This is a genomic window from Streptomyces sp. NPDC048442 (assembly GCF_040651475.1).
Classification (GTDB): Bacteria; Actinomycetota; Actinomycetes; order Streptomycetales; family Streptomycetaceae; genus Streptomyces.
The window spans coordinates 1-57671 of the sequence record NZ_JBEZKB010000031.1 but is presented as its reverse complement, the minus strand read 5'-3'; the positions used below and the strand labels follow the sequence as shown (position 1 = coordinate 57671).

46 protein-coding genes and 2 pseudogenes (1 of these 48 running past the window's edge) are annotated in these 57671 nt (G+C 71.4%); 26 read left to right on the top strand and 22 right to left on the bottom strand.

The window, feature by feature from the left end:
- On the bottom strand, positions 1 to 929 hold the start of the coding sequence (locus tag AB0D18_RS33955; RefSeq protein ID WP_362427547.1) for a glycoside hydrolase. 1126 nt of this gene lie to the left of the window's left edge; only the first 929 of its 2055 coding nucleotides appear in the window; the start codon lies at positions 927 to 929; the stop codon falls past the left edge of the window.
- A gap of 142 nt (positions 930 to 1071) precedes the next feature.
- On the bottom strand, positions 1072 to 2073 hold the full coding sequence (locus AB0D18_RS33950) for a LacI family DNA-binding transcriptional regulator (protein ID WP_362427654.1): 1002 nt from the start codon (positions 2071 to 2073) through the stop codon (positions 1072 to 1074).
- A gap of 329 nt (positions 2074 to 2402) precedes the next feature.
- On the opposite strand from AB0D18_RS33950, the gene AB0D18_RS33945 reads away from it, so the two are divergent.
- From AB0D18_RS33945 to AB0D18_RS33930, 4 genes are all read left to right on the top strand, one after another.
- Positions 2403 to 3329, top strand: a complete 927-nt coding sequence (locus AB0D18_RS33945) for a sugar ABC transporter permease (protein ID WP_362427544.1) — start codon at positions 2403 to 2405, stop codon at positions 3327 to 3329.
- A 4-nt stretch (positions 3330 to 3333) separates the two neighbouring features.
- On the top strand, positions 3334 to 4326 hold the full coding sequence (locus tag AB0D18_RS33940; RefSeq protein ID WP_362427541.1) for a carbohydrate ABC transporter permease: 993 nt from the start codon (positions 3334 to 3336) through the stop codon (positions 4324 to 4326).
- Between the two features lie 79 nt (positions 4327 to 4405).
- The gene (locus AB0D18_RS33935) at positions 4406 to 5737 is read left to right on the top strand and encodes a sugar ABC transporter substrate-binding protein (RefSeq protein ID WP_362427538.1); all 1332 of its coding nucleotides are present in this window, start codon (positions 4406 to 4408) and stop codon (positions 5735 to 5737) included.
- Between the two features lie 193 nt (positions 5738 to 5930).
- A complete protein-coding gene (locus AB0D18_RS33930; RefSeq protein ID WP_362427535.1) occupies positions 5931 to 6098 on the top strand; it encodes an SCO1431 family membrane protein in 168 nt (55 codons plus the stop codon).
- On the opposite strand, the gene AB0D18_RS33925 is transcribed toward AB0D18_RS33930, so the two are convergent.
- The 3 genes from AB0D18_RS33925 to AB0D18_RS33915 form a co-directional block, all read right to left on the bottom strand.
- Positions 6076 to 7005, bottom strand: a complete 930-nt coding sequence (locus AB0D18_RS33925) for a hypothetical protein (RefSeq protein WP_362427532.1) — start codon at positions 7003 to 7005, stop codon at positions 6076 to 6078. The two genes, AB0D18_RS33930 and AB0D18_RS33925, sit on opposite strands and share 23 nt — an antisense overlap.
- A 30-nt stretch (positions 7006 to 7035) precedes the next feature.
- On the bottom strand, positions 7036 to 8004 hold the full coding sequence (locus tag AB0D18_RS33920; RefSeq protein ID WP_362427529.1) for a DUF6114 domain-containing protein: 969 nt from the start codon (positions 8002 to 8004) through the stop codon (positions 7036 to 7038).
- Between the two features lie 68 nt (positions 8005 to 8072).
- Positions 8073 to 8627, bottom strand: coding sequence for a DUF6230 family protein (locus AB0D18_RS33915; RefSeq protein ID WP_362427651.1), 555 nt, complete (start codon positions 8625 to 8627; stop codon positions 8073 to 8075).
- 181 nt (positions 8628 to 8808) lie between these two features.
- On the opposite strand from AB0D18_RS33915, the gene AB0D18_RS33910 reads away from it, so the two are divergent.
- From AB0D18_RS33910 to AB0D18_RS33895, 4 genes are all read left to right on the top strand, one after another.
- Entirely contained in the window at positions 8809 to 9507 is a 699-nt protein-coding gene (locus AB0D18_RS33910) for a TetR/AcrR family transcriptional regulator (protein ID WP_362427526.1), read from the top strand.
- 213 nt (positions 9508 to 9720) lie between these two features.
- On the top strand, positions 9721 to 10893 hold the full coding sequence (locus AB0D18_RS33905) for an acyl-CoA dehydrogenase family protein (protein WP_362427524.1): 1173 nt from the start codon (positions 9721 to 9723) through the stop codon (positions 10891 to 10893).
- A gap of 285 nt (positions 10894 to 11178) precedes the next feature.
- Positions 11179 to 12303: a hypothetical protein gene (locus AB0D18_RS33900; protein WP_362427521.1), complete on the top strand. Its 1125-nt coding sequence runs from the start codon at positions 11179 to 11181 to the stop codon at positions 12301 to 12303.
- Between the two features lie 93 nt (positions 12304 to 12396).
- Positions 12397 to 13503: a phosphotransferase family protein gene (locus AB0D18_RS33895; RefSeq protein WP_362427518.1), complete on the top strand. Its 1107-nt coding sequence runs from the start codon at positions 12397 to 12399 to the stop codon at positions 13501 to 13503.
- 21 nt (positions 13504 to 13524) lie between these two features.
- Here AB0D18_RS33895 and AB0D18_RS33890 read toward each other — a convergent pair whose 3' ends face one another.
- Complete coding sequence (locus tag AB0D18_RS33890) at positions 13525 to 13932, bottom strand: hypothetical protein (RefSeq protein WP_362427516.1); 408 nt, start codon at positions 13930 to 13932, stop codon at positions 13525 to 13527.
- A gap of 252 nt (positions 13933 to 14184) precedes the next feature.
- Between AB0D18_RS33890 and AB0D18_RS33885 the strand changes: the two genes are divergently transcribed.
- From AB0D18_RS33885 to fxsA, 4 genes are all read left to right on the top strand, one after another.
- Positions 14185 to 14625 carry an Lrp/AsnC family transcriptional regulator gene (locus tag AB0D18_RS33885; RefSeq protein ID WP_362427514.1) on the top strand — a complete coding sequence of 147 codons (441 nt, stop codon included), beginning with the start codon at positions 14185 to 14187 and terminating at the stop codon, positions 14623 to 14625.
- Between the two features lie 108 nt (positions 14626 to 14733).
- Positions 14734 to 16386 (top strand): amidohydrolase, encoded by a 1653-nt coding sequence (locus tag AB0D18_RS33880; RefSeq protein ID WP_362427511.1) that lies wholly within the window; start codon positions 14734 to 14736, stop codon positions 16384 to 16386.
- 527 nt (positions 16387 to 16913) lie between these two features.
- Positions 16914 to 17681: a polyprenol monophosphomannose synthase gene (locus AB0D18_RS33875; protein ID WP_362427508.1), complete on the top strand. Its 768-nt coding sequence runs from the start codon at positions 16914 to 16916 to the stop codon at positions 17679 to 17681.
- Positions 17682 to 17795: 114 nt separating this feature from the next.
- A complete protein-coding gene (gene fxsA / locus AB0D18_RS33870; protein ID WP_362427505.1) occupies positions 17796 to 18410 on the top strand; it encodes an FxsA family membrane protein in 615 nt (204 codons plus the stop codon).
- Between the two features lie 190 nt (positions 18411 to 18600).
- On the opposite strand, the gene AB0D18_RS33865 is transcribed toward fxsA, so the two are convergent.
- The 4 genes from AB0D18_RS33865 to AB0D18_RS33850 all read right to left on the bottom strand — a co-directional run bounded on the left by AB0D18_RS33865 (position 18601) and on the right by AB0D18_RS33850 (position 22089).
- A complete protein-coding gene (locus tag AB0D18_RS33865) occupies positions 18601 to 18975 on the bottom strand; it encodes an RNA polymerase-binding protein RbpA (protein ID WP_142215978.1) in 375 nt (124 codons plus the stop codon).
- 260 nt (positions 18976 to 19235) lie between these two features.
- On the bottom strand, positions 19236 to 20588 hold the full coding sequence (locus AB0D18_RS33860; protein ID WP_362427502.1) for an MFS transporter: 1353 nt from the start codon (positions 20586 to 20588) through the stop codon (positions 19236 to 19238).
- Positions 20589 to 20644: 56 nt separating this feature from the next.
- Positions 20645 to 21415, bottom strand: a complete 771-nt coding sequence (locus AB0D18_RS33855; protein ID WP_362427499.1) for a glycerophosphodiester phosphodiesterase family protein — start codon at positions 21413 to 21415, stop codon at positions 20645 to 20647.
- A complete protein-coding gene (locus tag AB0D18_RS33850; protein ID WP_362427496.1) occupies positions 21412 to 22089 on the bottom strand; it encodes a hypothetical protein in 678 nt (225 codons plus the stop codon). The genes AB0D18_RS33855 and AB0D18_RS33850 overlap by 4 nt, the downstream gene beginning before the upstream one ends.
- A 112-nt stretch (positions 22090 to 22201) precedes the next feature.
- On the opposite strand from AB0D18_RS33850, the gene AB0D18_RS33845 reads away from it, so the two are divergent.
- Positions 22202 to 23698, top strand: a complete 1497-nt coding sequence (locus AB0D18_RS33845) for a PLP-dependent aminotransferase family protein (protein ID WP_362427494.1) — start codon at positions 22202 to 22204, stop codon at positions 23696 to 23698.
- A gap of 86 nt (positions 23699 to 23784) precedes the next feature.
- Here AB0D18_RS33845 and AB0D18_RS33840 read toward each other — a convergent pair whose 3' ends face one another.
- Together AB0D18_RS33840 and AB0D18_RS33835 are read right to left on the bottom strand one after the other, a co-directional pair.
- Positions 23785 to 25368: a hypothetical protein gene (locus AB0D18_RS33840; RefSeq protein WP_362427491.1), complete on the bottom strand. Its 1584-nt coding sequence runs from the start codon at positions 25366 to 25368 to the stop codon at positions 23785 to 23787.
- A 36-nt stretch (positions 25369 to 25404) separates the two neighbouring features.
- Entirely contained in the window at positions 25405 to 25599 is a 195-nt protein-coding gene (locus AB0D18_RS33835) for a hypothetical protein (RefSeq protein WP_028814016.1), read from the bottom strand.
- Positions 25600 to 25855: 256 nt separating this feature from the next.
- On the opposite strand from AB0D18_RS33835, the gene AB0D18_RS33830 reads away from it, so the two are divergent.
- From AB0D18_RS33830 to AB0D18_RS33810, 5 genes are all read left to right on the top strand, one after another.
- A complete protein-coding gene (locus AB0D18_RS33830; RefSeq protein WP_362427488.1) occupies positions 25856 to 26248 on the top strand; it encodes an ankyrin repeat domain-containing protein in 393 nt (130 codons plus the stop codon).
- A 281-nt stretch (positions 26249 to 26529) separates the two neighbouring features.
- Positions 26530 to 27948: a HEAT repeat domain-containing protein gene (locus AB0D18_RS33825; RefSeq protein ID WP_362427485.1), complete on the top strand. Its 1419-nt coding sequence runs from the start codon at positions 26530 to 26532 to the stop codon at positions 27946 to 27948.
- A 356-nt stretch (positions 27949 to 28304) separates the two neighbouring features.
- A complete protein-coding gene (locus tag AB0D18_RS33820; protein ID WP_362427482.1) occupies positions 28305 to 29831 on the top strand; it encodes a hypothetical protein in 1527 nt (508 codons plus the stop codon).
- Between the two features lie 199 nt (positions 29832 to 30030).
- Positions 30031 to 30921 (top strand): hypothetical protein, encoded by an 891-nt coding sequence (locus AB0D18_RS33815; protein WP_362427480.1) that lies wholly within the window; start codon positions 30031 to 30033, stop codon positions 30919 to 30921.
- 53 nt (positions 30922 to 30974) lie between these two features.
- Positions 30975 to 35825, top strand: coding sequence for a hypothetical protein (locus AB0D18_RS33810; RefSeq protein ID WP_362427477.1), 4851 nt, complete (start codon positions 30975 to 30977; stop codon positions 35823 to 35825).
- Positions 35826 to 35867: 42 nt separating this feature from the next.
- Here AB0D18_RS33810 and AB0D18_RS33805 read toward each other — a convergent pair whose 3' ends face one another.
- Complete coding sequence (locus AB0D18_RS33805) at positions 35868 to 36374, bottom strand: hypothetical protein (protein WP_362427474.1); 507 nt, start codon at positions 36372 to 36374, stop codon at positions 35868 to 35870.
- Between the two features lie 439 nt (positions 36375 to 36813).
- Between AB0D18_RS33805 and AB0D18_RS33800 the strand changes: the two genes are divergently transcribed.
- The 4 genes and pseudogenes from AB0D18_RS33800 (at position 36814) to AB0D18_RS33785 (ending at position 41540) form a co-directional block, all read left to right on the top strand.
- Positions 36814 to 39657 carry a nitrate- and nitrite sensing domain-containing protein gene (locus AB0D18_RS33800; RefSeq protein WP_362427471.1) on the top strand — a complete coding sequence of 948 codons (2844 nt, stop codon included), beginning with the start codon at positions 36814 to 36816 and terminating at the stop codon, positions 39655 to 39657.
- A complete protein-coding gene (locus tag AB0D18_RS33795) occupies positions 39654 to 40094 on the top strand; it encodes a roadblock/LC7 domain-containing protein (protein WP_362427468.1) in 441 nt (146 codons plus the stop codon). The genes AB0D18_RS33800 and AB0D18_RS33795 overlap by 4 nt, the downstream gene beginning before the upstream one ends.
- A gap of 362 nt (positions 40095 to 40456) precedes the next feature.
- A pseudogene (locus AB0D18_RS33790) lies at positions 40457 to 40822 on the top strand (DUF742 domain-containing protein); the annotation flags it as partial.
- A gap of 103 nt (positions 40823 to 40925) precedes the next feature.
- The gene (locus AB0D18_RS33785; protein WP_362427465.1) at positions 40926 to 41540 is read left to right on the top strand and encodes an ATP/GTP-binding protein; all 615 of its coding nucleotides are present in this window, start codon (positions 40926 to 40928) and stop codon (positions 41538 to 41540) included.
- A gap of 225 nt (positions 41541 to 41765) precedes the next feature.
- Here the strand turns inward: AB0D18_RS33785 and glpK are convergent, their stop codons facing one another.
- The 4 genes from glpK to AB0D18_RS33765 form a co-directional block, all read right to left on the bottom strand.
- A complete protein-coding gene (gene glpK, locus AB0D18_RS33780; protein WP_362427462.1) occupies positions 41766 to 43286 on the bottom strand; it encodes a glycerol kinase GlpK in 1521 nt (506 codons plus the stop codon).
- 46 nt (positions 43287 to 43332) lie between these two features.
- Entirely contained in the window at positions 43333 to 44067 is a 735-nt protein-coding gene (locus tag AB0D18_RS33775; RefSeq protein ID WP_362427459.1) for an MIP/aquaporin family protein, read from the bottom strand.
- 374 nt (positions 44068 to 44441) lie between these two features.
- Entirely contained in the window at positions 44442 to 44813 is a 372-nt protein-coding gene (locus tag AB0D18_RS33770) for a DUF962 domain-containing protein (RefSeq protein ID WP_362427649.1), read from the bottom strand.
- A gap of 235 nt (positions 44814 to 45048) precedes the next feature.
- On the bottom strand, positions 45049 to 45876 hold the full coding sequence (locus tag AB0D18_RS33765) for a M15 family metallopeptidase (RefSeq protein WP_362427456.1): 828 nt from the start codon (positions 45874 to 45876) through the stop codon (positions 45049 to 45051).
- A 250-nt stretch (positions 45877 to 46126) separates the two neighbouring features.
- On the opposite strand from AB0D18_RS33765, the gene AB0D18_RS33760 reads away from it, so the two are divergent.
- Both AB0D18_RS33760 and AB0D18_RS33755 read left to right on the top strand, forming a co-directional pair.
- The gene (locus tag AB0D18_RS33760; protein WP_362427454.1) at positions 46127 to 46645 is read left to right on the top strand and encodes an NUDIX domain-containing protein; all 519 of its coding nucleotides are present in this window, start codon (positions 46127 to 46129) and stop codon (positions 46643 to 46645) included.
- A 366-nt stretch (positions 46646 to 47011) separates the two neighbouring features.
- Positions 47012 to 47686, top strand: coding sequence for a hypothetical protein (locus AB0D18_RS33755; protein WP_362427451.1), 675 nt, complete (start codon positions 47012 to 47014; stop codon positions 47684 to 47686).
- 135 nt (positions 47687 to 47821) lie between these two features.
- On the opposite strand, the gene AB0D18_RS33750 is transcribed toward AB0D18_RS33755, so the two are convergent.
- The 3 genes and pseudogenes from AB0D18_RS33750 to AB0D18_RS33740 all read right to left on the bottom strand — a co-directional run.
- Positions 47822 to 47965 (bottom strand): hypothetical protein, encoded by a 144-nt coding sequence (locus tag AB0D18_RS33750; RefSeq protein WP_362427448.1) that lies wholly within the window; start codon positions 47963 to 47965, stop codon positions 47822 to 47824.
- 33 nt (positions 47966 to 47998) lie between these two features.
- Positions 47999 to 50263 (bottom strand): TIM-barrel domain-containing protein, encoded by a 2265-nt coding sequence (locus tag AB0D18_RS33745; protein ID WP_362427646.1) that lies wholly within the window; start codon positions 50261 to 50263, stop codon positions 47999 to 48001.
- Positions 50264 to 50899: 636 nt separating this feature from the next.
- Positions 50900 to 51361, bottom strand: a pseudogene (locus tag AB0D18_RS33740) (glycosyl hydrolase); the annotation flags it as partial.
- 434 nt (positions 51362 to 51795) lie between these two features.
- On the opposite strand from AB0D18_RS33740, the gene AB0D18_RS33735 reads away from it, so the two are divergent.
- Together AB0D18_RS33735 and AB0D18_RS33730 are read left to right on the top strand one after the other, a co-directional pair.
- Positions 51796 to 53799: an acetoacetate--CoA ligase gene (locus tag AB0D18_RS33735; protein ID WP_362427445.1), complete on the top strand. Its 2004-nt coding sequence runs from the start codon at positions 51796 to 51798 to the stop codon at positions 53797 to 53799.
- Positions 53800 to 53962: 163 nt separating this feature from the next.
- Positions 53963 to 54871, top strand: a complete 909-nt coding sequence (locus AB0D18_RS33730) for a hypothetical protein (protein WP_362427442.1) — start codon at positions 53963 to 53965, stop codon at positions 54869 to 54871.
- An 88-nt stretch (positions 54872 to 54959) separates the two neighbouring features.
- Here AB0D18_RS33730 and ptsP read toward each other — a convergent pair whose 3' ends face one another.
- Both ptsP and AB0D18_RS33720 read right to left on the bottom strand, forming a co-directional pair.
- Positions 54960 to 56630, bottom strand: coding sequence for a phosphoenolpyruvate--protein phosphotransferase (gene ptsP, locus AB0D18_RS33725; protein ID WP_362427439.1), 1671 nt, complete (start codon positions 56628 to 56630; stop codon positions 54960 to 54962).
- Positions 56631 to 56707: 77 nt separating this feature from the next.
- Positions 56708 to 57157 (bottom strand): PTS glucose transporter subunit IIA, encoded by a 450-nt coding sequence (locus AB0D18_RS33720; RefSeq protein ID WP_362427436.1) that lies wholly within the window; start codon positions 57155 to 57157, stop codon positions 56708 to 56710.
- Positions 57158 to 57671 lie beyond the last annotated feature (514 nt).

Below are 57671 nucleotides of genomic sequence, written 5' to 3'. Positions count from 1 at the left end.
GGGGAGTACGTCTCCCAATTGGTCCTGAAGAGCTGCGGGTTGGTCTCGTCCATCGCGGCTATGGGGAGGTTCATGCGCTTCGCGTCGAGGGCGGAGCGGAGCGTGGAGACCATCCGGGCCTGCGCGGCCGGGTCCCAGTGCGAGCCCTCCTGGCGGCCGCCGGCACGCCAGTAGTCGGTGTTCGGCTCGTTCACGGGGGAGAGGGAGTCGAAGGTGACACCCGTGGACTTCTGCACGCGCTGGACGGCGCCGGCCAGATAGGCGGCGAACCTGGCGTACTGGTCCGGGCGGAGATTGTTCTGCCGGGCGTCGGCGGCGCCGGAGACCAGGCCGCTCTCGGTCATGAAGTACGGGGCGGAGTTGGAGAACGCCTCGAAGGTACGGGCGCCGCGCGCCTTGGCGGCGGTGAGCCACCAGCGCTGGTTGGCGTCGGCGTCCGGGTTCCAGTGGGTGGCGTCGTCCGGGTTCCACCAGTTCGGGCTCTCCGGGCCCGGCCGGTTCCAGTACCCGGGGACCGCTGCGCCGGGTCGCATGTAAGGAGTGGTCTCCGGGCTGTCGCCGCCGCCGATGTTGTAGCGGGCGATGGTGAGGCCGAGGCCGTCCTTGCCGTAGAGGGCGTCGGCCAGCTTGCCGCGCTGGGCTTCGGGCCAGCCGCCGGTGACATTGGCGAACCAGCCGAGCGCGGTGCCCCAGCCCTGGAAGGGCGGCTGTTGATAGCTGGGGTCCAGACGGATCTTCAGCGCCGCGGATGCGCCCACGGAGGCCGCCGCGGATGCGCCCACGGAGGCTGTGGCGGAGGTGCCGGACGCGGCGGAGGCGCCCGGTGCGGTGAGTGCGGGAAGGCCGAGCGCGGCGACACAGAGGGCGGCGAGCGCCGGGGACGTGCGGCGGCGGGACAGGAGCCGGGTGGGGGTGGGGGCGTGAACCACGTAACTCTCCCTGAGGCATGTTTGCGTAAACACGAATGCTGGAGAGAGTGTGGGAGCGCCCCTGGGGCGTGTCAAGCATGTGCGCAGGAAGCCATGCCGACGATCCGTCAAGCCGGGGGTGGTGCCCCCCGCGCCTCGTGTTCTACGACCCGTGGGTGGCAATCCGGTACGGAGCCGTGCTGGAGCGGACGACGAGACGGGTCGGCACCAGCCTCGTACCGTCCTGGACGTCCTCGCCGCGCAGCTCCCGCAGGGCGACGTCGACGCACAGCTCCCCGACCTTCGCGAAGTCCTGGTGGACCGTGGTCAGAGGCGGGATGAACGAGGAGGCCTCGGGGATGTCGTCGAAGCCGACCACGCTCACGTCCCCCGGCACCGCCTTCCCGCTCTCGTGCAGCGCCCGCAGCACACCGAGCGCCATCTGGTCGTTCGCCGCGAACACCGCCGTACAGCCGCTCTCCCGGGCCAGCCGCAGCCCCGCCTCGTAGCCGGACTCGGGGCTCCAGTCGCCGCGCAGCAGCGGCGGCGCCTCGATGCCCTCCTCGCGCAGTGCCGTCTCCCAGGCGTCCGCCCGCCGGCCGGCCGCGAACGACTCCTCGGGCCCGGCGAGATGCCAGACCGTACGGTGCCCCAGGTCCAGCAGATGCCGTACGGCGGCGCGGGCCCCCTCGTGCTGATCGGTGTCCACCACCGGGAACCGGTCGCTGGCGTCGGAGTCCACGACGACGACCTTCACGTGCGGCGGCAGGATCAGCGAGCCGGTGTCGAGCAGATGCACCTCCATGATCAGCACCACCGCGTCCACGGCCAGTTCGTCGAGCCGGGTGAACGCCCCGGTGACACTGTCCCGGGTCGGGGCGTCCAGCGGGATCAGGGTGACCGCGTACCCGGCGCGGGAGGCGCAGGTCGCGATCGCCTCCAGAGTCCGCACGTTGCCGGTGCTGGACAGGCTCGTGGTGATGACGCCGAGCGTGCGGAACTCACCGCGCTTGAGCGCGCGGGCCGCGCTGTTGGGCCGGTATCCGAGCTCCTTCATGGCGTCCAGCACCTTCCGCCTGGTCGCCTCGATGACGGCGGAATCCCCGTTGGAGACCCGGGAGACCGTCTGTGAGGAGACGCCCGCCGCGCGCGCCACATCGGCCATCGACACCCGCGCCCGGCGTTCCCGTACCGTCCGCGTACCGGCGTCGTCGGGGGGCGTCGACACCCGTGCCCGCCGCCCCCGTTCCTTCCGCGCGCCGGCGCCGTCAGCGGCCGTCGTCGATGCGGCACTGTCCTTCTTCGTCACCGAGTTCCCTCTCATTTCGTCCCCGCCCCATGCTTGACGCTCCCGGGCCGGAGTGTCACCATCACGCTACCGATGATTACGTAAACATTGCTCATCGGGTCAGCCGAATCCGGCCGGTGCAACCGGCCGTGAGGCTTCTTCCTGCTCGTGCAGACCGGTCGGTCACCGACTCAAGGACCTCCACCATGACGCTTGCGCCGACGTCGGCGAAGACAACCCTTCCGCAACGCCCACGAGTTCCGTCCCGCCTCCGCAGGGAGTCTCTCGTCGGGTGGGGGTTCGCCGGTCCGTTCGTCGCCGTCTTCGGGCTCGTGTTCCTGGCTCCGATCGGTTACGCGCTGTACCTCAGTCTCTTCCGGGACCGGCTCATCGGCGGGACGTCCTTCGTGGGTGTCGACAACTACCGTCAGGCGCTGACCGATCCGCAGTTCTGGGAGGGCCTGGCCAGGGTCCTGCTCTTCCTGGCGGTACAAGTGCCGGTCATGCTGGGCATCGCCCTGCTGGTCGCGCTCGCGATCGACAGCGGCCGACTGTACGGAAAGGCATTCTTCCGCGTCTCCGTCTTCCTGCCGTACGCGGTCCCCGCCGTCGTCGCCAGCCTGATGTGGGGCTTCGTATACGGCACCAGGTTCGGCCTGGTCGGCAACATCAACGACGCCTTCGGCATCACCCTGCCCGATCCGCTCTCCCCCTCGCTCGTGCTCGCCTCCATAGGCAACATCGTGACCTGGGAGTTCGTCGGCTACAACATGCTGATCTTCTACGCGGCACTCAAGGCGGTGCCCCGCTCGCTCTACGAAGCCGCGGCGATCGACGGGGCGGGGGAGTGGCGGATCGTGACCGCGGTCAAACTGCCCGCCATCCGCGGCGCCCTGGTCATCGCGACGATCTTCTCGATCATCGGCAGCTTCCAGCTGTTCAACGAGCCGAGCATCCTGCAGAAGCTCGCCCCGAACGCGATCACCAGCGACTTCACCCCCAACCTCTACACCTACTCGCTGTCCTTCTCCGGCCAGCAGCACAACTACGCGGCGACCGTGGCCATCGTGATGGGTGTCTTCACCGCGATCATCGCGTACACGGTGCAGCTGCGCGGCATGCGGAAGGGCTGAGCACATGACGCACCTGACCACGAAACTCGGCGGAGCCGATTCGGGCACCGCGCGATCCACGGAGCCGACTGGGCCCATCCCCGCCATCCCCGCCCGCGCCTCCCGGACCGCGGGCCCGTCGGTGCCGCGCCGTCCGCGCCTGCGGACGCCGCTGGAACCGAGGCGGAGCATCCCGCTGACCCTCGTGACCGGAGTCGTCCTCCTCTACACACTGCTTCCGCTCGTCTGGCTCGTCATCAACGCGACCAAGGACCAGAACAGCCTGTTCAGCTCCTTCGGTCTGTGGTTCGGGGACGACTTCGACCTCTGGAGCAACATCTCCCGCACGCTGACGTACGACGACGGCGTCTTCCTGCGCTGGCTGCTCAACACCCTGCTGTACGTGGTCGTCGGGGCGGGCGGCGCCACGTTCCTCGCGGTACTGGGTGGCTACGCACTCGCCAAGTTCCAGTTCCCCGGCCGCCGGGCGGTGTTCGCGGTCGTCCTGGGCGCCGTGGCCGTGCCGGGCACCGCGCTCGCCGTGCCCACGTTCCTGATGTTCAGCAACATGGGGCTGACGAACACCCCGTGGGCGGTCATCATCCCCTCTCTCATCTCGCCCTTCGGGCTCTACCTGATGTGGGTGTTCGCCACCGAGTCCGTACCCACCGAACTCATCGAGGCGGCCCGCATCGACGGCGCCGGCGAGCTCCGCATCTTCTTCCGCATCGCCCTGCCGCTCCTGGTGCCGGGAACGGTCACCGTCCTGCTCTTCTCCATGGTCGCGACCTGGAACAGCTACTTCCTGCCGCTGATCATGATCAAGGACCCGGACTGGTACCCGCTCACCCTCGGGCTGGGCGCCTGGAACGCGCAGGCCCAGACCGCGGGCGGCGAGGCCGTGTTCGACCTCATCATCACCGGCTCGCTGCTCACCATCGCGCCGATCGTCCTTGTCTTCCTGCTTCTCCAGCGGTACTGGCAGTCAGGACTGGCCGCCGGAAGCGTCAAGGAATAGCGCGGGCCCGCAGCACCGAACCCTCTGCCGGGCCCTCTCCCCGGCGACCTTTCGAAGCACCGAAACAGGAGCACCTTCCATGCGTACGCACAGCACCCGCCGGCTCGTCATGGCCGCCGCCACGGCCTGTGTCGTGGCCCTCACCGCCACCGGCTGCGGATCCTCCGACCCGGCTGCGGACAGCGGCCCCAAGGACATCAAGTCGGCGCTGGAGAAGGGCGGCAAGATCACGGTGTGGGCCTGGGAGCCCACGCTGAAGAAGGCTGCCGCCGACTTCGAGAAGAAGTACCCCAAGGTCGACGTCGAACTCGTCAACGCGGGCACCGGCGACAAGCAGTACACCGCCCTGCAGAACGCCATCGCCGCCGGCTCCGGCGCCCCCGACCTGGCGCAGATCGAGTACTACGCGGTGAGCCAGTTCGCCATCGGCAAGTCCGTCGAGAACCTCGCCCCCTACGGTGCGTCCAAGCTGGACAAGACGTTCACCGCGGGCCCCTGGAGTGCGGTGCACACCGGTGACGCGGTGCACGCGCTGCCGATGGACTCCGGACCCATGGCGCTGTTCTACAACAAGAAGGTCTTCGACAAGCACGGTGTCGCCGTCCCCACCACCTGGGACGAGTACGTCACGGCGGCACGCGAGCTGCACAAGGCCGACCCCAAGATCTCCATCACCAACGACACCGGTGACGCGGGCGCCACCACCAGCCTCATCTGGCAGGCCGGCGGCCGCCCGTACAAGAGCGAGGACACCAAGGTCACCGTCGACTTCCAGGACGCGGGCACCAAGAAGTACGCCGCCACCTGGCAGAAGCTCCTCGACGAGGACCTTCTCGCGCCGGTCACCTCCTGGAGCGACGAGTGGTACAAGGGCCTGGCCGACGGCAGCATCGCCACGCTCGCCATCGGCGCCTGGATGCCCGCCAACTTCGCCTCGTCGGTCACCTCCGCATCCGGTGACTGGCGGGTCGCCCCGCTCCCGCAGTGGACCGAGGGAGCCGCTGTCAGCGCGGAGAACGGCGGCAGCTCGCTCGCCGTGCCGAAGGTCGCAAAGAACAAGGAACTGGCCTACGCCTTCGCCGAGTTCGCGACCACCGGCGCCGGAGCGTCGGCGCGGGTCGCCGAGGGCTCCTTCCCCGCCACCAGCGCGGACCTGGACTCCAAGAAGTTCCAGGACACCGCGTTCCCGTACTTCGGCGGGCAGCAGGCCAACAAGGTGTTCGCCGAATCGGCACGCAACGTCGCCGCCGGCTGGTCGTACCTGCCCTACCAGGTCTATGCGAACTCGGTCTTCAACGACACCGTCGGCAAGGCCTACGTCTCCTCCACCCCGCTGTCCCAGGGGCTGAAGGCCTGGCAGCAGGCCAGCGTCAAGTACGGGACCGACCAGGGCTTCAGCGTCAACAAGTAGGCCGGGCGGGCGGCCCTCCGGGCCCGGGGGCGCTCCCGGGACGCCGCCCGGGAGGCTCCTGGGAGGTTCCCGGGACGGTGACCAACGTCATCTGTACCGGGGGCCGGGCCGCTGGCAATGTGGAAGGAGTGGTTCCGTCCCGTTCCACCGTCTGTTCCCCTCCGCTGTTCCCCTCCACCTCCTGTGAGCCCCGATGACCGCCACTGCCACCGCCACCACAGCCGCCCTCTCCGACCGTCTGCGCGCCCGTACCGGCGGCCCGGACGACGACTTCGACGGGCCCAAGCTCCTGGAGCACGTCCTCGGCTGGGCGCTGGTCGTCGTCGTGGCGATGTTCGTCACCGGTGCCGGTCTGATGTGACCCCGTAGCTGCTCGGGGGCGGCGCCGGCGGCCCGTGCGGCAGGTTCTCCTCCGCCCGCCAGTGCTTGTGCGGTACGCCCACCAGCCCGTACAGGAAACGCACCGGACTGCGCCGCGGCAGCAGCACCAGGCCCGCCAGGACGGCGAACAGGGCGAGCCCCGGCAGCCACCCCAGCAGCCTCACCAGCACGCTCGCGCCGAGCGCGCCCACGAACGGCAGCCCGTACACCCCGGCCCCGGCGATCAGCACGGCGACGAACCGCCCCACCTTGCGGTCCTCGTCAGCGCCCGGCAGCCGCCACCCCTCGACGAGCCAGCCGATCTCGGTGCCCAGCATGGTCCCGCCGACGGCGAGCCCGAGCACGAGCAGTGCCAGGAACGTTCCCGAGGTCAGGAAGTCCAGCAGGTTGTTCACGACGCTCTCGCGCGGCCAGTCGCGGTACGCGCGCGTGCTCGTCGTCAGCAGCCGCCGGTAGCCGTTGCCGTCCCAGCCGTGGATCAGCGTCCCGAAGAGCAGGAAATACCCGCCGACGCTCTGAAGGTACGCCCAGTAGCCCGCGCCCACCAGGACGAGCAGCCGGGCCGCCAGATAGCCGAGGAGCGTGCCGACGACGACCCCGCCCGCGTGGAGGAGCACGAAGCCGGCCCACAGTCCGTCGTGCCCGTCCACGACGTGCATGGTCGCCCAGGACGGGTTCTGCCACAGCAGGAACATCCCGGTCGGTACCAGCAGGACGGCCGCGAACAGCACGGTGAGCGCCATGTACGGATCGGCGGCACGGCTTCTGGTGCGCACGCCCTCGCCCCGTACCGACCTCTCCCACCACTGGAGCTGGCGGCCCGCGGACACCGCGAAGGTCGCGCCGATCGCGTACGCCCAGAAGAGCGCGGCCTGGAGCTGGATCACGGAACCTCCTGCGCGTCCGGGGTGCGGCGGTCAGGACGCACCGAGCCGCAGCCCGGTCGTCTCGATCGAGTCCGAGGTGACCATGGCCTGCTCGGCACTGACGTCGGTCATGTAGACGAAGGGCGGCACAACCGGCGGCACGGGCAGCCCGTCCGGCGTGAAGGTCAGACAGAGCAGCCCCTGCAGGCACCCGCTGAACTTGGTGAGGTAGAGGGTGACGTTGCCGCTGAGGTCCAGGCTGTCGGCGCCCAGGGAGAGCTCGTCGCTGCCGTCACGGGTCCGCAGCTCGTAATCGGTGAGGGACGCGGCCCTCATCCTGAGGACCATCACCTTGAGCGGGCCGTCCACGGTCCGCACCTCCTTCACCCCGGCGATCAGGAAGCCGTCCGGTGCGAAGCGCGTCGTGGTGACCGTGGGCGGTGTCCGGGGGGCCAGGGGCTCGGCAGCGGCCGCTGCCGCCCGCTGCGCGGGGGCGCCGACCGCCACCAGGAGGACGAGGGGCAGGGCCACGGCGAGGGTGCGCGGCCCCTGGTGCTCCCGTACCGTTGGCGCCCGGCGCTCCCCTTCGGCGGGCTCCGGATCCGCTTTTGCCTCCGGTGTCCCGGGCTCGGCAGCCGAGGCCGCGGGATCCGTCACCGGAGTCCAGCCGAAGCCCATCGCGCTGCCCGCGATCCCCAGCAGCGTCCCCACCAGGAATCCGCCCAGGTTGGTCGCCGCGAACGAAAGCACCGACAGGATCAGCGCGTTGACGCTGACGTAGTGCCGGGTGTGCGGCAGGAACCACAGGAAGAGCGCCGCCGCGATCAGCGCGAGACCGATGCCGAGCGCCGCCAGCCCGCCGAGGCCCAGGCTCACCAGGATCGTCAGCGGCGACAGCGGTACGAGCAGCAGCTCGGCGCCCGCCAGCGCCAGTAGCAGCCCCGCCCAGAACGGCCGCCGTCGCCGCCAGGAGCGGAACCGGCGCCGCCGCTCCGGCCACGGCAGCCTCTCGTCCAGCAACCCCTCTTTGAGGAGACGGCGGCGGGAACCTCCCGGGCCGGGACCGGGGCCCCGGTCCACAAGCCGGTTCAGAAGCACTTCTTGCCGTCCAGGCTCACATCGAGCTTCAGGCCCTTCAGCCGGAAGTTCCCGCCGGTCGCCGACCAGGCGTGCGACCGCACCCCGACGACCTCGATGTTCCCGGCCTGGAGACCGAACTTGCCCGCCTCGCCCTTGACCCCCGGCACCGCGTCAAGCGTGGAGGCGTCCCGGCCGATCTGCGCCGTTGCGAAGTGGGCGTCACCGGTCAGGTCCTCGCCGTCGATGATCAGGTTGCTGGCGGTGACCTCGCCCGCCTCACCGCCCGCCGTCAGCTTGAACACCACGGTGCCGACAGGGGTCTTGACCTCTGCCGACTGGCAGATGTCGGAGAGCCGGGCGTTGCCGATGCCGAGCAGGGCGACCGGATGCCCCTTGCCGTCCACGGACCGGTCGGTCTGTACATACGACGACAGGCCGGTGCTCGTCAGCTTGCCGGAGGAGACCTGGAAGCTGGTGCCCGAGACGGCGAACGACGCGGCGAGCGCGCCCTGGCCCATCATCGCCGCCATCGCGCCCACCTCGAGGACGGCCGGCACGGCCATCACCGCAGTTCTGCGCCAGCCGGTTCTGCCCTCGGGGGACAGCTGTTTCGGCGGCCTCTTTGCTGCGCTCACCGGTTCCTCCCGTACGTCGCGAGATTGCGCAGGGGAAGTGCATGAGGAGCGGAGGGAGGCCCGTGGAATACTGCGGCCATCCTTCCGGACTGGGAGACTAGGGCTTAATTTGAATAAGAGTCAACAGCGCGGAACCAGCGGGAAATCGCTGGCGCGCAGAGCCGAACTCATCGCAACCGGGCGGAAGTTGTTCGCCGACACGTCCTACGACGCCCTGTCGATGGACGACATCGCACGCCACGCGGGCGTCGCCAAGGGGTTGATCTACTACTACTTCACCAACAAGCGCGGCTACTACCTGGCCATCGTCGAGGAGTCCGTCACCGACCTGGTCGCTCGGGCGGGCAGCCATCCCGAGCTGCCGCGCACCCAGCGGGTCCGGCGCACCGTCGACGGCTATCTGCACTACGCCCGGCACCACCAGGCCGCGTACCGGACGATCGTCAGCGGAGGCGTCGGCTTCGACGTCGAGGTCCAGTCGATCCGCGACACCGTGCGCGAGCAGCTGATCGCCACCCTCGCGGAGGGAGCGTACGGCCGCAGCGACGTCCCCCCGACGGCCCGGCTCGCACTGCTCGGCTGGATGACCGGGGTCGAGGGCATCACACTCGACTGGATCGGCGACCCGGTGCTGCCTCAAGAGGCGGTCTGCGACCTCCTCGTCATGCTGCTGCGCGCCACGCTGGAGACCGTCGCCACACTCGTACCGGAATGTCCGGCTCCGTCCCTCGACGACACGGCGGGTGATACGGCAGGCGGCGGGGCGGACGACGAGGCAGGCGGCGGGGCGGACGACACGGTCGCGTAACACCGCCCCGACCTGCCCGGCCTGCGGCTTTTCGACCGGTGACGGAACAGTTCCGATCGGGCATACTCAGCCGCCACAGCCCTGGAGAGTCCACTTCCGTAACCCGGAGTGGTGCCGCAGGCTGGAGTTGAAACACCCGGCGGCGCCGCCACACCCTGTGCGTGCGCCCGCCGCCGCGCCCGACAGGGCCCGAGAAGTCAGGAGAGCGCCGCAATGCCCGACCGCGCCCCGCAGCCGGTGGAACGACAGCTGCCCACCGAGGAGTCCCGAGACCTGCTCGCGCTCGTACGCGACATGGTCCAGCGGGAGATCGTTCCGCAGGCCGCAGCCGAGGAGGACGCCGGGCGCTTTCCCCGCGAGGTCTTCTCCCTGCTCTCCGAATCCGGGCTGCTCGGCCTGCCGTACGACTCCGAGCACGGCGGCGGCGACCAGCCGTACGAGGTCTACCTCCAGGTACTCGAAGAGCTCGCGGCGGCCCGCCTGACCGTCGGCCTCGGCGTCAGCGTGCACAGCCTCGCCTGCCACGGGCTCGCCGGATACGGCACCAAGGAACAGCAGGCCGCCCACCTGCCCGCCATGCTCGGCGGCGGTCTCCTCGGCGCGTACTGCCTCTCGGAACCCGCCTCCGGATCGGACGCGGCCTCGCTGCGCACCAAGGCCGTCCGGGACGGCGACGACTGGGTGATCACGGGTACGAAGGCGTGGATCACCCACGGCGGCGTCGCGGACTTCTACACGGTCCTGGCCCGCACGGGTGTGGACGGACCCCGAGGCATCACCGCCTTCCTCGTCCCGGGCGACGCGGAGGGCCTGAGCGCCGCCGCCCCGGAGAAGAAGATGGGCATGAAGGGCTCGCCCACCGCGCAGCTGCACTTCGACGGCGTACGGGTGTCCGACGCGCGCCGCATCGGCGAGGAGGGCCAGGGCTTTGCCATCGCCCTGTCCGCGCTCGACTCCGGCCGGCTCGGCATCGCGGCCTGCGCGGTCGGCGTGGCACAGGCGGCCCTGGACGAGGCGCTCTCGTACGCCACCGGGAGGCAGCAGTTCGGCCGCCCCATCGCGGACTTCCAGGGCCTGCGCTTCATGTTGGCCGACATGGCCACCCAGATCGAGGCGGGCCGCGCGCTCTACCTGGCGGCGGCACGGCTGCGGGACGCCGGCCGCCCCTTCTCGCGGCAGGCGGCCATGGCGAAGCTGTTCTGCACGGACACGGCGATGAAGGTCACCACGGACGCGGTGCAGGTGCTCGGCGGGTACGGCTACACGCTGGACTTCCCGGTCGAACGCTTCATGCGCGAGGCGAAGGTCCTCCAGATCGTCGAGGGCACGAACCAGATCCAACGCATGGTGATCGCAAGGCACTTGGCGGGCCCGGAGTCCCGCTGAACGCTGACCGCTGGGCGCGTGCGGGGCGAGGCTGGGGGGCGGTCGGTCGTGGAGGGGGCGGCCCCGCTGCCCAAGGAGGCTAGCGGGCTTAAAGGGGCTCGGGGCTAAGGGGCAGGCAGTTAGGGGCGCGGGGAACTGCGCGACCAGCCACGGCGCCCCCGCACAATGCCCACCGCCCCATCTCTGGCTCCCACCCCACCTCCTGACGTACCGTCAGAAACGTCGCCGAGGCCGCACCCTCCGCGCCGCCCCGTACGCGCGCTCGCCCGCCCGCCAGGAGGACCCGTGCCCGACGACCGTCCCATCGCGCTCGACGAATACCCCATCCACCAGGCCCCGTTGTCGATGAAGCACGTCGCCACCGGCGACCGGAACGCCTACGACCGCTGCATCTTCCACTTCGTGGACCACACCGGCCGGGCCCTCCTCGTCGCCGGCCTCGGCGTCTACCCCAACACTGGTGTCATCGACGCCTACGCGACCCTCCGCATCGGCGACACCCTGCACGCGGTGCGCGCCTCCGACGCCCTCTCCGACGATCGTATGAACCTCTCCGTCGGCCCCCTGCGCATCACCGTCGACGAACCGCTCCGCCGCTTCACCCTCACCTGCGAGGCCGACCCCGCCGACCCCGACTCGCTCTCGTACGAGATCAGTTGGACCGCCGACTTCCCGGCCGTCTGGGAGCCCCACCACGTGCAGTACCGCGGCGACCGCCTGATGCTCGAAGGCCGCCGCTTCGTCCAGGCGGGCAGTTGCTCCGGCGTCATCCGGGTCGGCGGCGAGCAGATCCGCCTCGCCGCGGGGGAGTGGACCGGAACCCGCGACCGCAGCTGGGGAGTGCGCCCCATTCCCGGCGAGGACGGCGGGCGGGCCGCCGAGGAACACCGCCCCGAGGGCTTCCACTGGCTCTGGATACCGGCCCGCTTCGAGAGCCGTTTCGTGATGGTGATCGCCCAGGAGGACGCCGAGGGCCACCGCACCCTCAATGAGGCGTTGCTCGTCCGCAACGGTGACCGCGACGTCCAACTCGGCTGGCCCCACGCCGACATCACCTACCGCTCCGGCACCCGCCACCCCGAACACGCCGTCGTCCACCTCACCGACCCGGCCCGCAAGCCCCTCGAACTCGGTGTCGAGATCCTCGCCTCCTCCCCGCTCGCCGTCGGCGCGGGCTACCCGCCCGCCACCGACTGGCAGCACGGCAGCTGGCAGGGCCGCGGCTGGACCGATCGGCGCGCCTACGACCTCTCCGACCCGGCCGCCCACCCCATGGCGGCGTACGGCGTGATCGACCACGCGGCCCGCTTCACGCTGGGCGGGCGTACCGGGTACGGCATCTTCGAGCACGGCTCCTTCGGCCGCCACGACCCCAGCGGATTCACCGGATACGACTCCACCGCACCCTGAAAGAGGCTCCTCGCACGGTTTGCCCGCGGCTCACCGGTCTCACCGGTCTCACAGATCTCACCGGTCTTACCGATCTCGTAGAGGAGTACGGAGATGTCCACCGCACCGCGCCCCCGCACCACCACCCGCGACCCCGAGGACCTGGGCCGCCGCCTCGCCGCGTGGCTGGACACGCGCCTTCCGGGGGCACGTGTCACCGACGTCCGCGTCCCCGGTTCCAACGGCATGTCCAGCGAGACCCTGCTCTTCGACCTCGGCCACCCCGACGCCCCCGTCACCGGCTGCGCACTCCGGCTGGCCGCCGACCCGGCGGCGTACACCGTCTTCCCCGTGTACGACATGGCCCGCCAGCACCGCGTCATGAGCCTCGTCGGCGAGCACACCGACCTGCCGGTGCCGCGCGTCCTGTGGCTGGAGGAGGACCCCGCGCCGCTCGGCGCACCCTTCTTCGTGATGGCCCGCGCCGAGGGCCGCGTACCGCCCGACGTCATGCCTTACACGTACGAGGGCAACTGGCTGTACGAGGCGACCGACGCCGAACGCGCCGGACTGGAAGCCGCCAGTATCGACATCCTCGCCCGCCTGCACGGCCAATTCCCGCCCAAGGAAGCGGAATTCCTGCTCCCGGACGTCGAGGGAACCCCACTGCGCCGCCATGTGACGGCGCAGCAGACCTACTACGAATGGGTCGTCGACGGCCTGCCCCGCTCGCCCCTCATAGAGGAGGCGTTCGCCTGGCTGGAGGAGCACTGGCCCGACGACGAGGGCCAGGCGGTCCTGTGCTGGGGCGACGCCCGCATCGGCAACGTCATCTACGACGGCTTCACCCCCGCCGCCGTACTCGACTGGGAAATGGCCGCCCTGGGCCCCCGCGAACTCGACCTCGGCTGGACCGTCTACCTGCACCGCTTCTTCCAGGACCTCACGGTCTCCTTCGGGCAGCGCGGCCTGCCGGACTTCCTGCGCCGCGACGCGATCGAGAGCCGGTACGCACGGCTGACCGGCCACACCCCGCGCGACATGGAGTTCCACACCCTGTACGCCGCTCTGCGGCATGCGGTCGTCATGCTGCGCATCGCCTACCGGCAGGTGCACTTCGGCGAGGTCCGGATCCCGGAGGACCCGGACACGCTCATCATGCACCGGCCGTCACTGGAGGCCATGGTGCGCGGGACGTACTGGACTCAGCAGGGGCGGTAACAGGCCCTCGCGCGCCGGGAGTTACGCGGCGCGCTGCTGCACCACCTTGACCGGGCGCGACCCCGGACCACCGACGTGCGAGAAGGGCTGCGTCCGCCAGTCGAGGCCCTGGGGGAGCGTCAGCAGCAGCGCGGTGTCCTGCTCCAGCACCTCCCGCGTCTCGTCGGCCGGCTTCGCGTCGGCGGCGGGACGCCCCGTACCGACGCAGGCCGTCAGGCCGAAGGGGTTCCACGGAGTGGGGCACTTCGCGTGCTCCGGAAGGACGTCCTCGTCCGCGAGCAGCGCGATCGGCTGCGCGCAGTCCGGGCAGATCACCCGGAACATCTCGAAGGTGTCGTACGAGTCGGAACCGATGTCCTCGCCGCTGTCGAAGGAGACGACGGAATCGGACTCCGGTTCGGTACGTCCGGTGCGCTTCAGGCTCTGCATGGAGACTCCCCCTAGAGGTGGGCCGACAAGGCGCTGCGGCCTCGACCACAGCAAGCACTTCCCTGCGCGCCTGCGCGATAACCGTACAAGGAGAGAGGACACGGCCACAGCTATGTGGCATTCGTCACATGCCCCGCGCAGATGCGTGCCGGACACCTCAAGAGGGTGCGCCCGACGCCCGCTGTTCCACCAGGCAAGACGCACGACGCTCAGGTGTCCCGGGCGCCCCGGTGCCCTGTAGGTTCTTGGCCCATGGAGGAGTTGGATCGTCAGATCGTGGACCTGCTCGTCAAGGACGGGCGGATGAGCTACACCGACCTGGGCAAGGCCACTGGCCTGTCCACCTCGGCGGTGCACCAGCGTGTCCGCAGGCTCGAACAGCGCGGAGTGATCCGCGGGTACGCCGCGGTCGTGGACCCCGGCGCGGTCGGCCTGCCGCTCACCGCGTTCATCTCGGTGGCGCCTTTCGACCCCAGTGCCCCCGACGACATCGCGGAACGGCTCGCGGGCATCGACGAGATCGAGGCCTGCCACAGCGTCGCCGGCGACGAGAACTACATCCTCAAGGTGCGCGTCGCCACCCCCCTGGAACTCGAACACCTGCTCACCAGGATCCGCACCCTCGCCGGAGTGTCCACCCGCACCACCGTCGTCCTCTCCACCCCGTACGAGGCACGCCCGCCCCGCGTATAGGCACGCCCGCCCCACGTATATGGGCGTCCGCCCCGCGTGCGGGGGTTGCCCCCTCCTCCGTGCCACCCTGGTCGTGAGTGGCGTACGGGCTGCGCGAGACTGGTCCCCATGACCGAGCGCACCGTCCCCTCGTCCTCCGCCACCCCCTCCGACCGCACCGTGCTGCTGCGCGGCGGCGAGGTCCACAGTCCCGCCGACCCCTTCGCCACTGCGATGGTCGTCGAGCGCGGCCACGTCGCGTGGGTGGGCTCCGAAGGGGCGGCCGACGCCTTCGCGAGCGGCGTCGACGAGGTGTTCGACCTCGACGGAGCACTCGTCACCCCAGCGTTCACGGACGCACATGTGCACACCACTTCGACCGGCCTTGCCCTCACGGGTCTTGACCTGTCCACCGCCCGCACCCTGGACGAGGCGCTCGCTCTCGTACGCGCTCACGCAGCCGTCCGACCGGCCGGCGAGGTCCTCATCGGCGGTGGCTGGGACGCCTCCCGCTGGCCCGAGCGGCGGCACCCCTCGCGCGCCGAACTCGACTCCGCGGCCGGCGGGCGCCCGCTCTACCTGCCCCGCATCGACGTTCACTCGGCGGTCGTCAGCACCGCCCTGCTCGACCTCGTCCCCGGCATCACGGGCCTGACCGGCCATCACCCCGACGAGCCGCTGACCGGCGCCGCCCACCACGCGGTGCGGGCCGCCGCGCACGGGGCGATCGGCCCGGCCCAGCGGGCCGCCGCCCAGCGCGCCGCACTCGCGCACGCCGCCTCGCTCGGCATCGGCACCGTCCACGAGTGTGCGGGCCCCGACATCTCCGACGAGGAGGACTTCGCCGGCCTGCTGAAGCTGGCCGCGGGCGAGAGGGGACCGCGCGTCTTCGGCTACTGGGCCGAACAGGTCGCGAATGCGAAGGAAGCCGAGCGTATCCGCGAGCTCGGCGCCATCGGCGCGGCCGGAGACCTCTTCGTCGACGGCTCGCTCGGCTCGCACACCGCCTGCCTGCACCGGCCCTACGCCGACGCCCCGCACACGGGCACCGCCCACCTCGACGCCGCCGCGATCGCCGCCCACGTCGCCGCGTGCACCGAGGCGGGCCTCCAGGCCGGTTTCCACGCCATCGGCGACGCCGCCCTGACCGCGGTCGCCGACGGCGTCCGGGCCGCTGCCGACAAGGTCGGCCTCGCGCGCGTGCGCGCCGCCCGCCACCGCGTCGAGCACGCCGAGATGCTCACCCCCGCCACGATCGCCGCCTTCGCGGACCTCGGCCTCACCGCCTCCGTACAGCCCGCCTTCGACGCCGCCTGGGGCGGCGAGCAGGGCATGTACGCCCAGCGCCTTGGCACCGACCGGGCCCGCACCCTCAACCCGTACGCCGCCATGCTCAAGGCGGGGATCCCGCTGGCCTTCGGCTCCGACAGCCCGGTCACGCCCCTCGACCCGTGGGGCACCGTCCGCGCCGCCGCGTTCCACCGCACCCCCGAGCACCGGGTCTCCGTACGGGCCGCCTTCACCGCCCACACCCGCGGCGGCTGGCGGGCGATCGGCCGCGACGACGCGGGCACTCTGGTCCCCGGCGCCCCCGCCGACTACGCGATCTGGCACACCGGCGACCTGGTGGTGCAGGCCCCGGACGACCGGGTCGCCCGCTGGTCCACCGACCCGCGCTCCGGCACGCCCGGCCTCCCCGACCTCACGCCCGGCGCCGAACTCCCCGTCTGCCTGCGCACCGTGGTCGCCGGGCACACCGTGTACGTAGGGCCGAATGCGTGACGGTACGCCCGAACGCGTGACGCGCAGGGGGTCGCGTACCGCCGATCGGTGACCCGAGGTCTGCCGGACGGATCTTCGCCGTCTCGGCACTGACCTGGTGATTTGGCGAACCCCCGGCAAACACCGCAGGTCGCACGGGTGTTGACAGAAAGCGGCCACCGGCGGGTAGGTTCGGCCGGGTCCACCACGAAACGTCCGGCCGGAAATCTTCCACGCAGTCGTCGAACGCCGCTGGGTCATGGGTGGTGCGCCACACACGGCGCACCCTCCCGGGAGCCAGGTTCAGCGCCCGCGCCTCGGGGGCGAGGGAAGGTTTTTTCCGTCCGACGGTGCGACCCGGGTAGGGCCCCGGCGTTCAGTAGACAACGGCGAGGATGTCCGCAGCCGGCGGGCACCTGGTCGGCCCGAAGGACGCCGGGCCCCCATCCGCAGACCGCAGGGCACCTTCCCGGACGGGCCCTCGGCCCCCTGTCCGTACACGCTCGCTATGGTGGTTCCTCTGTGTACGGGCGTGAAAAGGGGCATCAGTGAACGACGGCGGTCAGAAGCGTTACGGCCCGCTCGGCAGTGTTTTGGTGATCATTCCGACCTACAACGAGGCCGAGAACATCAAGCCGATCGTGGCGCGGGTGCGGGAGTCCGTCCCCGAAGCGCACGTCCTCGTCGCCGACGACAACAGTCCCGACGGCACAGGAAAGCTCGCCGACGAGCTCGCCGCGGCCGACGACCAGGTCCACGTCATGCACCGCAAGGGCAAGGAAGGCCTGGGCGCCGCCTACATGGCCGGCTTCCGCTGGGGCATCGACCGCGGCTACGGCGTCCTCGTCGAGATGGACGCCGACGGCTCCCACCAGCCCGAAGAACTGCCCCGCCTGCTCACCGCCCTCAAGGGCGCCGACCTGGTGCTGGGCTCGCGCTGGGTGCCGGGCGGCCGGATCGTCAACTGGCCCAAGTCCCGCGAGTTCATCTCCCGCGGCGGCAGCCTGTACTCCCGGGTGCTGCTGGGCGTGCCGCTGCGCGACGTCACCGGCGGCTACCGTGCCTTCCGCGCGGAGACCCTGGAGGGCCTGGGCCTCGACGAGGTCGCCTCGCAGGGCTACTGCTTCCAGGTCGACCTGGCCCGGCGTGCGGTCGAGTCGGGCTTCCACGTCGTCGAGGTGCCGATCACCTTCGTCGAGCGCGAGATCGGCGAGTCGAAGATGAGCAACGACATCCTGGTCGAGGCCCTGTGGCGGGTCACCGCCTGGGGCGTCGGCACGCGCGCCAACAAGCTCCTCGGCCGCAAGCCCCTGTAGCGCCCCTCTCCGGGCCTGTGCCGGACCCGGACCTCCCGCGGGACCCAGCCGCCTCCTCCTCGTACTCACGCCCTCTTTACGCCGTTCAGGTGCCCTGCCAGGCACACTGGGGGCATGACGACCGGCACACCGCTCCCGACCGCCCCGACGACCGCCCGCAAGCGCTCCCGCGCCCGTACGTTCGTACCTCTCGGCATCGCCGCCTGGCTGGTGCTGGAGATCTGGCTGCTGACCCTCGTGGCCGGCGCGGCCGGAGGACTCACCGTCTTCCTGCTGCTGGTCGGCTCGGTCGTGCTCGGCGGGGCCGTCATCAAGAGGGCGGGGCGCCGCGCCTTCAAGAACCTGAGCGAAACGATCCAGCGCCAGCAGCAGAGCGGCGGCGCCTACGACCCGGCCGGGGAGCCGGACCGCAAGGGCTCGGGCAACGGCTTCGTGATGCTGGGCGGCCTGCTGCTGATCCTGCCCGGCCTCGTCTCCGACGTCCTCGGCCTGCTGGTCCTCCTGCCGCCGGTGCGCACGAGGCTCGGGCGGTACGCGGAGAAGTCCCTGGAGCGCCGTATGAACGCCGTGCGTCAGCCCGGCAGCCTCGGCGACATGTTCCAGCAGGCGCGGATGCACCAGCCGGACGGAAAGGTCGTCCAGGGCGAGGTGATCCGCGACGACTCGCCGTCGCAGCAGCCCTACCCGCCGCGCCGCGACGAGGGCCCCAGGACCCCGCTCACGCCCTGAGACCCGTACGGAGCCCTGAGATCCGTACGGACTGGGGCCCCTACGGACTGAGACCCGTACGGGCCGAGACCTGTACGGACTGAGATCCCTGCCGAACGACAAAAGCCGCGGGGCTCCGGCACACACTCGGTGTGCCGGAGCCCCGCGGCTCTTGCGCTGTACTTCTCCAGTGCCCTTTCGTCCTGAGACGTCAGGCGGACTTACGGCTGTCCCGCGGATGCACCGCGATGTTCATGGCGCCGGAACGCAGTACCGCGAGCCTTTCGGCAAGGACCTCTTCGAGTTCCTCGCGGGTGCGCCGCTCCATGAGCATGTCCCAGTGCGTGCGCGCGGGCTTGCCCTTCTTCTCCTCCGGCCCATCGCCGTCCACCAGGAGTGCCTGGGTCCCGCAGACCTTGCACTCCCACTCCGGCGGAATTTCCGCTTCCACGGAGAAGGGCATCTCAAAGCGATGACCCTTCTCACATGCGTACTCCACCGCCTGGCGCGGGGCCAGATCGATGCCGCGGTCCGTCTCGTAGCTGGTAACCACGAGCCGCGTACCGCGGAGAGCTCGCTCACTCATGAATCGTGCCTCCCGGGCTTGTCGCCCACAGGACAGGTATTTGTCGCTGTCGTCGTCATCCGGTCAACGTCCGGTCGGCGGTAAAGATTCCCGTTGCGGGTCAGTGCGTCGCCCGTCGTGCCGCCCCTTGTTGTACCCACCAGTGACCGCTTTGTCACATCTGACAGCAGATGTCACCCAGTCTTTTTCCTGCGCAAGCGCGCAGTAACGGTCCGCCTGGCAGGCCAAAGGCGTACACTACCGGCCTTTTACTTCAAGGTCTAAATTCTTTCCGGCACGGGGTTTCCCGCCGCCGCCACGGCCTCCCTCACGGGTACCCGCGCGAGCAGGATGAACCCCACCGCGAAGAAGACCACAAGAGAGACGATCGCGTCCCGGTAACTGCCGGTGAGCTGGAAGGTCAGCCCGAACACCAGCGGTCCCAGCCAGCTCATGCCCCGGTCGCTCATCTCGTACGCCGCGAAGTACTCGGCCTCCTTGCCGCGCGGCACCATGTGCGAGAACAGCGACCTGGACAGCGCCTGGCTGCCGCCGAGGACCAGCCCGATCGCGGCGGCGAGCAGGAAGAACCCGACGGGCGCGCCGGCGGGCAGGAAGAAGCCCACGCCGATCGTCCCCGTCCACGCGACGAGCGACCCGAGAATGGTCCGCTTCGCGCCGTACCGCTGGGCCAGACGCCCCATTCCCAGCGCCCCGAAGATCGCGAGCACCTGGACCAGCAGGATGGCGACGATGAGGGTCGTCTGGTCCAGCCCCAGCTCCTGCGATCCGTAGACGGACGCCTGCGAAATCACCGTCTGGACGCCGTCGTTGTAGACCAGATAGGCGAGCAGGAACGACAGCGTGAGCGGATGCCGGCGCATGTCCTTGAATGTGGCGATCAGCTGCCGCCAGCCCTGCCCCATGGTGGGCCGGACGCCGTCCGTCGCCACTTTGCGGTCACGCAGCCGCCGCAGCGGGACGATCGCGAAGGCGCCCCACCACAGCCCCGCCGACGCCAGACAGATCCGTACCGCCGTCGCCTGGGTCACGCCGAAGCTGTCGTGCCCGGCGTAGAGCACCAGATTCAGTACGAGGACGAGCGCACCCGAGGTGTAGCCGAAGGCCCATCCTCTTGAGGAGACCTTGTCGCGCTCCTCGGGCTCGGCGATCTGCGGCAGATAGGCGTTGTAGAGCGCCATCGAGACGGACAGCGAGGCGTTGGCGACGATCAGCAGCAGGGCGCCCAGCACATAGCGGTCGCCGCCCAGGAAGAACATGCCCGCTGTCGCGGTCGCCCCCAGGTACGCGGCCGCGGCGAGCAGTGGCTTCTTGCGCCCCGTCCGGTCGGCGACCGCACCCACCATGGGCATCAGCACGACGGCGACGATCACCGACAGGGACACCGTGTACGCGAACACGGAGCCCGCCCGGACCGGTATGCCCAGCGGATGGACGAAGCCCTCCGGGTCGGCGGCGGCCTGCGCGATCGTCGTCAGATAGGGGCCGAGGAAGACGGTCACCACGCTCGTCGAATAGACCGAGCACGCGAAGTCGTAGAAGTACCAGCCCCGTTGTTCGCGCGTGCGCTCCGCGGACGTCGCCGCTGGCAGCTCTGCTGTACCGGACGCCACGTGTGCTCCCTGCATCGGTCCCCGTGGCGACGCGCGAACGGGCGCAGGGGGCCGGGTCAGGCCCAGGCCCCCCGCTCGGTCAGCACCGACCGCAGCGTCGCGATCTGGTCCGTCATGATGCCATCCACGCCGAGATCGACAAGAGCGGCCATCCGGCTCTCGTCGTTGACCGTCCAGACATGAACCTGGAGACCGAGCGCGTGCGCCGTCGCCACGAAGCGGCGGTCCACCACACGCACGCCGTTCTGCGACTCCGGCACCTGTGCGCACACCGCGCCCCGCCGCAGCGGCGCAGGGACGCCCAGCGAGCGCAGCCGCAGCGCCAGCACGCCGCCGACGCCGTACGACGTCGCCAGGCGCGGCCCCGCGAGCCGCTGCGCGCGGGCGACCCGGCCCTCGCTGAACGAACCGACGCAGATCCGGTCCCAGGAGTTCGTGCGGCGCACCAGGTCGACCAGGGGAAGCAGGGCGGCCTCCGCCTTGACGTCGACGTTCCAGCGGGCGTCGGGAAACTCTTCGAGCAGCTCCTCAAAGAGGGGGAGGGGCTCGGTGCCCGCCACGCGTGCCTCGCGCACCCGGCTCCAGGGCAGCTCCGCGATGCGGCCCCGTGCATCCGTCACCCGGTCCAGAGTCGGGTCGTGGAAGGCCACCAGCGTGCCGTCCGCCGTGGCGTGCACATCGGTCTCGAAGTACCGGTAGCCCTCCTTGGCTGCCCTCCGGAAGGCGGCGGCGGTGTTCTCCAGTCCGTCGGCCGCCCCGCCGCGGTGGGCGAACGGGAGGACCGGCCCCGGGTGGTTCAGATAGCTGTGGCGGAGTGCGTGGTTCACCGGGGAAGTATCGCGCGGGCACCCTTGTCGTCGGCGACCCGCCCGGACGAGGGGTGCGGCTTCGTCCGCGGCACGGCGAACACGCGCAGGAAGTACTGGGAGAGGGGGCCGATCGCGAGGGCGTACGCGACGGTGCCGACGCCGACCGAGCCGCCCAGCGCGAATCCCGTCGCGACGACCGCGATCTCGATCCCCGTACGGACCAGACGGATCGACCGGCCGGTCATCCGGTGGAGCCCGGTCATCAGCCCGTCGCGCGGACCGGGGCCGAACCGGGCCGCGATGTACAGGCCGCCGGCGGCGCCGTTCAGCGCGATGCCGCCGAGCATCAGCGCGATCCGGGCGGACAGCGAGTCCACCTGGGGCATCAGCGCCAGCGTGCCGTCCATCGCGAGGCCGATGACCACCACGTTCGAGACCGTGCCCAGGCCCGGCCGCTGCCGCATGGGTATCCAGAGCAGCAGGACGACCGCCCCGACGATGATCGAGACCGTCCCGATGGCGAGGCCGGAGCGCTCCGCGAGGCCCTGGTGCAGGACGCCCCAGGGCTCCAGGCCGAGGCCCGCCCGCACCAGCACCGCCGAACTCACTCCGTACAGCGCCAGGCCCACGTACAGCTGGCTCAGCCGCCGGAAGAGTTCCCTGGATGACGAGGACCGTGATGACCCGGACACGTTGCGCTCCTTGCGTAAGGGTGGGTGTAGTGCTGGTGGACCGATGCATGACACTCTGTGGCCTGTAAGGACGAGCCATCCATGGCCAATCCGGGGAAGGTGGACTGATTTCATGGCGCAGTGGACTTCGGCGGTGGGGGCGGCGCAGCTCGCCCGCCAGCTCAGCTCACAGTCCCGCCCCACGGGCCCCGGCGTCCGCAAGCCACCGGCCTACCGGTCGCTGGCCGACGGCATCCGGCTGCTCGTTCTGGAGGGGCGCGTTCCGGTCGCCGCACGGCTGCCCGCGGAGCGCGAGCTCGCGGTGGCCCTCGCGGTGAGCCGCACCACCGTCGCCGCCGCATACGAGGCCCTCCGCGCGGAAGGCTTCCTGGAGTCCCGCAGGGGAGCGGGCAGTTGGACCGCCGTCCCGGCGGGCAATCCGCTGCCCGCGCGCGGCCTGGAGCCGCTGCCGCCCGAGTCCCTCGGCTCCGTCATCGACCTCGGTACGGCGGCCCTGCCCGCCCCCGAACCCTGGCTCACCCGCGCCGTACAGGGCGCCCTGGAGGAGCTGCCGCCGTACGCCCACACCCACGGCGACTACCCGGCGGGACTGCCCGCCCTGCGGCAGATGCTCGCCGACCGCTACACCGCGAAGGGCATCCCCACCATGCCCGAGCAGATCATGGTCACCACCGGCGCGATGGGCGCCATGGACGCGATCTGCCACCTCTTCGCGGGGCGCGGCGAGCGGATCGCCGTCGAGTCCCCGTCGTACGCCAACATCCTGCAGCTCATGCGCGAAGGGGGCGCCCGCCTGGTGCCCGTCGCCATGGCGGAGGGGCTCACCGGCTGGGACCTGCCGCGCTGGCGGCAGGTGCTGCGCGACGCGGCGCCCCGGCTCGCGTACGTCGTCGCGGACTTCCACAACCCGACGGGCGCCCTGGCGGGCGAGGACCAGCGCCGCGCCCTCGTCGAGGCGGCCCGCTCGGCGGGCACCGTCCTGGTCGTCGACGAGACCATGACCGAACTCCACCTGGACGACGACCTCAAGATGCCGCGTCCGGTCTGCTCCTTCGACCCGGCGGGCAGCACCGTCCTCACGGTCGGCTCGGCGAGCAAGGCGTTCTGGGCGGGCATGCGCATCGGCTGGGTGCGGGCCGCCCCCGAGGTGATCCGCAGCCTGGTCTCGGCACGCGCGTACGCCGACCTCGGCACGCCCGTCCTTGAGCAGCTGGCCATCAACTGGCTGATGGGTACGGGCGGCTGGGAGCAGGCCGTCGCGGTCCGCCGCAGCCAGGCCAGGGAGAACCGGGACGCGCTGGTCGCCGCGGTGCGCAGGGAACTGCCGGACTGGGAGTTCGACGTGCCGAGCGGCGGGCTCACCCTGTGGGTGCGCACCGGCGGACTGTCGGGGTCGCGGATCGCAGCGGTGGGCGAACGGGTCGGCGTACGGGTGCCCTCGGGGCCCAGGTTCGGTGTGGACGGGGCCTTCGAGGGTTATGTACGGCTGCCGTTCACGGTGGGCGGCCCGGTGGCGGACGAGGCCGCGGTACGGCTCGCGGCCGCCGCGCGGCTCGTGGAGACCGGAGCGGCCTCGGGCGCCGAGGTGCCGAGGACCTCAGTCGCCTAGAGGGGTCGACGAAAAGAGCCCGTGTCCCCCCGCCGAGCGGGGACACGGGCTCTGCGGCGGACCTGTCGGCCCTCCGCGGGCACTTGTCAGCCCTCCGCGGGCACCGGGTCCGCGTTCCGGCCCTCCAGGGGGTCTTCGTCCCGTTCCTCCCGGGACTCCAGGGGTACGGAACGCTCCGGCAGCAGCTCCAGCACCGCCTGCCGGTGCGGCTCGCTCGTGGCCTCGTCGTACGGGTCGGGGGTGGCGGGCACCTGAAGCCGCATCACCGGGCCGGCGCCGAGCCGGGCGTACCCCCGGCCCGGCGGAACGTCCGGCGTCGGAGTGGTGTGCGGCGGGGCGCCGAGGACGGCCTCCACCTCGGCCGGTGCGGCAGGGCCGAGCACGGCACGCGCACGCGTGTGCGCGCGTACCGACTCGCTGAGGGTGTCCACCGAGTCGAACTGCTCGGCCACCACCACCGTCACGTTCGCCGCCCGGCCGTGCCGCAGCGGCACCTGGAGCAGCTGCTGCGGGTCGGTGCGGCCGTCGGCGGCCGCCAGGTGACCGAAGACGCTCGGCCGGTCCAGCAGGATCCACAGCGGGCGCCTGGTGTCGTCGGGGGCGGTGCGGCCCGCCTGCCGGGCCCGGTTGGCGGAGATCAGCCGCCGCTCGGTCTCGGACGCGGCCCACTCCAGGCTCGCCAGGGCGCCGGACAGACCGCACTCGACGGCCAGGACACCGCTGCGGCCGGTGAGGCACGCGTACTCGCCGGTGCCGCTGCCCTCGGCGATCAGGACGTCGCCGTCCGCCAGCGCCTGCAGGGCGATCGACCGCAGCAGGCTCGTCGTACCGCTGCCGGGCTGGCCGACGACCAGCAGATGGGGCTCGGTGGAGCGCGGTCCGGTCCGCCAGATCACCGGGGTCGCGTCGTACGGCTCGTCGCCCCCCTGGACGGGGACCGTGCGGGGCACGGCGTCGGCGTCGGTGAAGCCGAGGACGGTCTCGCCGGGGGCGGTGACGAAGCGCTGGGCGGCGATCGCCGTGGGGAGCGCGTCCAGCACCGTCATGACGAGCTGATTGCCCTCCTCGTCCCAGTCGAAGCGGTACTCGCGGCCACGCCCGGACTTGGCGTGCAGCAGCTGCTCGATGCGGGCCCGGGAGGAGGCCTCGCCGTCGGGGAAGTACGCGGGGTAGCGGATCAGCAGCCGCCGGGGGCGGCCGGTGTCGTCGAACTCGTACTCGCTGAAGGCCTTGTCCCAGTCGCCGCCGTGCGCGAAGAGCGGGTCGGGGTCATCGGGCACGGAGAAGTACGGCACCAGCGCCTCATAGAGGGACTGCAGCCGCTCCGTCTGCTCCGGGGCGGGGCCGGTCTGCACGGGTGCGCGTTCGTGGCCCTTCCAGGCGGCCGCGGCCATCACCGTGATCAGGGCGAGCAGCGGCCCGTACGGGATGAGCGCGACCACCAGGACGACGGCACCCACCAGGAACAGCGCGGGACCGCGCTTCTCCTTGGGAGTGCCGGACCATCTGGCGCGACCGGCCGCGGCGAGCTTGCGCAGGCCGCGGCTGATCGTGATGAGCGGATGGAGCACGTCCGTGGCGCTGTCGGCGGCAGTGCGCGCCAGCTCGCGGCTGCGGGCCACCGAGACACTGCTGCTGCTCAGAATGCGGGGGAGGGGACGCCGGGCCACGTCGGACTCCTGAAGTGAGAGTGGGGGAACGCGGGGTCAGAACTTGATCCCGCCCAAGAGGCCGGCGAGGCTCGCTCCTCCGGCTTTGATGCTCGGGGCGATGGCGGTGCCCGCGAGGTAGAAGCCGAAGAGCGCGCAGACCAGGGCGTGGGACGCCTTGAGTCCGTCCTTCCGGAAGAACAGGAAGACGATGATGCCGAGCAGCACAACACCTGAGATGGACAGGATCATGAGTGTTCTCCTGGTTGATGGGGACAGTCACCATGAGTTCTTCCAGGCTCACAGAAAGTATCAATGCCGCAAAGCGTGCAATCGGGTTAATTTTCGTCTTTTTCACTGGACCGGCCGAGCCTGCCGCTCTCGCGATGATCTTTGCCGTCCGGGGGCCGGGTCATGTCGCCGGACGGGCAGTACCCTGACGATTCACTCGTACGGCTCTCATGCCGTGCGCCCCTGGTCACGGCATGAGAAAGGCAGGCTTTCCGCGATGAGCGAAGCTCCGGACCCCGAGGTCGTCGAACTGGCGACCAAGATTTTCGATCTTGCCCGGCAGGGTGAGACCGAGGCGCTCGCGGCCTACGTCGACGCGGGGGTCTCGCCGAACCTCACCAACGAGCAGGGGCAGACCCTGGTGATGCTCGCGGCCTACCACGGGCACGCGGGTGCGGTGGAGGCGCTGCTGGCGCGCGGGGCGGACGCGAACCGGGCGAACGACCGGGGACAGACGCCGCTCGCCGGCGCGGTCTTCAAGGGCGAGGACGAGGTGGTCCGGGTACTGGTCGCCGGCGGGGCCGACCCGGCGGCCGGAACGCCGTCCGCCGTCGACACCGCCCGGATGTTCGACAAGAAGGCCCTGCTGGAGCTGTTCGACGCCCACTGAGGGCTTCCTGGTGAGGGAGTCGCGGGGGGCGACGTAAATGTGGTCGCGGTGGCGAAATGGCTGGGCCATCATGACGTCGGATTCACAAACACCAGGTGCGGGCATGAGTCGCCGCATTACGGATATGTGGAACGGGCCCATTCCGGGCCACCGACGAGAGGCAGAGGAAGATGGTCAACACCAAGCGAAAGACTGTGACGGGCGGCCGGGCATGTTGGCGCACCGCGTAGGAACGGCACGTTTCCCGGTTGCGTCGACAGCTTGATGTGAGGCCTTTTCCCATGTTTGAACCAGTCATAGCGCCGAGCGGTACTCTGCTCGGCCTCCTGCAGAGGGGCCGGGGTGACGGCACGCTCCACGCGCTTGCCGCACCCCGTCCGGAAGCCCTCGCGGCCCTGCACCACTGCGTCCTGAACGACCCCCGCCACGACTGGCAGGTCGAGAACCGATCGCTCTACTACGCCCGTCTGTACCTGGACCTCGACGGCGGCCTCGACGAGATCGAGAGCCACCTCTTTGATGCCGAGGACTTCCTCGACACGGACGAGAACCGGACCGGGCTCGCGCTCGCCGTCCTCGGGCACCTGGCCTCGTACGGCAGGGACGACGCCCTGGTGCTGCTGCGCAAGTACGCCAGGACCGGCACCAACTGGACCTGGGCGCTCGACGAGCTCGCCCTGCGCGACGACGACAGCGGGCTGCGCTCGCTGGCGGGCCCGGTGCTCTCCCGGTTCGCCGCCTCCCCCGAGGGGGACGCGGAGCTGGCCGCCGCCGTGCGCGACGCCTTCGAGCCCCGGCCCTGGCGGCTGTGGGCCGAGGATCCCCGCGAGTCGGTCGGCGGCCGGGTGAGGTCGGCGCAGGAACAGGGGTCCTTCGACCGATGGCAGCGCCAGATGCGCCCTGCCGGGCCCCGCCCCGGGTGGAGCGTGGAAGCCGTCTTCGACTGGGCCCAGCAGGGTCTGGAGCGGGGCGCCGTGCTGCACGTGCCGGCCGCCCGCTGCCTGTCGGCCGTTGCGGGACCCGAGGACCGGCCGGCGATTCTCCGGGCGGCGCGCGAGGGGTCCGACGGGGCGCGCTGCGCGGCGCTGCACTACCTCGCGGAGTCCCGGGACCCCGCCGTCCTCGACCTGATCGAAGCCGCGGCGCAGAGCCCGTCGCGGACCGTCTCCGAGGCCGCCGTCGCCGCCTTCGAGCGGATGTGCGGACCCGAGGCGGTGGACCGGGCCCGCGGCTGGGTCCACCGGCCGGACGCCCTGGGCGCCTCGGCCGCGGGCGTGCTGGCCTGCCGCGGGACGGCGCAGGACGCACCGCTCGTCCTCGGTGCGCTGCGCGAGGCCGTACGGGCCGACGGCCCCGACGCACCGCTGCTGTGGACCCTGGTGGACGGCACGGGCCGCCTCGGGATCTGTGCGGCGGCTCCCGTACTGCGGCACGTCTACCGCGAGACCGCCTCCTCCCACCTGCGGCAGCGCGCGGCAGGCGCCCTGGCCGCCACCGATCCGTCCTTCGCCTCCGGCTTCGCCGTCGAGTGCCTGTGGGACTGCGAGGAGACGACACGGGAACTCGCCGCGCTCCACGCCGAGACCGGCGACGCCCGAGTCGCCGACCGGCTGCGCAGGCTGGCCGCGGACCCGGCCGAGGAGGCCGAGGTACAGACCGCCGTACGCAGCAGGATCGGGCCGGACGCCACCGCCGTATGAGCGGCCGGAGCTGAGGAAGCGGAGGGCGGTGTGCTCCTGAGCACACCGCCCTCCCGTGCGGGCCGCCTCATGAGGAGCCCTGTCCCGTGCGGGCCGCCTCGTGAGGGGCCCTGGCGGAAGGGAACGCAGGGGTGTGCCCGGCACCGCCTGTCGCAGCCGCGTCGGCGGACGATCCGCACTCCCGCCCGGCACCGTGAGCGCCCCCTGAGCCGTTTCCGGGCGTCCGGGACTCGGCCCGAGCGGGCCCGGGGCCGGGCCCATGGAACGTACGGCGGAGCGTGCGGCCACCCCCGGGGCAAGCGTTCCCATCTGGGCCGTTTCGACCGTTGTCAGTGCGAGGACCTAATCTGTGCCACGTGACTTCGCCTGCCTCGACGGAATTCGTTCCGCCCCAGCTCAGCGCGGGGCCGCGGCCCGCCCAGGGCCCGGCCGCCGACGAAGGGCTCGCGCGGCGCCTTCGTGCGCTCGCCTGCACCGCTCCGCTGCACGACCTCGACGTGCGCAAGGCGAACCTCGCGGGTGAGTACACGGTCTACGCGATGGCCGAGGTCGCCCTCGCCTCGATCGACCTGATCACGCTCAACATGGACTTCGACACCGGCGCCGACCACGAGCAGATCGTCTCCCGGCTGCTGCCGCGCGTGGCCGCCCAGGCCCCTCGACGCCCTGCCGCCGAGCACGAGCGCGTCGCCCGCTGGGTGCTGGAGAACCTGATCAACGTCGGCAGCGTCGACCGCGGCTTCCGCGCCGTCTACGGCACCTTCTCCGCCGACGGCGTCTACACCCGCCGCGACTACGACTTCAAGCTCGTCGAAGAGGTCGCCGGATACGGCGGCGGAGTCTTCCTGCGCACCACCGACGAAGCCGTCAACGTACTGGTCGGCGCCCTCGACACCGACGTCACCAGCGCCCAGATCGCGGCCGAGGTCAAGCTGGAGGTCCTGATCAACCGGGGCCGCCTCGCCGACGCCCAGCTCGCCGCCGAGCAGGCCCGCTACCGCACCGTCCAGTACGCCGAGACGCTGCGCCGCACACTGGAGGCCACCCGGCGCAACGTCCGCGCGGTCGACTGGCTCAACGCCGTCCCCGACATGATCGCCGAGGCCCTCGACCACGTCGCCGACCGCTACCGCCACGAGAACGCGATCCTCACCAACATCCGCAAGGCCAGGGACGAGTCCGAGGATCCCGAGCAGAAGCGCCGCGCCGCCGAGCTCGTCGACATCGTCAAGGACTGCATCCGCCGCCACACCCAGCTCCAGTCCCGCCTCCTGGAAGCCGGACCGCTGTTCCGAGCGGAGCAGGACCGCCAGGCGTTCGCACCGATGTCCGCGCACTCCGGACTCGACCTGTACGGACAGCTCGTCGCGCCGCTGCTGCCGCTCCCTCTTGAGCAGGCGATCCGCGTCACCGACGCCTTCTTCGCCCACGGCGCGGGGCTGCGCACCCCCGTGTCGGTGCGGGTCGGCGACCTCGTCGACATACTGCTCACCCCGCCCCAGGAGCGCGAGCACCTGGGCGCCGAGATGCCCGAGCCCGACCTCATCGCTACCCCGGACGACAGCCGCTTCAGCGAGGAGCAGCTCGCCGACGCCATGGAGCTGCTCGACCTGCCGCACGACGCGCCCCGCCGGCTGTCCGGGCTGCTCGCCGAGGCCCGCCGCCGCGACAGCGACCTGCCCTACCTGGTCGCGCTGCTCGCCGTGCACGCGGCGAGCCCGCCCGTCGGGACGGCGTACCGGCAGGGCGAGGAGCGACTGCTGTTCGCCGTCGACGACGGCACCCAGCTGGAGGACCCCGAATTCGGCGGCGCCGACCTCATCGTGGGCACCGCCCTGTTGGACGCGGCGGGCATGGCCTCCGGCCGGGCGGAGGCATCGTGAACACTCTCGCTCCCCGTAGCCCCCTTGAGATCCGTAACCCCCTCGCTCTCCGTAGCCCCCTCGCTCCCCGTAGCCCCCTTGGGCGGCGGAGCCGCACCCTCCGCTCCGGCCCACCCCCACACCGGCCCGGCCCACCCGCGACACCTCACACGCACGAGCGCCCCCGCCCCACCCTCGTACCACCCAAGGAGCACACCCCGTGAGCGACCCCCACGCAGAAACCCCCGCGTGGAGCGGCGACGCCGCCGACGTGCCCGCCGCCCCCGCAGCGGTCACCCCCGCCGACGCCGCCGACGCCGCGCGCCTCGTCTCCTTCGGGCTCCAGCCCAAGCTGCTCCCCTCCCGCGACGCCGAGTACGCCGAACTGCTGCGCCGCTACCGGGAAGAGGCCGCCTTCGCCCGGCTCGCCGACGCCGTCGCCACCGGCCTCGGCCTCGTCGTGCTCGAAGTCTCCACACGCGCCGGAATGGCCGTCTCCGCCGACGAGGACTCCGTCTTCGCCGTCCGCATGGGCGACTACGCCCGCCGTGCGTCAGCCGAGTCCGCCGACCGCTTCCTGCACGGCCTCGCCCACCTCGCCGTCGCCACCATGGCCTTCCCGCGCCCCGAGGACCTCGCCGACGACGGGTACATCGGCCGCCTCACCGTCAACGGCGTCGACGCCTTCGTACGGCAGGCCTGCCGCCGCCTGGAGGAGCGTGCAGAGGTGGCCGGGGAGAACACCGACCCCACCACCGAGGCCCCCGGCCTGGAGTCCGCCTGGCGGATCTACTCCCGGCGCAGCGCCACCGGCGCCACCAAGGACGCCCGCCGCCTCGCCGGTTCCACCACCGGCATCGTCGGCAAGGCTGTCGCCTTCCTCACCGACTCCGGCTTCCTCCAGCGCACCGGAGACGACGCGGGCGGCGCCTACCGCACCACCGCCCGCTATCAGCTGCAGGTCCGCGACATGGCGGGCAGCGCCGCCATGGCCGAACTGCTCGAACTCGGCGTCGTCCCGGTGACGGACGGCACGGCGACGCTGGTGCCGCCGTCCGACGCCGACGACCTCGACCTGGCAGCCGACGCCGGCCTGCCCTTCCACGCGTAACCGCGCAACCGTTCCAGACGCGCAACGTTCCAGACGACTGAGAGTCCGCCGCCATGTACGAGTTGTCCCGGGTCCGCCTCTACTCCATCGGGCCCGCAGGTGCGCGCTACGCCGACACCGTGCTCGACCTGCGGGGGGTCGGCGCCCCCGTGCCCCACCCCGCCCCCACCCAGGCGGAGTTCTTCGAGGACGAGCCGGTCGGCCCGCCCCGGCGCCCGGCACCCGCGGGCGTGCTCTTCCTGGAGAACGGCGGCGGCAAGTCCGTCCTCCTCAAGCTGATCTTCTCGGTCATGCTGCCCGGCCACCGCAACACTCTCGGCGGCGCCAGCTCCGGCGTGCTCCGCAAGTTCCTGCTCGCCGACGACTGCGGGCACGTCGCCCTGGAGTGGCAGCACACCCTCACCGGCGAGTGCGTCGTCGTCGGCAAGGTCAGTGAGTGGCGCGGCCGGCAGGTCTCGAACGACCCCCGCAAGTTCGCCGAGGCCTGGTACTCCTTCCGCCCAGGCCCCGGGCTGAGCCTGGACTCGCTGCCGGTCGCCGAGGCCACCGCCGTACGGCGCCCTCTTGAGGGTGCGTCGGGCGCCCAGGGCCGCCGCCGCACCATGAAGGGCTTCCGGGACGCGATCACCGAGGCGGGCAAGTCGTACCCGCACCTCGACATCCACTGGGAAGAGATCCACGACCGCTGGAACGAACACCTCGGCGAGCTCGGTCTCGACCCCGAACTCTTCCGCTACCAGCGCGAGATGAACGCCGACGAGGGCGAGGCCGCGGGCCTCTTCGCGGTGAAGAAGGACTCCGACTTCACCGACCTCCTGCTGCGCGCCGTCACCGACACCCGCGACACCGACGGCCTCGCCGACCTCGTGCACGGCTTCGGCAACAAGCTGGGCCGCCGCGCCGAGCTGATGGCCGAGCGCGACTTCACCGCCGGGTCCGTCGACCTCCTCGGCCGCATCGTCGACGCCGCCGCCACGCGGGCGCGTGCCCGCGACATCCACAGCGGCGCCGAGCGCCGCACCCGCACCCTGTCCCGCCGTCTTTCCGCCCGCGCCGCCGAGGAACGCGGACGTACGGCGGAGCTCGCCCAGCAGGTCGCCTCCGCCGCACACACCGTCACCGAAGCCGAGACCGCGCGCGGCCACAGTGCGCTCATCTCCGCCGAACTCGCCTACCGGCACGCCTCGCTGGCCCTCGCCGCAGCCGAGAAGGGCGCCGCCGCCCAGCGCCGCGAGCTCGCCGACGCCCGCACCCTGCACTCCGCATGGCAGGCCGCCGAAGCGGTGCTGCGACACCGCGCCGCCGCCGACCGCTCCGCACGCGTGGCCGTCGCCATCCGCGACGCCGAGCGCGACGCGGCCCCCGCGCTCGCCGCTCGGGCGACCGCCGCCATCGACCTCGTACGGGCACTGCACAGCGCGGCGGAGGACGGCGAGCGGGTCGCGGCCGAGCAGGAGGAGCGGTCCGCCGCACTCCAGGAGGCCGGCGAGGCCGCGCACCGCGACGCCACCGCCGCCGCCACCGAGGCGCAGCGCGCCCGCAGCGAGATCGGCCACCTGCGCCAGCGCCTCGCCGAGGTCGAGCAGGAGACAGGCGAAGCGGTACGGGCCGGCTGGCTCGACGACACCGCCCCCGACGCCGACCCGGCGCGCGCCGCACTGGCCGCGACGGACGCAGAGAAGACCGCCGTCGCCGCCTGGGACGTGGCCCGCGAGGCCGCCCGTACGACGGCGGACAAGGCCCGCGAGGCCGCCGCGGAGGACGCCCGCGCCGAACTGACGGCCGCGCGCGCGGCGGACGCGGCGCAGGCCGCCACCTCCGCGTACGAGGCGGAGCACCGCGCGGCGGCGTCCATCGCGGCCGAGGAGCGCCTCGCAGAGTTGCTCAGCCTGCCCACGGCCACCGCCTCCGGTTTCCCCCAGCCCCGCAGCGGCGACGGCACGGACGGCGCAGACGGTACGGACGAGCAGGGGACCGACCACTCCGGCGGTACGCACCTCGGCTCCGGTGGTACGTACGACAGCTCCGGCGGTACGCACCACAGTTCCGTCGGCGCCCAGCGCGGGGCCGACGGCACCCGACGCACCGCCACCGCCACCGCGACGCACACCCGCCGCAAGCCGCGCCCCGTCGCCGAAGGCCCGCTCACCGTCGAGGAGCTGGACCGGGGCGCCGACGACCTCCTGGCCCTCCTGGAGCAGGGCGTCGCCGCCGCCGAACGCCAGCTCTTCGAGCTGCGCACCGCCGCCGCCGACGACTCCCGCATCCTCGGCGCCCTCGGCGACGGCGGCCTGCTGCCGCCGAGCCCGGACGTCCTCGCGACCGTGGAGTACCTCGGCGAGCACGGCATCCCGGCGCTGCCCGGCTGGCGCTACCTCGCCCAGGCCGTCGACCCCGCCGACCACGCAGCCGTGCTCGCTGCCCGGCCCGAGCTCGTCGACGGCGTCGTCATCACCGACCCCGACTCGCACGCCCGCGCGCGCGGCGTGCTCGCGGGCGCCGCTCTGTTGCCGCGTTCCGCCGTCGCCGTCGGTACGGCGTCCGCGCTGCTCGCGCCCGTACCCGGAGCGGGCAGCGGAAGCACCGAACAGGGCGCGGTCTTCCTCGTACCGCCGAACCCGGCCATGCACGACGAGCACGCCGCCGACGAGGAACGGCAGGCGCTGCGCGCGCGTGCCACCGCCCGCGACGAGGAGATCCGCACCCTCGCGGCCCGGCTGACCGGGGACCGCACCCTCGCCGCCCGGCTCGGCTCCTGGCGCGAGGACTGCCCGCCCGGCATGCTCGCCGAGCTGGCCGAGGCCGCCAGAAGCGCCCGCGAGGCGGCCGAAGCAGCGGAGGCCGTCCTCGCGCAGGCCCGTACGGTACGGGCGGACGCCGACGAAGCGGCAGCCGACGCGGCCCGGGTCCGCGACGACCGGCAGGACGCCGCCCAGCGCGCCCGCCGGGTCGCCGACGCCCTCGCGGGACTCGCCCACCGGCTGCGCGAACGGGCCGGCTGGCAGGTCAAGCTGCGTGAACTCGCCGACGAGGCAACCGAGTCGGAGGCCCGCGCAGGCACCCTCCTGGAGCGCGCAAAGGCCGCCGACGAGGACCGTCGCACCGCCCAGCGCACGGCCGACGACGCCCACCGCACCTCCCGCACCCTGCGCGCCGAACGGGCCGAGATCGCGGGCGCCCCCGAGACGCTGCCGGAGCCCGACCCGGACGCCCCGCGCGCCGCGCTGCCCGCCCTGCGCGAGGCGTACCGCGCCGCGTCCCAGCTGTACGAGAAGGTCGGTGTCGGCGCCGACCTGCGCGCCGAACAGGCCCGCGCGGAGAGCGAGGAGAGCGCCGCCCTCACCGAGCTCAACCGCCTCACCAACAAGGTCCGCAACCGGGCGGGACAGCTCCTGGAGAGCAACGACGGAGCCGACGGCCCGTCCCGGCAGGCCGCCGCCGCCCGCGCCGAATCCCTCGTCCAGACCCTCGAAACCCGGGCGTCCGCCGCGAGCGAGCAGCTCGGCCGGCTGCGCGGCGAGGCCGAACGCCTGGCCCCCGAGGACGGCGCCGCGCACACGGAACTCCCCGAAGGACTCGTACCGTCCGACGCCGAGCACGCGCAGAGTCTGCTCCGCACCTCCACCGCCGAACTGGCCACCCGCAGCGACGCGTGGGAAGGCGCCCGCGCCGCGCACGGCGAACTGCTGCACGCACACCGGGCCGCCGAGGACGCGGCGGGCGGCTTCGACGAGACGGCGGCGCTGCTGCGGGACCTGCTGCGCGACCACCAGGACGAGGAGGGCCAGGAGGACCCCGAGCCCTACCCCGGCACCCTGGAGGAGGCGCGCAATTCGGCGGCGGAGGCCCGGCGTTCACTGCGCGGCTGCGCGGGCGACCTGTCCGGCGCGGAGGCCGCCGTGCGCGAGGCGAGCGACGTGCTCGTACGGCACGCCAACTCGACCCGCTACGAACAGGTGCGCACCCCGGCCCGCCAGCAGATCCGGGAGCTGCCCGCCGCCGCGCTGCCCGAGCACGCGGCGGCCTGGGCGGCGGCCTTCGCGCCCCGACTGCGTGTCCTGACCGACGAGTTGGCGCAGCTGGAGCGCAACCGCGACAGCATCGTCGACCGGCTGCGCGGCCTCGTGGAGTCCGCACTGGCCACGCTGCGATCGGCGCAGCGGCTGTCGCAGCTGCCGGAGGGGCTGGGGGAGTGGTCCGGGCAGGAGTTCCTGCGCATCCGCTTCGAGGAGCCCGACCAGGCCACGCTCTCCGAGCGGCTCGGCGAGGTCGTCGACGAGGCGACCAGGGCAGCCGTGAAGAAGAACTCCGACATGCGGCGCGACGGGATGTCGCTGCTGCTGCGCGGTGTGCAGGCGGCGCTGGAACCCAAGGGCATCGCGGTCGAGATCCTCAAGCCGGACGCGGTGCTGCGCGCCGAGCGGGTGCCGGTCGGGCAGATGGGCGACGTGTTCTCCGGCGGGCAGCTGCTGACCGCGGCGATCGCCCTGTACTGCACGATGGCGGCGCTGCGCAGCAACGACAGGGGCCGCGACAAGCACCGGCACGCGGGCACGCTCTTCCTCGACAACCCGATCGGGCGCGCCAACGCCACGTACCTGCTGGAACTCCAGCGGGCGGTCTCCGATGCGCTCGGCGTCCAGCTCCTCTATACGACCGGCCTGTTCGACACGACCGCGCTCGCCGAGTTCCCGCTGGTCATCCGGCTGCGGAACGACGCGGACCTCAGGGCGGGCCTGAAGTACATCAGCGTGGAGGAGCACCTGCGCCCCGGGCTGCCGCAGCAGAGCACCGAGGGCGAGACCATCCACGGAGAGATCACCGCGACGCGGATGTTCAAACGGATGCCGTCGGAAGGGGCCCCGGCGGAAGAGGCTCCCGCGGACGAGGCGCAGGCCGAGTAGCAGCGAATGGCCCGGCGGTACGCGCGAACCGCCGGGCCCCGCTCACGCCTCCGACAGCCGGCCCGCGCCCCTGCGCCCCCGTATTCGCGCGTCCTTGCGGGCCGTCCGCCGCGCCCGGCGGCGCTCCCGGCGCAGCTGCCGGGCCGTACTGCTCGGGACGGACACCACGCCGTTGCGCTGGTTCCACACCTGGCGGGTGATCCACACGTCCAGCACCCCCCACGTCGCCGCCACCGTGCTCGCCACGCTGCTCAGGGTCATCGGGAAGGCGAGCCAGGAACCCGACAGGGTGCACAGGTAGGCCACCATCGCCTGGATCAGCGTCAGCGAAATTATGATCACCGCCCGCACCGCGGAGGTACGGACCGGATCGGGCAGCCGCCACCTCAGGGCCGGCTCCTCCACCCACAACTGCCGCACTGCCGTGCCCGCGTCGGGCCGCCGCCCCGCCCCGTCCGCCCGTCCCGCTGCCGCGTCTGCACGCCTGGCCGCCGCGTCCGCCCGCCTCGCCGCCGTGCCCGCCTCCGCCGGAAGCTCCTGCGCCTTCATGACCACTCCCCACCGCTCAACCCAGGCCCGTCCTACGCGCCTTCAGGAGTGACTGCCCGGCTTGTGCCGTTTTACGCAGCCACTGCTGCTCCCCTTACGTCTCCCCGTACACAAGGACGAACAATCAGCCCGAATGATTCCCGCCGAACGGACACGGAACGAACACTTCCAGCCATCCACCGAGGTCCGGAGGGCGCCTTCGGCCGGGTGTCCTGTGCCACAGGCGTGGTATCCAACTCCCGTGATTCCGGGACAAGTCATGATCGGTTCCTGAGGCATCGGCTGAAAACAGACCGGACGTCTCTTCGAGTTGCCGGTGGGTCAGTAGTAGGCTCACGCCGCTTGTTGACGTATTGCGTTGACGAATGCCCTGATGGATCAACCGGATCGACTAGACGGAACATCACCCCCGCCGCGCGGGGTTGAGCTGGGGGAGGCCATGCGCTTTCGCGGGAAGTCCATCCGCCGGAAGATCGTGGCGTTGTTGCTGGTGCCGCTCGTTTCCCTCACCGCGCTCTGGGGATTCGCGACGGTGCTGACCGGCCGCGAGGCGAGCGAGCTGCTGGACATCGCCTACGTCGTCGAGAAGATCGGGTCACCGGTCGAGGACGCCGTGCAGATCGTCCAGGAGGAGCGCCGCCAGACTCTGGTCTACCTCGCCGACGAGCGTGGCTCCGAGGCGCTCACGGCGCTGCGCGTCCAGCGCGACAGGACCGACGCCGCCGTCGCGAAGATCCGCGGCAACTCCCAGGACCCGGACGTCACCGGAGAGTTGAACCCGGCGGCCGCGCAGCGCCTGACCTCGCTCCTGGAGGCCTTCGACGGCATCACCGCCCTGCGCCGCTCCGTCGAGAACAGCACGCTCACCCGCAGCCAGGCCCTCACGCTCTACAACCGGCTCGTCGACCCCTGCCACACCTTCCTGGCGAACCTGCACGTGGTGCGCGACGTCGAGATGGACAAGCAGGGCCGCGCCCTCGTCGGCACTACCCGCGCCCGCGAGCTCCTCTCCCGCGAGGACGCCCTGGTCGCCTCCGCGCTCGTCGCCCGCGAGATCACCGCCGGAGAACTGCGCGACCTCACCGGGCTGATAGCCGGCCGCAAGATCCTCTACGACACCAGCCTGGAGCAGCTCCCCGCCTCCGACCGGCAGGACTACGAGCAGATCTGGAACGGCCCCGACACCGGTGCCCTGCTCGCCGCCGAGAAGCTCCTCCTCGAACAGGGCCCGAAACGCCGCCCCACGGCCGTCTCGACCGCCACTTGGAAGGACGCCGCACCGCCGGTCCTCGAACGCCTCGCCAGGCAGGGCGCCGAGACCAGCGACAACTACCAGGCGCGCGTCGAACCCGTCGCCTTCGGCGTCCTCCTCAAAGCGGGTGCCGCCGGCGTCCTCGGCTTCCTCGCCCTGATCGTCTCCGTAGTGGTGTCGGTACGCATCGGCCGCGAGCTCGTCCGCGACCTGAACCGCCTCCGCAAAGAGGCGCACGAGGCCTCCGGCGTACGCCTTCCGGCCGTCATGCGCAGACTCGCCGCGGGCGAGGCCGTCGACGTGGAGACCGAGGCACCGCGCCTGAGTTACGAGAAGGACGAGATGGGCCAGGTCGGCCAGGCCCTCAACACCCTCCAGCGGGCCGCCGTCGAGTCCGCCGTGCGCCAGGCCGACATGCGGCGCGGCGTCTCCGAGGTCTTCGTCAACCTCGCCCGCCGCAACCAGGTGCTGCTGCACCGCCAGCTGACGCTCCTCGACACCATGGAGCGCCGCACCGAGGACACCGACGAACTCGCCGACCTCTTCCGCCTCGACCACCTCACCACCCGCATGCGCCGGCACGCCGAGGGCCTGGTGATCCTCTCCGGCGCGGCCCCGTCCCGCCAGTGGCGCAAGCCCGTACAGCTGATGGACGTGGTGCGGGCCGCCGTCGCCGAGGTCGAGGACTACGAGCGCATCGAGGTACGGCGGCTGCCGCGGATCGGCGTGGGCGGCCCCGCCGTCGCCGACCTCACGCACCTGATCGCCGAACTCCTGGAGAACGCCACGGTGTTCTCGCCCCCGCACACCGCAGTCCAGGTGCTCGGCGAGCGCGTCGCCAACGGATTCACCCTGGAGATCCACGACCGGGGCCTCGGCATGGCCCCGGACGTCCTCCTCGATGCGAACCTGCGGCTCGCCGAGACCCCCGAGTTCGAGCTGTCCGACACTGACCGCCTCGGCCTCTTCGTCGTCAGCCGGCTCGCCCAGCGGCAGCACGTACGGGTCTCCCTCCAGCAGTCCCCGTACGGCGGCACCACGGCCGTCGTCTTCATCCCGGCCGCACTCCTCACCGAGGCCCCGGACACCGACGGCAGCGGCTTCCGCGTCGACCGCGAACCGGACCGGGCACAGGTGGGCGAGCCCGCCGCGACCGGCCAGGGCCGCCGCCGGGACCTGGCGGCCGTCGGCCGCCCGACGTCCGGCCGGCCGGTGCTGGACGGCCCCGTCGAGCTGGAACCGCCGTTGGGAACGCTGGGACTGGAACCCGCACCGATTCTCGGCTCCGCGTCGTCCGGCGGCCCGCTCGACGACCTGGACGACACCGAGAGCGAGCGCGGCGGCATCTTCCGGGCCAGGGGCCTGGAGAAGCCGCGGGGCCGCGACGCGCTCCGCCGCGGTCCCGGCGACGGCAAGAGCGCGGGCCGCGGTAACCCCCGGGGCCGCATCGCGGACGCGGCCCGGGTGCAGCACCAGCAGGCCGCCGACCTCGCCCAGGACGGCGCCGACACGGCCCGGCCCGGCGACCCGGTCCCGTTGCCCCGGCGCAAGCCGGCGCTGGTGGCCGAGCACGGCCGGCGCATCGGACGCCAGCAGCCCAAGGAATCCCGGCAGCCCGGCGGGACCCGGCGGCCCCGTGGTACGGACCGGCCGGAGAGCGGCCCCGAGGCGGAGACCGGGAGCAGCCAGGACACCACGGCTGCTCCGGCCGCCGGATCCCCCGCCCTGGGCGGCCTCCCGCGCCGGGTGCGCCAGGCGAGCCTCGCTCCGCAGCTGAAGAAGGAAGCCGAAGCGGCCACTGCCGCCGAGACCGTCCGCCCGATCCCCGAGGAGGAGCCCGAGCGCGACGCCGAAGAGGTACGCAGCCGGATGGCCTCGCTCCAGCGCGGCTGGCAGCGCGGCCGCCGCCAGAACGAGGCCGACACCGACACGACCGACACGACTGCCCCGGCCGACACGACCGCCCCGGCCGACACCGCCGGAACGGCCGGGACAGCATCAGGAACGACAGCAGAGGGGGACGGTCGATGACCGCACCGAACGCCGCAGCACACAATGGGTCGGGCCGGGGTTCCGGCGAGCTCAACTGGCTCCTCGACGAACTCGTCGAGCGCGTCGGCAGCATCCGCAAGGCGCTGGTGCTTTCCAGCGACGGGCTCCCCACCGGCGCCTCGAAGAGCCTGACGCGGGAGGACGGTGAGCACCTCGCCGCCGTGGCCTCCGGGTTCCACAGCCTCGCCAAGGGAGTCGGCCGGCACTTCGAGGCGGGCCGGGTCCGGCAGACCGTCGTCGAGCTCGACGACGCGTTCCTCTTCGTCACCGCGGCGGGCGACGGCAGCTGTCTCGCCGTCCTCTCCGACGCCGATTCCGATGTCGGCCAGGTCGCGTACGAGATGACGCTGATGGTCAAGCGTGTCGGCGCCCACCTCAGGACGGCGCCACGGACCGGTCTGCCCACCGGCGGGTGAGCGGACCCGGGATGAACGACGCAGGTACGGAGACGGGCCGGGCCGGGCCGCCGGACGCAACCGGGCCGACGACCCCCGGCGCGCCCAGGACCTCCGGCGCGCCCAGGACCCCCGGCGCGCCCAGGACCTCCGGCGTACCCAGGGTCCCGGGCGCACCCACGGGGCCCACCGGCTCCACGGGCCACGGCAGGAACCCGCGACACGGCTGGGACCAGGACCACAGCTGGGACCAGGACCACAGCTGGGACCAGGACCACGGCTGGGATCAGGGCACCGGCTGGGGCCAGGGCACCGGCAGAGCCTCGGCCCCCCGCCCGGACTCCCGCCCCGATCCGGGCAGACGGCAGCAGGAGGCCCCGCACTGGTTCGACGACGACGCGGGCCCCGTCGTACGCCCGTACGCGATGACCAGGGGGCGTACGAGCAGCGCGACCCGGCACCGTCTCGACCTCATCGCGATCGTGGTCCCGGAGCCCGCGGCCGACGACCCGGGCCGGGACCAGACGCTCGCCCCCGAGCACGTCGAGATCGTCGAACTGTGCAACGAAAGCCCGCAGTCGATCGCCGAACTGGCCGCGACCCTGGACCTGCCGGTCGGCGTCGTCCGGGTCCTGGTCGGCGACCTGGTCGAGGAGCAGCTCGTCCACGTCACCCGGCCGGTGGAGCCCGCCGAGCTGCCGGACGAGAGCCTGCTGCGCGAAGTGATCGACGGCCTCAGAGCCCTCTGAGGACACCGCCCAGCTCCGCACCAGTACCGCCCCAGTACCGCAACACCGCCCAGTACCGCGCGGACCCAGTCGTCCGCGCAGCGAGATCGGGAGAACCCAAACGATGGTCTTCGGGCGTTCCAGCCGCAAGAAGCGGCCCGTGGAACCGGTGACGCTGAAGATTCTGGTCGCCGGCGGATTCGGGGTGGGCAAGACCACCCTGGTCGGCGCGGTCAGCGAGATCAGACCCCTGCGTACCGAGGAGACCCTCAGTGAGGCGGGGCGGCCGGTCGACGACACCCACGGGGTCGAGACCAAGACGACCACCACCGTCGCCATGGACTTCGGGCGCATCACCCTACGCGAGGACCTCGTCCTCTACCTCTTCGGGACACCCGGCCAGGACCGGTTCTGGTTCCTGTGGGACGAGCTGGCGCAGGGCTCGCTCGGCGCGGTCGTGCTCGCCGACACCCGCCGGCTGGAGGACTGCTTCGCGGCCGTCGACTACTTCGAACGCCGCAGCATCCCCTTCACGGTCGCGGTCAACTGCTTCGAAGGTGCGGACCGGCATCCCGCCGAGACGATCAGTGCGGCCCTCGACCTCGACCCGGACGTCCCCGTCATGCTGTGCGACGCACGTGACCGCGAGTCCGTGAAGAACGTCCTCATCGCGGTCGTGGAGCACGCGCTGGAGGTTTCCGCGAGCCGCCGCAGGGCAGCCGCGGCGGTCACCTCATAGAGGCGTCGGCGTCTCAGGGAGCCTTCTGGAGCCGCCGCCACCTCATAGAGGCGTCGACGGCTCGCAGCGCCGGCGGTCCGCAGCGCCGGCGGTCCGCAACCGCGAAGCGGCCCGCACCCCCGCCGACTGGGGTGCGGACCGCGGCAGTTGGCCCTCCCGCGCGTCGCGCACGACACCGCACATCACCGCGATGTCACCGCGCGACGCAGGACGATCGTAGTGCGGTTACTCCTGTCCGTCCTCCTGCCAGCCGAAGCTGCGCTCCACCGCCTTGCGCCAATTCCGGTACTCGCGGTCCCGCTCCGGCGCACCCATCCGCGGTGTCCACTCCACATCGCGCTGCCAGTGCGCCTTCAGCTCGTCCAGGTCCGACCACACCCCGGTCGCCAGACCGGCGGCGTACGCGGCCCCCAGACAGGTCGTCTCCGACACCTTCGGCCTGATCACGGGCACGTCCAGGACATCCGCCTGATGCTGCATCAGCAGATTGTTGACGGTCATCCCGCCGTCCACCTTCAGCGTGGTGATCGGCACGCCGGAGTCCTGGTACATGGCGTCGACGACCTCGCGGGTCTGCCAGCTCGTCGCCTCAAGCACCGCCCGCGCGAGATGCGCCTTGGTGACGTAACGGGTCAGCCCGGTGACCACCCCGCGCGCGTCCGAGCGCCAGTAGGGCGCGTACAGGCCGGAGAACGCCGGGACGATGTACGCCCCGCCGTTGTCGTCCACGCTCGCCGCGAGTGGCTCGATCTCGTCGGCGCTGTGGATGATGCCGAGCTGGTCGCGGAACCACTGCACCAGCGCACCCGTGATCGCGATCGAGCCCTCCAGGCAGTAGACCGGCGCGTCGCTGCCGATCTTGTAGCCCATGGTGGTGAGCAGTCCGTGCTTCGAAGGGACCGGCCGGTTGCCGGTGTTCAGGAGCAGGAAGCTGCCCGTCCCGTACGTGTTCTTGGCCGTCCCCGTGTCGTAGCAGGCCTGCCCGAAGACCGCCGCCTGCTGATCGCCCAGCGCGGACGCCACCGGCACCCCGGCGAGCTGCCCGACGGCCGTCCCGTACACCTCGGCGGACGACCTGATCTCCGGCAGTACGGCCTCGGGGACCCGCATCGCGGCGAGGATCTCCTGGTCCCACTGGAGGGTCTGGAGGTTCATCAGCATGGTCCGCCCGGCGTTGGTCACGTCGGTGACGTGCACACCGCCCTGGGTGCCGCCGGTGAGGTTCCAGATCAGCCACGAGTCGATCGTGCCGAAGGCGATCTCGCCGCGCTCGGCCCGGTTCCGCAGCCCGGGGACGTTGTCGAGCAGCCAGGAAGCCTTCGGCCCGGAGAAGTAACTCGCCAGCGGCAGGCCCGTCTTGTCGCGGAACCGGTCCTGCCCGTCCGCGCCGCCCAGCTCGGTGCAGAGCGAGGAAGTGCGGGTGTCCTGCCAGACGATCGCGTTGTGCACGGGCTTTCCGGTCGCGCGGTCCCACAGCACGGTCGTCTCGCGCTGGTTGGTGATGCCCAGCGCGCTCAGCTGGTCCGCGCGCATGCCCGCCTTGGCGAGCGCCCCTGCGACGACCGCCTGCACCTTGGACCAGATCTCGGTGGCGTCGTGCTCGACCCAGCCCGGCTTGGGGAAGATCTGGCGGTGCTCGCGCTGGTCGACGGCGACGATCGCACCGTCGTGGTCGAAGATGATGCAGCGGCTGGACGTGGTGCCCTGGTCGATCGCCGCGACGTACTTCTCGCTGCTGTCGGTCATGAGGTCCCCTCGGTCGGAAGCTGCGGGTGGACTGGAAAGCCAGGTTCTAGAAAGCCAGGTTGTAGACGAGGCCGCCCAGGGTGCCGCCGATCAGTGGGCCGACCACCGGCACCCAGGCGTAACCCCAGTCGGAGGTCCCCTTGTTGGGGATCGGCAGCACGGCGTGCATGAACCTCGGGCCGAGGTCGCGGGCCGGGTTGATGGCGTAACCCGTGGGCCCGCCGAGCGACAGACCGATGCCGACGACGAGGAACGAGACGACCAGCGTCTGGGTTCCGGATGTCCCCAGCCCCTTCGTCATCCCGAAGGCCAGCACGGGCAGCACCAGCGCGAACGTCGCGATGGCCTCGGTGAGGAGGTTGGCGACCGGGTTCCGGATCTCCGGGATGGTGGAGAAGATGCCCAGCGTCGGCAGGGCCTCCTTCTTCTCCCGGTTGGCGCCGAACTGCGCGTAGTAGACCAGCCAGGTCAGTACGGCACCGATCATGGCGCCGACCATCTGCCCGAGGACGTACACCCAGACCTGGCTCCACCTGCCGGTGTCGACGGCTATGCCGAGGGTCACCGCCGGGTTGAGGTGGCCGCCGGACAGCGGCGCCGCGGTGTACGCCCCGGCCATGACGCCGAAGCCCCAGCCGAACGCGATGACCACCCAGCCGGCGGCCTTCGCCTTGGAGAATCTGAGGGTGACGGCGGCGCACACACCCGCGCCGAAGAGGATGAGGATCGCGGTACCGATCAACTCACCGCGGAAGACTTCCCAGTTGCTCCAGTTGCTCATGAGGTGGCGGCTCCTAGGCTTCGCCCGGGGTGGGCCCCGGTCCTGAGGGTGCAGGGGGAGTACCCGGCGGAGGGAGGCCGTGACCGCGGAGCCGGAAGCAGAGGGTCCCGTTCCCCCACCGGTGTCCGCCGTACGCGCCGAGCGTGCTGCCGGGCCGGTCGGGACCGCCGGTGGGGGAGGGCACGGCGCGGCAGAGCCCCGCGCACGCCGGGCCGGAGGTGCAGGCGACGCCGACTGACAACGGGAAGTGTTCACCGGCGGTGATGGAGCGTCAAGGAGCTGGACAGCAACGGGTGTTGACCCTCAAGCGGGCTTCTGCGTTCCGCCAGTGGAGCCGGCGGGGTCGACTGTCGGGGGCCGCGCTCAGTGGCTGCTCAGCGGTGATCGGCGAGCCACTTCGCCGCGGTCTCGGCGAGCTCCCGGTCACGCCCCGCCAGCATCATCCGGATCATCTGTGCGTCGCCGCGCAGCGACCAGGCGGGGTTGCCGAAGGTGGCGGGGTTGTTCTTCTCGATCAGGAAGTGGGCGGGCCAGGCCGTGCCGTACCCGATGAGCGGCAGCGCGGCCGCATACCGCCTCCGACCGCGCGCCAGGCCGTACGCGGCGACGGCGAGCCCGGTCAGGGTGCCGGTCAGATGGATCCAGCGGGTGGCGGCGCGGGAGTGCATGGCGACGTAGAAGGGCCAGAAGTCCTCGTACGAATCAAAGGTCCGCTCCTCGGCCTGTGCGACGGGGCTCTGCGGCATGGAGGTCTGCGGCATGGAGGTCTGTGGCATGGAGGTCGGCGTCATGGGGGCACGGTATTCGTTCGCAGGAATTCGCGAAACGGAGAACCGGATATGGGGATTCGGCGTCCGGTAGGAGAGAGCGGGCTGCCGGGGCCGACGGGGGTGGTCCTGGCAGCCCGCTCGGTTGCACCGAACACCGAAGTGTTCAATGCCCGACTCGATCTCCGACCCAGTGCCCGACTCAGTGCCCGACTCAGTGCCCGGCGACGGACCGCCGCGCGACCGGGAAGTCGAAGTAGGTGTCGGGGAAGAGCTCCGGCTTGTGCGTGAAGTGCCACCACTCCTCGGGCAGATTGGTGAACCCCTGCGCGGCAAGAGTGCTCTTCAACAACTGCCTGTTCGACCGCTGCATGCCCTGCACGCGGGGGTCGTCGGTGTGCGACAGAGTGTCGAAGCAGTCGTAACCGGTCCCCATATCAACGGAGTTGTCAGGAAAGCGCTCACTCTTGGGCGCGAAACAGGGCTTCAGCTTCTCGCCCGGTACGTACGGCCTGGTGGGCCCGGCAGGCAGCCGGACGATCGTCAGGTCGACCGTGCTGCCCCGGCTGTGCCCGGACTTCTCCGCGATGTAACCGTCCGCGAACAGCCGCGACTTGTCGACCCGGGGATAGAACTCGCCCTTCATGGCCGTGTCGTCGAGGTCCTTGGCCCACCGTACGAAGTGGTCGACGGCGCGCTGCGGGCGGTAACAGTCGTACACCTTGAGGGTGTAGCCGGAGCGGAGCAGCGTGCGCTGGGCCTTCTTCAGTGCCTGCGCGGCGGGACGGGTCAGGATGCACACCGGCTGCCGGTACCCGTCCACGGCCTCGCCCATGAAGGTGTGGTCGGTGGCGTACCGCATGTCCTGAAGGATCGTCGGGTCCACGGACCGCAGCGACACGAACGCTTCGGGAGCCCCGGCATGCTTCGGCCGCTGTGCCTGTGCCTGTGCCTGGGCGGGGGAGGGGGCGGCAGCGACGGTCAGGAAGGCTAGGGCGGCGGCGCCGAAGGCGCACAGGGCGGAACCAAGTCGTCGTCTCATGCGCCCCGTTTACCACCCCGCGCCCCTCGGGGAAACCCCACTGAACGTCCCGAGTCAGGGACGCCCGGCCCGGGCCCCCGACCCCACCCAGCGGATCCTGCCTGCCGCGCTGCGCCCCTCTGCTCACCTGCCCCTTCCGTCCGCAGGAGAGCCCCCACCGACACCACGCAGCCCTGGCGGAGCAGAAGAGACCCCTCCATTGCCCCCGATCCGCCGGACAGGCCCCACGAACAAGCCCTAAAGTCGCGCCGTGAACCACTCCCACCACTCCCACCATTCCCACTGCGCCCACTGCGGCGCGCCGTACGCGGAGACCGCAGGATGGCCCCGTACCTGCGCCGAGTGCGGCGAAACGGCGTACCGCAACCCACTGCCGGTGGCGGTCGCGCTGCTCCCTGTGAGATCGCCCGAGGGAACCGGCCTGGTGGTGATCACCCGCACCATCGAACCGTGCCGTGGCGGTATCGCCCTGCCCGGCGGCTTCATCGACCACGGCGAGGACTGGCGGGACGCGGTCGTGCGCGAACTCCACGAAGAAACCGGAATCGAGGCCCCGGCCACGGAGGTCCGCCTCGCCGACGCCCTGAGCTCCCCGGCCGGCCACCTGCTCCTCTTCGGCCTGCTGCCCACCCGCGACGCCTCCGACCTCCCACCACCGGCCCCCACCCTCGAAACCACGGGCTGGCACCTCCTGCACACCCCGAAGCCCCTGGCCTTCCCTCTCCACACCCAGGCCGCCCACTCGTGGTTCACCGGCCTGTACACCTGACCTCGCCCCTCCTTTGAACCAGGTCGGCGAAGTAGCTGTCTGGGGTGTTGTCGTTTCGGGTGGCGATGCCGCGGCCTTGAGCTTGTTGGTCAGCAGTTCGACGGCGTTTCCCTCCTTGCGGAAGTCGGCGTCGTGGCCGACAGGTCGATTGAGTGCCTGTGTCATTTCCCTTGGCTGGTGACGCACGGTGAGGATGAGATGGCAGGCTCCTCGTGTCCACCCCGGACAGTCTCTCGCCGTGGTGACCTGGCGGTTGACTTGCAGGTGAATCGTTGTCTGCGTACTTCCGGGTGACCGATCCGGGCCCGCCGCCATCGGATGATGGGCTCTTCAGAAACCACATACCGATGGAAATGGTGGCAGCTCATGGGTTCGAAGGCGTCGTTGCTCGCGTTCGCGCGGGAGACACCTCGTGCGGCGCTTCGGCCTGGCCTGGTGGCTGATGAGGCGGAGGCTCGGCTCCTGGTCAGCGAGGTACTGGCGCTGGAAGGCGTGGAACCGGCTGGCCCGCGAGTGCTGGACGGGGCGGTCCGGCCGGAGCTCGGGATGGTCTGTGCCGGGCGGTTCGCTGACGTTGATGTCCTTACGTCGCAAGACCTGGGCCGGGCTCGTCCTAGTGAGCTGGCAGAGTACATTCCTCGTTCCGCTCACCCGAGGGCCTTCGCGGTGGCCATGGACAGTGCGGTGGACTGGATGGGGTTCGCTCTGTGGGAGCACGGCACGCTCGTGCGGAGCCTGAGCCTTGCCCCGGATGAGGGCATCATCGAGCAGATCGGCAACCCGCTGCCGGTGGAGCGGGACTTCTGGGCCGAGCAACACCCCGTGGTGCATGCACCCGGCTACCCCCTGCCCTTCCACCCGCTGGAGCTGGGCAACGAAGTTCTGCGGGTCTTCTTCGGGTTCGTCCTCGAAGGCCGGGTCGACGACGACTGCTTCCATCCCGAAGACGTCACACTGTCAGCCTTCCGGGAAGCAGATCAACAGGTTCGGCAGGCGGAGCTGCGGGCCGCAGCCAGGCGCATGGTGCGAGTGAACAAGTAGATCTTGAGTTGCTTCGCCGACCGTCAGCGCAGGGGGGCAGAGGCGAGACGAATCGTCTGCGGTTGCATCCTGATGCGGATCGGTGCGGGCTTGCCGGTCGGCTTCACCGGCTCGGGGAGGTGCGGCGCCGTCCGGCTACTTGGTGGCTTCGTTGTTCCGAGCGGTGAGCTGGGAGAGGGCGGGTAGGCCCAGGAAGACGGGGGACTGTTTCCTCTCTTGCTGGGCTTCGATCTGGGCGATCTTGTCTTCGGCGGCGGCGAGGCTGTCAGCCCGGCGCATGCCTCCTCACCTCACTCCACTCCACCGCGCCCCTCACTCCACCCCACCCCTCACCCGAACCTCAAAGCCCACCTCGCCTCCCCCTTCCCGCTCCACCACAACCCGCCCCTCCCGCACCTGGGAGGTGAACCGCTCGACCTGCGGCTGCTCCCACCCCTCACCCGCATCCCGTACCACCAGCCCGCTCCCGGTACGCCCCGGCGCCGGAGCCCACACCTCCAGTTCGAGCCCGCCCTTTCCGTCCCGCACCGGAATCACCGCTCCGCCCCTCGCCAGCACGGGAATGCGGGACCCCACCCCGCCCGGCCCCATCACCCCGGCCCCCGCCGCACCAGACCCCCCGCTGCCAACTCCCGGCGCATCCAGCAGTACCTGCCCCGGCCCCTCGTAGGCCTCTCCGGTCAAGGTGTCGTACCACCGCCCCCGCGGCAGCCGCACCGCCCGCCGGTCCGCCCCCGGCTCCAGCACTGGCGCCACCAAGAACGAGTCCCCCAACAGGAACGCGTCCTCGCAGTCCCGCAACGCCCGATCGTCCGGCGCACCCCACCACACGGGCCGCACATAGGGCGCGCCGGTGAGCCGCGCCAGATGTGACAGCGTCACGAAGTACGGCCGCAGCCGCTCCCGTTCGGCCAGCGCCGCCCGCGCGTGCTCCAGCACCCGCGGCCCGAACTCCCACGGCTCCCGCCGCCCCGCGTCGATCGCCGCATGCGTACGGAACAACGGCAGATACGCCCCCAACTGGAACCACCGCAGATACAACTCAGCCCCCGGACTCCCACCGAACCCGCCCACATCCGGCCCGGAATACGGAACTCCGCACAGGCCGAGCCCCAGCACCAGCGACAACGACGCCCGCAAGCCGGGCCACTCGGTCGTCACGTCCCCCGACCAGGTCCCTCCATAGCGCTGCATCCCCACCCACCCGGACCGGGAGAACAGGAACGGCCGCTCCTCGGGCCGCAGCCGCCGCAAACCCTCGTAGCCGGCCCGCGCCATCGCCAGCCCATACACGTTGTGCGCCTCGCGATGATCACCGCCCCGCCCTTCCAAGACGTGGCGCGCGGACCGGGGGAGCGTCGGATCCCCGAACGCGGAGAACGACACAGGCTCGTTCATGTCGTGCCACACGCCGGAAAACCCCTGCTCCAGCCGCTCCGCGTACAGACCTCCCCACCAGTCCCGCACTTGCGGATCGGTGAAGTCCGGGAAGGCACACTCCCCGGGCCACACCTCGCCCCGCACCTCCCGCCCCCGCCCATCGCGTACGAAGGCCCCGGCCTCGACCCCACTGTCGTACACGGCATTCCCGGGCTCCGCCCGCACCGCCGGATCCACGATCGACACCAGCCGTACGCCCTTGTCCCCCAACTCCCGCGCCATCCCGGGAAGATCGGGAAACACCTCCCGGTCCACGGTGAACACCCGATGCCGGTCGTAGTGGTCGATGTCCAGGTGCAGCGCGGACAGTGGAAGCCCCCGCTCCCGGTAGCCGGCGGCTACCCGCCGTACTTCCTCCGCGCTCCCGAACCCCCACCTGGCGTGCTGCGGCCCGAGCGCCCAGGAGGGTGGCAGCGCGGGCCGGCCGGTCAGCGCCGTCCATCCGTGCAGCACCCGCGCGGGCGTGCCGACCACGACCCAGCACCTCAACGGCCCGCCAGTCATGCGTACTTCACTGCACCCCCACCGGTCGTGCCCCGAGCCGCCGCCCTCCTCACCCTCACGCAGCACGACGCGGCCGTCCCAGGTGTTGTCGTAGAACGCGAGGTGCGTCCCCGCGTCGGACACCACGAACTGCACCGGCATCGTGAGATACAGCGGGTCGTCCCCCGGCCCGAACCGTCCGCCGGGGTCGGTGTTCCACAGCCGGTACGTCCCGTCCCGCAGCCGAGGCCCGCCGGCCCGCCCACCGAGCCCGAAGAACCGCGCGTCCGCAGGCACCTCGGACCGCTGCAACCACCGCCCCACGTAACCCACACCATCAGCCCTCCCACCCCCTCCCACCCCACCAGACAAACCACCCCCACCCCCTGCTCCGGCCTGCCCCCCTGCTCGTACTCCAGCCCCATCTCCGACCCCTGCTCGTACTCCAGCCCCATCTCCGACCCCTGCTCGTGCTCCAGCCCCATCTCCGGCCTCGGCTCGTGCTCCAGCCCCATCTCCGGCCTCGGCTCGTGCTCCAGCCCCATCTCCGGCCTCGGCTCGTGCTCCTGCCCGTGCCTGTGCTCCAGCCTCAGCACCTGCCCGTGCTCCTGCCCCCGCCCGTGCCCGTGCCCGCGCTCCAGCCCCAGCTCCGATCCTTGCCCGTGCTTCGACCTCGGCCCGTGTTCCGGCCCGTGCCCGTGCCTCCGCACCTGCTCGTGCTCCGGCCCCCGCCCGTGTTCCTGCTCCATCCCCGGCCCGTGCCCCTGCTCCGGACCCTTCCCGTGCCCCTGCTTCTGCCTCGGCCTCTGTGGCGTCCCCGTCGCCGCGTCCGTCCCCGGCTTCGCGTCCGGCTAGGGCTCCGCCCTCTGCCTCTGCCCCTGCCTCCGGCTTTGCCCCGACCTCCGCCTCTGCCCCGGCCCCCGGCTCTGCCCCGGTCCCTGCAGCGTCCCCAGCCCGGCCCCCGCCCCCGCCCCCTGCCTCCGAGGCGGCTCCAGCCCCGGCCCCAACTGCGGCTTCGGCCCCGGCGTTGTCTCCGGTCCCTGCTGGGACTCCAGTCCCTGCCCGAGCCCGAGCCCGAGCTCCTGCCTCTGCCCCTGCCCGTCCGGCCTCATCGGCCAAGGCCCTTGCTGCGGCTGCGGCCTTGGCCCCGGCTTCGACTACGCCCCGGGCGCGGGCCCGCGCCCCGCCGCCGCTGCCCCCGCTGCGACCCTCGTCGTCACCCGCGCCACCACTCTCCCCGCCGCCCCCGCTGCCACCCTCGTCCTCGTCCTCACCCGCGCCACCACTCTCCACCGGCTCCCACCACCGCGGCGGCAGCTCCCGCCGCAGCAACACCCCGCCCGGCGTCCGGACCTCGATCGCGCCGTGCCGGGAGACCGCGACCGTCACCCGTTCCGACACGACCTGCCACCCGCCGTCCTTGTCCGGCTCCAGCACGACCCGGACATCCGGATCGGGGCACAACCCGGCCAACGCGTACGAAGGCTCCGGCCCGGCCCCGTCCCACCCCCAGAACACCGCGCCGCCCGCGACAACCAGAATCCGCAGCTCGGACCGCGCGAACCGGACGATCCCACCCCCGGGGAGTGCCTCCGCTCCTGTCACCGCGCCCGGCACACGTGCCCGCTCGGCCGTACGCGGAGGCAACCCCCAGGCATCCGTACGCCGCCGGCGCCAAGCAGCCCGCACGGACCGCAGCCCCTGCACGGAACCGACCATCTTCATCGAGCGCAACAGGTCATGACCGTCCATGCCTCTCACCCTGCCACCCGCCCTCCCGCCAATGCCCGCCGTTCAACTTCCGTTCACCCACCCCACAACCCCGGCCCCACCGCCATGTCTCACCCACCCATGGACTGGTGCGCCTCCGCCCGAGGACGCCACCTGCCACCCAGCAACGGCACACGCCACGCCGCGCCACACCACGCCACCGCCCGGGTACGCAGCTGGTGCTGCCGTTCTGCGGGCAGCCGAGCCACCCTCACAAGGAGCCGCGCAACGCCCACCCCCGCAACGCCCCCCCTGCGCACCCCTCACCCCGAACACGCCCGCCCCACACACGCCCACCCACCCTGGTGCAGAAGTCGATCACATGGCATCGTCCCCTCCAGTCCGCCCCACCCCAGCCCCACCGCAGAGCCGCCCAACCGCAGAGCCGCAGAGCCGAAAAATCCGGGAGCCACCCCATGTCCTCAGCCCCAGCGACGAACCCCGCGTCCCAGCCCGCCCCCCTCTGGCAGCCGGGCCCCGACCGCATCGCCGAGGCAGCGGTCACCCGTTTCCAGGCCTGGGCCGCCGACCGCTACGGCGCCCCCGCAGAAGGCGGCTACGACGCCCTCCACCGCTGGTCCGTCACCGAACTCGACACGTTCTGGAAAGCCGTCGCCGACTGGTTCGACATCCGCTTCTCCACCCCGTACGAGAAGGTCCTCGGCGACCGCACCATGCCCGGCGCCGAATGGTTCCCCGGCGCCACCCTCAACTACGCCGAGCACGCCCTGCGCACCGCCGAGGATCCGGCCCGCGCCGACGACCCCGCCCTGCTGCACGTCGACGAGTCCCAGAACCCCGAGCCCGTCACCTGGTCCGAACTCCGCCGCCAGGTCGGCTCCCTGGCCGCCGAGCTCCGCGCCCTCGGCGTGCGACCCGGAGACCGCGTCAGCGGCTACCTCCCCAACATCCCCCAAGCGATCACCGCCCTCCTCGCCACCGCCGCAGTCGGCGCCGTATGGACCTCCTGTGCCCCCGACTTCGGCGCTCGCAGCGTCCTCGACCGCTTCCAGCAGGTCGAGCCGGTCGTCCTGTTCGCCGTCGACGGCTACCGCTACGGCGGCAAGACCCACGACCGCACGGACACCGTCGCCGAACTCCGCCGCGAACTCCCGACCCTCCGCGCGGTCGTCCACATCCCCCTGCTCAATACACCCGCCCCCTCCGGCACTCTCGAATGGTCATCCCTCACTCAGAGTGACAACGAGCCGGTCTTCGAGCAAGTTCCCTTCGACCACCCCCTCTGGGTTCTCTATTCGTCCGGCACCACCGGCCTCCCCAAGGCCATCGTCCAGTCCCAGGGCGGCATCCTGCTCGAACACTTCAAGCAGATCGGCCTGCACTGCGACCTCGGCCCCGACGACCGCTTCTTCTGGTACACCTCCACCGGCTGGATGATGTGGAACTTCCTCGTCTCCGGCCTGCTCACGGGCACCACGATCGTTCTGTACGACGGCAGCCCCGGCTTCCCCGACACCGGAGCCCAGTGGTCGATCGCGGAGCGCACCGGAGCCACCCTCTTCGGCACCTCCGCCGCGTACGTCATGGCCTGCCGCAAAGCAGACATCCATCCGGCAGCCGACCACGACCTCTCCCGCATCAAATGCGTGGCCACGACCGGCTCCCCGCTCCCGCCCGACGGCTTCCGCTGGCTGCACGACGAGTTCGCGGAGTCCGGCCACGACCTGTGGATCGCCTCCGTCAGCGGCGGCACCGACGTCTGCAGCTGCTTCGCCGGCGCCGTGCCCACCCTCCCGGTGCACATCGGCGAGCTCCAGGCCGCCTGCCTCGGTACGGACCTCCAGGCCTGGGACCCCCAGGGCAAGCCCCTCACCGCCGAGGTCGGCGAACTCGTCGTCACCAACCCCATGCCGTCCATGCCGATCCGCTTCTGGAACGACCCCGACGGCACCCGCTACCACGACAGCTACTTCGACGCGTACCCCGGCATCTGGCGGCACGGCGACTGGATCACGATCACCGACCACAACTCCGTGATCATTCACGGCCGTTCGGACTCCACCCTCAACCGAGGCGGCGTCCGCATGGGATCCGCAGACATCTACGAGGCCGTCGAACGCCTCCCCGAGATCCGCGAATCCCTCGTCATCGGCCTCGAAGAGCCCAACGGCGGCTACTGGATGCCGCTCTTCGTCCACCTCGCCGAAGGCGCCGTACTGAACGACGAGCTCCGCACCCGCATCAAGAACACCATCCGCGCCGAACTCTCCCCCCGCCACGTCCCCGACGAAGTCATCGAAGTCCCCGCCGTGCCGCACACCCTCACCGGCAAGCGCATCGAGGTCCCGGTGAAGCGACTCCTCCAGGGCGCCCCCCTCACGAAGGCGGTCAACCCGGGCTCCGTCGACAACATCGAACTCCTCCACTTCTACGAGGACCTCGCCCGCACCCGCCGCTGAGACGACGCATCGAGCGATCGCTCAACCCGTACGCGGCCTCGGACCCACTCAGCACCTCCACGAAGTCCGAGGCCGCCCACATCACCCCGACTCACCGAACCGGCATTGTCAGACCCCGCGGTTACTGTGAGTGAGCAATGATCGACCGCGCTCAGGGGGAGCAATGGAGCACACCAGGAACGACCGGAAGCAGAACCGCACCACCAAGTCCATGCGCCGCACCCTGCGTCGCGAAGTGCCCAGCACCGTGGGCCTGCTGGCCGACGCCGAGGACTTCGCGGCCATGACGAGGTACCGCACCTTCACCTTCGAGGACCACCCCACCTACCTCCAGCAGGTCGACGCCCTGCTCAAGACTCTGGCGGCCCAGGGCCTGCACACCAGCGTCGCCCTCTTCGACCCGGAAGAATTCACCGAGTTCTGTACGGCGGCGGGGCTCGACCCCGACCGGCCGGCGACCCGGGCCCGCTTCACGGCGCACACAGCGGCCCACGGCGCCTGCGTCCCGTACACGGGCCAGCCGCTCGACAGCCTCGTGCCCACCCTCATCAACGAAGCGGTCCGGCAGGCCACTTGGGACTGCGCGAGCCTGCTCCTGGCCGACCTCGGCAGTTGCGCCGAATGCGGCGAGGACATCGGCCGTGAAGCCTTCGAGCGCTCCTCGCACCTCCTCGTCGCCCTGTTGAAGGGAGCGGGCACCGGCATTCACCACCTCGTGTGCAGCGTCCCCGCCGAGGTGGAACAACTCCTCGCCGTCCTCCACGTAGAAGTGGCCGAGGACGGGATCCCCGAACTCGACGACGACGAGGGAGCCGAATTCGTGACGGTCCTCGCCGCGGGTGTCGCTCTCGAAAGCCCCGGCGGAATCGTCCTGCGGACCACCCGCGACGGCGAACCGGACCGGGTGCACGGCTGGCGCCTCGACCGGGGCCGCCTCGCCGCCCTGACCGCGGGCGAGGTCTTCAGCGCCTACTGCACGGACGCCGAGACCGGCGAACCGGTGTCCCCGGAACCAGGCGTCGAGTACTGCGCGGGCTACACCCTCGACGACACCCCCGGCGGCCGCCACTGAAAAAGCGGAGGAAGCCGAAAAGCCCGAAGGGGCTGCCGGTTGTTACCGGCAGCCCCTTCGGACCCAGGAAAACGTCAACGCTGTCGGGTCACTCCCCGGACAGCACCGCCTGTGCAGCCACCCGGGCCTCTTCGGCGGTGTCCACGGCACGCGCCGCGGCAGCCGCACGCTCGCACTGCGCCAGCGTGTACTTCGCCAGCGTCGCGCGCACGTACGGAATGGCCTTCGCGCCCATGGACAGGGAGGTGACACCCAGACCGGTCAGCACACACGCCAGCAGCGGGTCGGCAGCAGCCTCGCCGCACACACCGCAGCTCTTGCCCTCGGCCCTGGCGGCATCGGCCGAAGCCGCCACCAGGTCGAGCAGCGCGGGCTGCCACGGGTCCTGCAGCCGCGACACCGCACCGACCTGACGGTCGGCGGCAAAGGTGTACTGGGCCAGGTCGTTGGTCCCCAACGAAAGGAACTCGACCTCCTGCAGGATGGACCGGGCCCGCAGCGCGGCGGACGGAATCTCCACCATCGCACCGAACTTCGCCTGCAGCCCGGCCGCACGGCACGCGTCCGCGAACGCCTTGGCGTCCGTGCGGTCCGCGACCATCGGCGCCATGACCTCCAGGTACACGGGCAGACCCTCGACGGCCTTGGCCAGCGCGGTCAGCTGCGTCCGCAGCACCTCCGGGTGCTCCAGCAGCGACCGCAGACCACGCACGCCCAGAGCCGGGTTCGGCTCCTCGGCCGGCGTCAGGAAGTCGAGCGGCTTGTCCGCACCGGCATCCAGCACACGCACGACCACACGGCCCTCGGGGAAGGCCTCCAGCACCTTGCGGTACGCCTCGACCTGCGACTCCTCCGAAGGAGCCTGCTTGCTGTCGTCGAGGAAGAGGAACTCGGTCCGGAACAGACCGACGCCCTCGGCACCCGCCTCCACGGCAGCCGGCACGTCCGCCGGACCACCGATGTTGGCGAGCAGCGGCACCTTGTGACCGTCGGACGTGGCACCGGGACCGGTCGACGCGGCCAGCGCGGCCTTGCGCGCGGCGGCCGCGGCCTCCAGCTCGGCCTTCTTCTCGGCACTCGGCTCGACGAAGACGTCGCCCGTGCTGCCGTCGACGGCCACGACCGTGCCCTCGGCCAGTTCACCGGCGCCGGGCAGCGCCACCACGGCAGGCACACCGAGCGCCCGCGCGAGGATCGCGCTGTGGCTGGTCGGCCCGCCCTCTTCGGTCACGAACCCGAGCACCAGCGCCGGGTCGAGCAGAGCGGTGTCCGCAGGAGCCAGGTCCCGCGCGATGAGCACGTACGGCTCGTCGCTGTCGGGCACACCCGGCATCGGAACGCCCAGCAGACGGGCGACGATACGATTCCGCACGTCGTCGAGGTCGGCCACCCGGCCGGCCAGGTACTCCCCGGCACCGGCGAGCAGCGCACGGTACGCGGCGAACGCGTCGTACACACCGCGCTCGGCAGTGCTGCCGACAGCGATCCGGCGGTCCACATCGGCCATCAGCTCGGGGTCCTGGGCCATCAGCGCCTGAGCCTCGAGAACAGCCTGAGCCTCACCGCCCGCCAGGTTGCCCCGCGCCATCAGATCGGCCGCCACAGCTTCCACGGCCTGGCGGGCACGCCCCTGTTCGCGCTCCGCCTCCTCCGCGGGAATCTGCTTGGCCGGCGGCTCGAGAACCGCCGTACCCATGTGCCGAACTTCGCCGATCGCCACACCGTGGCTCACGCCGACGCCTCGCAGCGTTGTCTCCATTTCACCGTCTCCGCTAGTTGCGACGGACCGTGCCGCCGCGTTGGATGTACTACCCGCCGTCACTACGGCGCTGACGTCTACTTCCAGCTGAAGAGAGTGTCGCCAACCTTGACGTCGCTGTCCTCGGCCAGGTCCGACAGCGCATCGGCAGTGGCTTCGAGCGCCACCACGGGGCATACGGGCGACTTGCCGGCGGCCTCGACGGCGGCCGGGTCCCAGCGCACGATGTCCTGCCCGCGCGTCACGTTGTCACCCTTGTTCACGAGGAGCTCGAAGCCCTCGCCGTTCAGCTGCACGGTGTCGATACCGAGGTGGGTGAGCACACCGTGGCCCTCGGCGTCGACGACGACGAACGCGTGCGGGTGCAGGGAGACGACAACACCGTCGACGGGCGACACGGCCGCGGAGGGCTCGCGCACGGGGTCAATAGCGGTGCCGGGACCGACCATCGCTCCGGAGAACACGGGGTCGGGGACTGCGGCGAGTCCGATGACGCGGCCTTCAAGAGGGGACGTCACGCTGGTCATGGGGCCTCCCAGGGGCGGAGTTTGTGCGGTGCCGTCACTACCTGTCCTGGACGGCATACCTGCTTCAGAGGGTAAGTCATAAGAAGTCCCGGTTCCGCATGAGAGGTGCCGCTTGGACGACCTTGGGACGCACCGGAAACGATTTGCCTCAACAACCGGCGCCATGTACTGTCGTAACCCTGCCTGACCCCAACACGTACTCGCTCTCTTGCGGGTCGTTGTGTCGGCAGCGCCTCTTGAATGTCGATCCTATCCCGGATCTCTCTTCTGCATGCAGTGGAATGGGTGGTCAGGGAAATGGAAAAGCCCTGATAGAGTCGGAACCGCCGGAAAGGGAAAACGCGAAAGCGCAGAACCTGGAAAGCACCGAGGAAATCGGAACGGAAACGGTCTGATAGAGTCGGAAACGCAAGAACAGAACAAAATGAAACACCGAACGAAAACGTCCGGAGGAAAGCCCGCGAGGGTGAGTACAAAGGAAGCGTCCGTTCCTTGAGAACTCAACAGCGTGCCA

What these genes read in the sequence shown, in the direction of transcription:
- AB0D18_RS33950 (WP_362427654.1), bottom strand. Translation starts at nt 2,073, where the DNA reads ATGGCCGATGTGGCGCGCGCGGCGGGCGTCTCCTCACAGACGGTCTCC.
- AB0D18_RS33945 (WP_362427544.1), top strand. Translation starts at nt 2,403, where the DNA reads ATGACGCTTGCGCCGACGTCGGCGAAGACAACCCTTCCGCAACGCCCA.
- AB0D18_RS33940 (WP_362427541.1), top strand. Translation starts at nt 3,334, where the DNA reads ATGACGCACCTGACCACGAAACTCGGCGGAGCCGATTCGGGCACCGCG.
- AB0D18_RS33935 (WP_362427538.1), top strand. Translation starts at nt 4,406, where the DNA reads ATGCGTACGCACAGCACCCGCCGGCTCGTCATGGCCGCCGCCACGGCC.
- AB0D18_RS33930 (WP_362427535.1), top strand. Translation starts at nt 5,931, where the DNA reads ATGACCGCCACTGCCACCGCCACCACAGCCGCCCTCTCCGACCGTCTG.
- AB0D18_RS33915 (WP_362427651.1), bottom strand. Translation starts at nt 8,627, where the DNA reads ATGGCCGTGCCGGCCGTCCTCGAGGTGGGCGCGATGGCGGCGATGATG.
- AB0D18_RS33905 (WP_362427524.1), top strand. Translation starts at nt 9,721, where the DNA reads ATGCCCGACCGCGCCCCGCAGCCGGTGGAACGACAGCTGCCCACCGAG.
- AB0D18_RS33895 (WP_362427518.1), top strand. Translation starts at nt 12,397, where the DNA reads ATGTCCACCGCACCGCGCCCCCGCACCACCACCCGCGACCCCGAGGAC.
- AB0D18_RS33890 (WP_362427516.1), bottom strand. Translation starts at nt 13,932, where the DNA reads ATGCAGAGCCTGAAGCGCACCGGACGTACCGAACCGGAGTCCGATTCC.
- AB0D18_RS33885 (WP_362427514.1), top strand. Translation starts at nt 14,185, where the DNA reads ATGGAGGAGTTGGATCGTCAGATCGTGGACCTGCTCGTCAAGGACGGG.
- AB0D18_RS33880 (WP_362427511.1), top strand. Translation starts at nt 14,734, where the DNA reads ATGACCGAGCGCACCGTCCCCTCGTCCTCCGCCACCCCCTCCGACCGC.
- fxsA (WP_362427505.1), top strand. Translation starts at nt 17,796, where the DNA reads ATGACGACCGGCACACCGCTCCCGACCGCCCCGACGACCGCCCGCAAG.
- AB0D18_RS33865 (WP_142215978.1), bottom strand. Translation starts at nt 18,975, where the DNA reads ATGAGTGAGCGAGCTCTCCGCGGTACGCGGCTCGTGGTTACCAGCTAC.
- AB0D18_RS33845 (WP_362427494.1), top strand. Translation starts at nt 22,202, where the DNA reads ATGGCGCAGTGGACTTCGGCGGTGGGGGCGGCGCAGCTCGCCCGCCAG.
- AB0D18_RS33835 (WP_028814016.1), bottom strand. Translation starts at nt 25,599, where the DNA reads ATGATCCTGTCCATCTCAGGTGTTGTGCTGCTCGGCATCATCGTCTTC.
- AB0D18_RS33830 (WP_362427488.1), top strand. Translation starts at nt 25,856, where the DNA reads ATGAGCGAAGCTCCGGACCCCGAGGTCGTCGAACTGGCGACCAAGATT.
- AB0D18_RS33825 (WP_362427485.1), top strand. Translation starts at nt 26,530, where the DNA reads ATGTTTGAACCAGTCATAGCGCCGAGCGGTACTCTGCTCGGCCTCCTG.
- AB0D18_RS33810 (WP_362427477.1), top strand. Translation starts at nt 30,975, where the DNA reads ATGTACGAGTTGTCCCGGGTCCGCCTCTACTCCATCGGGCCCGCAGGT.
- AB0D18_RS33805 (WP_362427474.1), bottom strand. Translation starts at nt 36,374, where the DNA reads ATGAAGGCGCAGGAGCTTCCGGCGGAGGCGGGCACGGCGGCGAGGCGG.
- AB0D18_RS33800 (WP_362427471.1), top strand. Translation starts at nt 36,814, where the DNA reads ATGCGCTTTCGCGGGAAGTCCATCCGCCGGAAGATCGTGGCGTTGTTG.
- AB0D18_RS33795 (WP_362427468.1), top strand. Translation starts at nt 39,654, where the DNA reads ATGACCGCACCGAACGCCGCAGCACACAATGGGTCGGGCCGGGGTTCC.
- AB0D18_RS33785 (WP_362427465.1), top strand. Translation starts at nt 40,926, where the DNA reads ATGGTCTTCGGGCGTTCCAGCCGCAAGAAGCGGCCCGTGGAACCGGTG.
- glpK (WP_362427462.1), bottom strand. Translation starts at nt 43,286, where the DNA reads ATGACCGACAGCAGCGAGAAGTACGTCGCGGCGATCGACCAGGGCACC.
- AB0D18_RS33775 (WP_362427459.1), bottom strand. Translation starts at nt 44,067, where the DNA reads ATGAGCAACTGGAGCAACTGGGAAGTCTTCCGCGGTGAGTTGATCGGT.
- AB0D18_RS33770 (WP_362427649.1), bottom strand. Translation starts at nt 44,813, where the DNA reads ATGCCGCAGAGCCCCGTCGCACAGGCCGAGGAGCGGACCTTTGATTCG.
- AB0D18_RS33765 (WP_362427456.1), bottom strand. Translation starts at nt 45,876, where the DNA reads ATGAGACGACGACTTGGTTCCGCCCTGTGCGCCTTCGGCGCCGCCGCC.
- AB0D18_RS33755 (WP_362427451.1), top strand. Translation starts at nt 47,012, where the DNA reads ATGGGTTCGAAGGCGTCGTTGCTCGCGTTCGCGCGGGAGACACCTCGT.
- AB0D18_RS33750 (WP_362427448.1), bottom strand. Translation starts at nt 47,965, where the DNA reads ATGCGCCGGGCTGACAGCCTCGCCGCCGCCGAAGACAAGATCGCCCAG.
- AB0D18_RS33735 (WP_362427445.1), top strand. Translation starts at nt 51,796, where the DNA reads ATGTCCTCAGCCCCAGCGACGAACCCCGCGTCCCAGCCCGCCCCCCTC.
- AB0D18_RS33730 (WP_362427442.1), top strand. Translation starts at nt 53,963, where the DNA reads ATGGAGCACACCAGGAACGACCGGAAGCAGAACCGCACCACCAAGTCC.
- ptsP (WP_362427439.1), bottom strand. Translation starts at nt 56,630, where the DNA reads ATGGAGACAACGCTGCGAGGCGTCGGCGTGAGCCACGGTGTGGCGATC.
- AB0D18_RS33720 (WP_362427436.1), bottom strand. Translation starts at nt 57,157, where the DNA reads ATGACCAGCGTGACGTCCCCTCTTGAAGGCCGCGTCATCGGACTCGCC.